The 41,730-nt window shown below is 61.3% G+C and carries 41 protein-coding genes, 1 tRNA gene and 2 pseudogenes (1 of these 44 cut by a window edge); 30 read left to right on the top strand and 14 right to left on the bottom strand.

Features of this window, described 5'->3' with window-relative positions; all coding sequences use genetic code 11:
- The coding region (locus BGP00_RS08135) for a LysR substrate-binding domain-containing protein (protein WP_292925735.1) at positions 1–211 on the bottom strand (211 nt) is incomplete at its 3' end.
- A 36-nt stretch (positions 212–247) separates the two neighbouring features.
- Positions 248–940, bottom strand: coding sequence for a spermidine synthase (locus BGP00_RS08130; protein ID WP_292687981.1), 693 nt, complete (start codon positions 938–940; stop codon positions 248–250).
- A 512-nt stretch (positions 941–1,452) separates the two neighbouring features.
- Here BGP00_RS08130 and BGP00_RS08125 point away from each other — a divergent pair.
- The 3 genes from BGP00_RS08125 to BGP00_RS08115 all read left to right on the top strand — a co-directional run bounded on the left by BGP00_RS08125 (position 1,453) and on the right by BGP00_RS08115 (position 2,296).
- A complete protein-coding gene (locus tag BGP00_RS08125; protein ID WP_168604005.1) occupies positions 1,453–1,659 on the top strand; it encodes a cold-shock protein in 207 nt (68 codons plus the stop codon).
- 248 nt (positions 1,660–1,907) lie between these two features.
- Positions 1,908–2,042 (top strand): hypothetical protein, encoded by a 135-nt coding sequence (locus tag BGP00_RS08120; protein ID WP_292693360.1) that lies wholly within the window; start codon positions 1,908–1,910, stop codon positions 2,040–2,042.
- A 32-nt stretch (positions 2,043–2,074) separates the two neighbouring features.
- The gene (locus tag BGP00_RS08115; protein ID WP_168603607.1) at positions 2,075–2,296 is read left to right on the top strand and encodes a hypothetical protein; all 222 of its coding nucleotides are present in this window, start codon (positions 2,075–2,077) and stop codon (positions 2,294–2,296) included.
- A gap of 147 nt (positions 2,297–2,443) precedes the next feature.
- On the opposite strand, the gene BGP00_RS08110 is transcribed toward BGP00_RS08115, so the two are convergent.
- From BGP00_RS08110 to BGP00_RS08095, 4 genes are all read right to left on the bottom strand, one after another.
- Positions 2,444–3,256 carry a transglutaminase family protein gene (locus tag BGP00_RS08110; RefSeq protein WP_292693356.1) on the bottom strand — a complete coding sequence of 271 codons (813 nt, stop codon included), beginning with the start codon at positions 3,254–3,256 and terminating at the stop codon, positions 2,444–2,446.
- Positions 3,257–3,352: 96 nt separating this feature from the next.
- On the bottom strand, positions 3,353–5,551 hold the full coding sequence (locus BGP00_RS08105; protein WP_292925736.1) for a glycosyltransferase family 4 protein: 2,199 nt from the start codon (positions 5,549–5,551) through the stop codon (positions 3,353–3,355).
- Between the two features lie 99 nt (positions 5,552–5,650).
- Positions 5,651–5,788 (bottom strand): hypothetical protein, encoded by a 138-nt coding sequence (locus BGP00_RS08100; RefSeq protein WP_168604003.1) that lies wholly within the window; start codon positions 5,786–5,788, stop codon positions 5,651–5,653.
- Between the two features lie 746 nt (positions 5,789–6,534).
- Positions 6,535–7,725, bottom strand: coding sequence for a serine hydrolase domain-containing protein (locus BGP00_RS08095; RefSeq protein ID WP_292693351.1), 1,191 nt, complete (start codon positions 7,723–7,725; stop codon positions 6,535–6,537).
- A gap of 95 nt (positions 7,726–7,820) precedes the next feature.
- On the opposite strand from BGP00_RS08095, the gene BGP00_RS08090 reads away from it, so the two are divergent.
- From BGP00_RS08090 to BGP00_RS08065, 6 genes and pseudogenes are all read left to right on the top strand, one after another.
- The gene (locus BGP00_RS08090; protein WP_292925734.1) at positions 7,821–8,402 is read left to right on the top strand and encodes a DUF2975 domain-containing protein; all 582 of its coding nucleotides are present in this window, start codon (positions 7,821–7,823) and stop codon (positions 8,400–8,402) included.
- 12 nt (positions 8,403–8,414) lie between these two features.
- Entirely contained in the window at positions 8,415–8,645 is a 231-nt protein-coding gene (locus BGP00_RS08085; protein ID WP_292693346.1) for a helix-turn-helix transcriptional regulator, read from the top strand.
- Between the two features lie 21 nt (positions 8,646–8,666).
- Positions 8,667–8,831 (top strand): annotated as a pseudogene (locus tag BGP00_RS08080) (integrase core domain-containing protein); the annotation flags it as partial.
- Positions 8,832–9,254: 423 nt separating this feature from the next.
- Positions 9,255–10,544, top strand: a complete 1,290-nt coding sequence (locus BGP00_RS08075; RefSeq protein WP_292693344.1) for a hypothetical protein — start codon at positions 9,255–9,257, stop codon at positions 10,542–10,544.
- A 576-nt stretch (positions 10,545–11,120) separates the two neighbouring features.
- Positions 11,121–12,743: a hypothetical protein gene (locus BGP00_RS08070; RefSeq protein ID WP_292693342.1), complete on the top strand. Its 1,623-nt coding sequence runs from the start codon at positions 11,121–11,123 to the stop codon at positions 12,741–12,743.
- A complete protein-coding gene (locus BGP00_RS08065) occupies positions 12,740–13,627 on the top strand; it encodes a C1 family peptidase (protein WP_292693339.1) in 888 nt (295 codons plus the stop codon). Before BGP00_RS08070 ends, BGP00_RS08065 begins: the two co-directional genes overlap by 4 nt.
- On the opposite strand, the gene BGP00_RS08060 is transcribed toward BGP00_RS08065, so the two are convergent.
- From BGP00_RS08060 to BGP00_RS08050, 3 genes are all read right to left on the bottom strand, one after another.
- The gene (locus tag BGP00_RS08060; protein WP_292693337.1) at positions 13,624–14,067 is read right to left on the bottom strand and encodes a hypothetical protein; all 444 of its coding nucleotides are present in this window, start codon (positions 14,065–14,067) and stop codon (positions 13,624–13,626) included. The genes BGP00_RS08065 and BGP00_RS08060 overlap by 4 nt on opposite strands.
- The gene (locus BGP00_RS08055; RefSeq protein WP_292693335.1) at positions 14,064–14,351 is read right to left on the bottom strand and encodes a hypothetical protein; all 288 of its coding nucleotides are present in this window, start codon (positions 14,349–14,351) and stop codon (positions 14,064–14,066) included. Before BGP00_RS08055 ends, BGP00_RS08060 begins: the two co-directional genes overlap by 4 nt.
- Before the next feature lie 474 nt (positions 14,352–14,825).
- A complete protein-coding gene (locus BGP00_RS08050) occupies positions 14,826–16,406 on the bottom strand; it encodes an endonuclease NucS domain-containing protein (protein ID WP_292693333.1) in 1,581 nt (526 codons plus the stop codon).
- Between the two features lie 737 nt (positions 16,407–17,143).
- Between BGP00_RS08050 and dgt the strand changes: the two genes are divergently transcribed.
- The 4 genes from dgt to BGP00_RS08030 all read left to right on the top strand — a co-directional run bounded on the left by dgt (position 17,144) and on the right by BGP00_RS08030 (position 21,254).
- Positions 17,144–18,583 carry a dGTP triphosphohydrolase gene (gene dgt, locus BGP00_RS08045; RefSeq protein WP_292693330.1) on the top strand — a complete coding sequence of 480 codons (1,440 nt, stop codon included), beginning with the start codon at positions 17,144–17,146 and terminating at the stop codon, positions 18,581–18,583.
- Positions 18,583–19,368, top strand: coding sequence for a hypothetical protein (locus tag BGP00_RS08040; RefSeq protein ID WP_292693327.1), 786 nt, complete (start codon positions 18,583–18,585; stop codon positions 19,366–19,368). The genes dgt and BGP00_RS08040 overlap by 1 nt, the downstream gene beginning before the upstream one ends.
- A 495-nt stretch (positions 19,369–19,863) precedes the next feature.
- Positions 19,864–20,313: a DUF488 family protein gene (locus BGP00_RS08035; RefSeq protein WP_292693325.1), complete on the top strand. Its 450-nt coding sequence runs from the start codon at positions 19,864–19,866 to the stop codon at positions 20,311–20,313.
- A 200-nt stretch (positions 20,314–20,513) separates the two neighbouring features.
- Positions 20,514–21,254 (top strand): hypothetical protein, encoded by a 741-nt coding sequence (locus tag BGP00_RS08030; protein ID WP_292693322.1) that lies wholly within the window; start codon positions 20,514–20,516, stop codon positions 21,252–21,254.
- Positions 21,255–21,321: 67 nt separating this feature from the next.
- Here the strand turns inward: BGP00_RS08030 and BGP00_RS08025 are convergent, their stop codons facing one another.
- Entirely contained in the window at positions 21,322–21,783 is a 462-nt protein-coding gene (locus tag BGP00_RS08025) for a hypothetical protein (RefSeq protein WP_292693319.1), read from the bottom strand.
- Positions 21,784–22,233: 450 nt separating this feature from the next.
- Between BGP00_RS08025 and BGP00_RS08020 the strand changes: the two genes are divergently transcribed.
- From BGP00_RS08020 to BGP00_RS07965, 12 genes and pseudogenes are all read left to right on the top strand, one after another.
- Positions 22,234–24,285, top strand: a complete 2,052-nt coding sequence (locus BGP00_RS08020) for a conjugal transfer protein TraG (RefSeq protein WP_292693316.1) — start codon at positions 22,234–22,236, stop codon at positions 24,283–24,285.
- Positions 24,286–24,287: 2 nt separating this feature from the next.
- The gene (locus tag BGP00_RS08015) at positions 24,288–24,704 is read left to right on the top strand and encodes a CopG family transcriptional regulator (protein WP_292693313.1); all 417 of its coding nucleotides are present in this window, start codon (positions 24,288–24,290) and stop codon (positions 24,702–24,704) included.
- The gene (gene trbB, locus BGP00_RS08010; RefSeq protein WP_292693310.1) at positions 24,701–25,690 is read left to right on the top strand and encodes a P-type conjugative transfer ATPase TrbB; all 990 of its coding nucleotides are present in this window, start codon (positions 24,701–24,703) and stop codon (positions 25,688–25,690) included. The genes BGP00_RS08015 and trbB overlap by 4 nt, the downstream gene beginning before the upstream one ends.
- 2 nt (positions 25,691–25,692) lie before the next feature.
- Positions 25,693–26,028: a TrbC/VirB2 family protein gene (locus tag BGP00_RS08005; RefSeq protein ID WP_292693308.1), complete on the top strand. Its 336-nt coding sequence runs from the start codon at positions 25,693–25,695 to the stop codon at positions 26,026–26,028.
- Positions 26,028–26,312, top strand: coding sequence for a VirB3 family type IV secretion system protein (locus BGP00_RS08000; protein WP_292693372.1), 285 nt, complete (start codon positions 26,028–26,030; stop codon positions 26,310–26,312). Before BGP00_RS08005 ends, BGP00_RS08000 begins: the two co-directional genes overlap by 1 nt.
- The gene (trbE, locus tag BGP00_RS07995; RefSeq protein ID WP_292693306.1) at positions 26,306–28,762 is read left to right on the top strand and encodes a conjugal transfer protein TrbE; all 2,457 of its coding nucleotides are present in this window, start codon (positions 26,306–26,308) and stop codon (positions 28,760–28,762) included. The genes BGP00_RS08000 and trbE overlap by 7 nt, the downstream gene beginning before the upstream one ends.
- Positions 28,762–29,505 carry a P-type conjugative transfer protein TrbJ gene (gene trbJ, locus BGP00_RS07990; RefSeq protein ID WP_292693303.1) on the top strand — a complete coding sequence of 248 codons (744 nt, stop codon included), beginning with the start codon at positions 28,762–28,764 and terminating at the stop codon, positions 29,503–29,505. Before trbE ends, trbJ begins: the two co-directional genes overlap by 1 nt.
- A gap of 113 nt (positions 29,506–29,618) precedes the next feature.
- Positions 29,619–30,920, top strand: a complete 1,302-nt coding sequence (gene trbL, locus BGP00_RS07985; RefSeq protein ID WP_292693369.1) for a P-type conjugative transfer protein TrbL — start codon at positions 29,619–29,621, stop codon at positions 30,918–30,920.
- Positions 30,920–31,733: pseudogene (trbF, locus tag BGP00_RS07980) on the top strand (conjugal transfer protein TrbF). Before trbL ends, trbF begins: the two are co-directional and overlap by 1 nt.
- A 125-nt stretch (positions 31,734–31,858) precedes the next feature.
- A complete protein-coding gene (gene trbG, locus BGP00_RS07975; protein WP_292693366.1) occupies positions 31,859–32,662 on the top strand; it encodes a P-type conjugative transfer protein TrbG in 804 nt (267 codons plus the stop codon).
- Positions 32,659–33,861 carry a TrbI/VirB10 family protein gene (locus BGP00_RS07970; RefSeq protein WP_292693300.1) on the top strand — a complete coding sequence of 401 codons (1,203 nt, stop codon included), beginning with the start codon at positions 32,659–32,661 and terminating at the stop codon, positions 33,859–33,861. Before trbG ends, BGP00_RS07970 begins: the two co-directional genes overlap by 4 nt.
- Position 33,862: 1 nt before the next feature.
- The gene (locus BGP00_RS07965) at positions 33,863–34,084 is read left to right on the top strand and encodes a DUF2274 domain-containing protein (RefSeq protein WP_292693298.1); all 222 of its coding nucleotides are present in this window, start codon (positions 33,863–33,865) and stop codon (positions 34,082–34,084) included.
- Between the two features lie 355 nt (positions 34,085–34,439).
- Here the strand turns inward: BGP00_RS07965 and BGP00_RS07960 are convergent.
- Together BGP00_RS07960 and BGP00_RS07955 are read right to left on the bottom strand one after the other, a co-directional pair.
- A tRNA-Leu gene (locus BGP00_RS07960) sits at positions 34,440–34,526 on the bottom strand.
- 112 nt (positions 34,527–34,638) lie between these two features.
- Positions 34,639–35,388: a zinc-ribbon domain-containing protein gene (locus BGP00_RS07955; RefSeq protein ID WP_292693296.1), complete on the bottom strand. Its 750-nt coding sequence runs from the start codon at positions 35,386–35,388 to the stop codon at positions 34,639–34,641.
- Between the two features lie 210 nt (positions 35,389–35,598).
- Here BGP00_RS07955 and ftsE point away from each other — a divergent pair, with 210 nt between their 5' ends.
- The 4 genes from ftsE to BGP00_RS07935 are packed head-to-tail and all read left to right on the top strand — an operon-like array spanning position 35,599 to position 38,628.
- Complete coding sequence (gene ftsE / locus BGP00_RS07950) at positions 35,599–36,324, top strand: cell division ATP-binding protein FtsE (RefSeq protein WP_292693294.1); 726 nt, start codon at positions 35,599–35,601, stop codon at positions 36,322–36,324.
- A complete protein-coding gene (locus tag BGP00_RS07945) occupies positions 36,321–37,379 on the top strand; it encodes a cell division protein (protein WP_292693291.1) in 1,059 nt (352 codons plus the stop codon). The genes ftsE and BGP00_RS07945 overlap by 4 nt, the downstream gene beginning before the upstream one ends.
- The gene (locus BGP00_RS07940; protein WP_292693288.1) at positions 37,380–37,910 is read left to right on the top strand and encodes a YdcF family protein; all 531 of its coding nucleotides are present in this window, start codon (positions 37,380–37,382) and stop codon (positions 37,908–37,910) included. It abuts the gene before it with no gap.
- 1 nt (position 37,911) lies between these two features.
- The gene (locus tag BGP00_RS07935) at positions 37,912–38,628 is read left to right on the top strand and encodes a lysophospholipid acyltransferase family protein (RefSeq protein WP_292693285.1); all 717 of its coding nucleotides are present in this window, start codon (positions 37,912–37,914) and stop codon (positions 38,626–38,628) included.
- Between the two features lie 289 nt (positions 38,629–38,917).
- On the opposite strand, the gene BGP00_RS07930 is transcribed toward BGP00_RS07935, so the two are convergent.
- Positions 38,918–39,826: a prephenate/arogenate dehydrogenase family protein gene (locus BGP00_RS07930; RefSeq protein WP_292693283.1), complete on the bottom strand. Its 909-nt coding sequence runs from the start codon at positions 39,824–39,826 to the stop codon at positions 38,918–38,920.
- Positions 39,827–39,828: 2 nt separating this feature from the next.
- Positions 39,829–40,926 (bottom strand): histidinol-phosphate transaminase, encoded by a 1,098-nt coding sequence (locus BGP00_RS07925; RefSeq protein ID WP_292693281.1) that lies wholly within the window; start codon positions 40,924–40,926, stop codon positions 39,829–39,831.
- A 101-nt stretch (positions 40,927–41,027) separates the two neighbouring features.
- Between BGP00_RS07925 and BGP00_RS07920 the strand changes: the two genes are divergently transcribed.
- Positions 41,028–41,730 carry the 5' portion of a homoserine O-acetyltransferase gene (locus BGP00_RS07920; protein ID WP_172249261.1) on the top strand. The gene runs 419 nt beyond the window's last position, so only the first 703 of its 1,122 coding nucleotides appear in the window; the start codon lies at positions 41,028–41,030; its stop codon lies off the right edge, out of view.

Raw genomic sequence — 41,730 nt, 5'->3', positions numbered from 1 at the left:
ATTGCGGAAGGCCGCGCCGGTCGAGATAGTCGCGATGGGCATAAAGACCGAGTTGCACCGTGCCGATCCTGCGCGCGACCAATGCCTGCTGGACAGGATCGACCATGCGGATCGCGATATCGGCGCGGCGTTGCAGCAGATCATCGACAGCATCGCTTGCCACAAGTTCGATCGACAGCTTGGGATATTGACGCCTGATGGCGACCAGCATGGGCGGCAGATGAACCGGTCGACCGGGCCATGGATATCAGCGCTTGCGGGCAAACCAGATATGATGGTTCACACGTGTTCCATCGACGGATTGATCGGCTTCGACAGCAAAGGCGTTGACCCTGACCTCGCTGACGTCGAACCCGGCTTGCTCCAGCCGCTGGGTAAAATCTCCGTCGCCATCGGCTGACCATACCGCCAGCACGCCGCCGGAGCGCAACGCTTTTCGGCTCGCCTGCAATCCGGCGGGGGAATAGAGAATGTCGTTGCGACGGCGGGTCAGACCTTCAGGGCCGTTGTCCACATCCAGGAGGATAGCATCATAGCCGCTCGCCGCCGAATGGATCAGCAGGCCGACGTCATCGATCACCACCGTCACCCGCGCATCGTCCAGGCAGCCATCCGTCAGGCGATGCATCGGCCCGCGCGCCCAGACCAGAATTTTCGGCACCAGTTCGGCCACGATCACGCTGGCATCCTTGTCAAGCGCCGCCAGCGCCGCGCGTAGGGTGAAGCCCATGCCATAGCCGCCGATCAGCACCTGCGGCGCATTCTGTCCGGCGATTCTTTCACAGGTCAGAGTGGCCAGCGCCTGTTCAGAAGCGAACATATCGCTGCTCATCAATTCGTTCCGGCCAAACACGATGGCGAACTCGTCGCCGCAGCGCAGCAATTGCAGCTCAACGCCACCAGGCACCTGCGCGCGGTCAACAAGATCATATTTTCTCATCATCGTGGCGCTCCGTTCGCAATGAACGCCAACCTCCCCGTTTCGGTTGCCCGAGTAATCCAAATATCGACAGCATCAAAGGAAGCATTGAAGGGCAGATCGCGCACCAACGGGCGCTCCGTTACATGGTTGCGGCAACGGCTGACGATGGTGACCGGCATCTCATGCCAAGGAGGGGGTGTAATTGTGGCGGGGCTGGATTGAGGTGCGGAAATGGGATGGAAACTCCGGCGGGGACGCGGGTTGGGATGATTGGGCAAAGCAGAGGCCGGCCGGATCGGTGTATATGGCGCCTAGATGATATGGAGCGAAGTTGCCACGATAATCGCGCAGCCGATCTTCCGCTACGTAAATTGACTTTTGAAAAATTTCGACCTATGGCGGTAAACGCTAACGTCGCCTGCGACGGAATTTGAATCCGATTAATTCGGTTATCCTTCTCTTCACATGCTGCTGGCTCCATCTGCGCTTTTGCGGGTGGGTTCTCTTGTTTTCGTGAAAAGGAAACACCCATGCCCATCGGCACCGTCAAGTTCTTCAATACTGACAAAGGTTATGGCTTCATTGCGCCCGAAGATGGCGGCAATGACAGCTTTGTCCACATCAGCGCGGTTCAGCACGCCGGAATGGCCACGCTGAACAAGGACCAGCGTCTCAGCTATGAGGTCGAAACCGATCGTCGCGGCAAGCAGTCCGCAGTCAATCTGGTTTCTGCCTGATTCAAGTGTTCGCCGGTGTCCGTAGGGGCATCGGGAACTGTCCGTCGCGATGAAGGGTTTCCTTTCGGCGCGGCGGCCCGTGTCTGGCCTGCTTGATCCGCTCTGCGTGATCGCAGCCGGGCACGGGAAATGCGGCCTTTGAAGCCTCCTTCCGCACCTCGGGTTCGGGAGGGCTGCTGCCTATTCAACCCAACCCGTCCTTATACGGCCGAGAGGCCGCCGCTTACCTGAATTTTTTGACAATCGATATGCTTACCATTCTGAAATTTATCGCTTTCTCTGTGAAATCCACTTCGGTTCATCCTTATTTTGCGCATCGGTTGCCATCGGGCGTCCTCACTGTCGCCGAAATGCAGCGGTTGGTGGCTGATATGGTGGATTGATCGACAGCTTATCCCGTCGGGAAAGGATCGCCATGGCCAACTCAAGCGAATATTACCGGCATTGCGCCGAACAAAGTCTGCGCCATGCCGAGGCAAGTATTCTGGCCAATGCCCGCGAACGCCATTTGCATTCGGCGGCGGCATGGCAGGCGATGGCAGAGCGTGTGGCCAAGATAGAGGCCAATCGCCGCGAGAGCCAGGAGCGCGAGATCTCCGCTCGCTTGCCCGACGATGAAAACCCGCTTGATGAGTGATTGTGCTGCGTGATGGCCTGGACGCATTCCGGCAATAAAATATAACCTTAGTGCGGAAATCGGGCCAAAGTCATTGGCATTCTTTGCCTTAAAACCGCGCCGGTATGGTGCTGAACCGGCGGCAAGCCAGATAACATGTATGACGATCTATCCCAACCGATCCTCGTCAGTATAGATCTCAAAGCGCGATAGCGTAACCAGACCAAAAGTTGTGGTAAGCGCTGCATCAGCCGCGTCGCGCCCGCGCGCCATCAAAATGCGCCCGCGTCGGGGAAAGTTATGGCGCGCGTCAAAGACATACCAGCGATCGCCCAGCCATACTTCGAACCAGGCGGAAAAATCCATGTCGCCCACGACAGCAGGCAGATCCATATCGCCAAGATAGCCGGTGCAATAGCGCGCGGGAATGTTCATGCAGCGGCACAGGGCAATCGCCAGATGCGCGTAATCGCGGCATACCCCGGTGCGCTCATGAAACACATCCCACGCCGTTTTGGTCGGGCGAGCGGCCATATAGTCAAAGCGAATCGCGCCATGGACATAATCGACGATAGCCTGCACGAGGCCCCAACCTTGCGGAACCTGGCCAAATAGGCCCCAGGCCAATTCGGTAAGGCGGTCGGTTTCGCAATAGCGACTGCTCAGAAGATAGTGGAGCACATCATCGGGCAATTCTGCCAACGGCGCCTGCCGGGCATGAACATCCACCCGGTCGGGTTCGAAGGAATCCTCGATCACAAAGCCGCAGGAAATGCTCAAGCCGCCTGCCGGCATGGTCAGCCGGGTGCAGATGTTGCCGAAGCTGTCGACATAATCGTACATCGGCACATCGGGTGTGGTGAAGATACGCTGTGCGGTGCGCAGGTCCTTGTTGCGCGATGCATGGACACTGAGCTTGGCCAACATTGGGACGGGCTGCTCACAGGCAAAACCAATATTATATCCGGCGCGGATCAGCATGCTGAATGTCTTTCATCGGAGGACAGAGCCATCTGCCGGAATCCCGGCACTGGGGGGACAAATGCGGCAAGGAATGAGCGCCGGACGACCTTCGTGTTAACGACGGAAGCCTGCCTCCGCTTCACCATGAAGAGTGAATGACGATGCATCCGGCAGGCGAATGGCCGTTGGCCATGGCAGGTCTCGCTCAAATTGCTGCATGTCGGAAAGAGACAGAAGGTAGGAGAGCAGGGATTCGGCCCCCCTGTTTTCATTGACACGATCAGGATGCAGGCCATCGCAACAACTGCCCGTTGCGATATCAACCAGAGGCAGGCCCAAATCATTGGCGCCGGTAAACCATGCAAAGGCCTTGTGCGCTTCGACATGCCATGATGGCGATGGATCGACGAACGAGGCGGCGAGGCAGGCCGCGATGGTGGCGCAGGCTTCAACGGGCTGTTGGTCAAAGCATGGCGGGGTTTCGCGCGACGCCAACAGGAACCCTTGCGTACCGACCGGGCGGAAATGACCCTCCGGTGCCGTCTGGCGTTCAAGCAGCCAGCGCAGGCTGCGCAGACCGGCATCGATCAGGTCGCGCGATCCACAACTTCTGCCGGTTACGATAAGCGCCTCGCAAAGGCGGGCGTTATCATAGGCCAGCCCATCTTCGAACCAAACCCAATCATCGCTTTCACAGGCAAGCAATCGCGCCTGAAGTCGACCTCCTAGTGTCAGTTGCAGCCTTCGCGCATCGTGATTGTTTGGCCTGGCACTGCAATAGAAAGACAAGCCCAGCAGCGCGAAGGCCCACGCTCGCGCTGAAGTGAAGGCTTTAATGGGGGGCAGTGCCTTTTCGAACAGAGCGGTGGCCCACTGGCCCCGCGGCATTTCCCGACCTTGCGCCAAACAGGCGCCCAAGGCCCAGAGTGTGCGACCGTGGCTGTCCTCGGATCCAATATCTTCCAGCCATCGGCGATCAAAGCCCATGAAATTGCGAAACCGGCTTTGGTCCGGGTTCCATCCATGCTGGATAAAGCTGGCAAATCGGGGCAGCGCCGTTTTGATAAACTCGTTATGCCGGTTCGGGTCTCCCCGCATCTCCATGCCGCAGCACAGCAGCAGGGCGCGGGCATTGTCATCAATGCAGTAGCCGTGACTTCGGTCTGCAATGTCGTGAACCGCGTGCTGAATAAGGCCGGTGTTGTCGCACATCGCCGCAAAGTGATCGAGCGGCATGGCCGGCAATTCGGGCGACGGCTTGCGGCATGCTGCGCGAAAGGCTTCGCAATAATGCAGAGCGGTATTGCGCCACGTCATCGCACGACTGGCTACATAGGCCCGGCGCCCCATGGCAAGGCGGGAGGCTTCATTGGTCAACAGATCGGCGACCACCTCGCCAAGGCTGGCCGCATCGCCAAAGGGCACCAGAGCGCCAGAACCATCGGTCAGCAATTCGAGGGCATGCCAGTAAGGCGTCGATACCACCGGTCGCCCAAGTCCGTGCGCATAGGCCAGCGTCCCAGATGTCATCTGGGTTTCGACCATATAGGGCGTCACATAAACGTCGCACATGGCAATATGCTGAAGCAGTTCGGGCCGATCGGCAAAGTGGTTGAGAAACACCACATGCCTTTCCAGCCCCAGATTATGGACCAGCGCGATCAGGCTCTCGCGGTAGGCCTCGCCAGCTTCGCGGAGCAAGGTCGGGTGAGTGGCACCCATCACCACATAGACTGTATCGGGCGCAGCAGCCAAAACCACCGGCATCGCCGCGATCATTGCCTCGATTCCCTTATTTGGACTGATCAGGCCAAATGTCAGAACGATGCGATGCCCGGAAAATCCGAGCTTTTCTTTGGCCTGTTGCGGAATGATCAGCGGCATGTCCGGAATGCCATGGGGAATGACGAGTATCTTTTTAGGATCAGCGCCGTAAACATCGATCAGGATGGAGCGCCCCTTCTGCGCCATGACCACAACGCGCATTGAAGCAGCCAGAATGGCCATGATGACCCTGCGCTGGGCGTCCGATGGGCGATCCAGAACAGTATGCAATGTTGAGACAAGCGGAATACGCAGCGCAGAAATCAGGCCAAGGACATAGTCTCCGGCCTCGCCGCCATAGATGCCGAATTCATGTTGGAGCGAAACGACATCAAAGTCTTGTTCATGGATGAAATCGACCGCTGCCAGATAGCCGCCCGCGTCCTCCTGCGCGATAGACCAGCGAACATGGGGTGGATAGGCATATTGCCCACCCTGATCACACATCGCAATGATTGCGGTCTGGGCCACGTCATCAAGGTGGCGCACGGCCAATTCAAGATCAGTAGTGAAGGTTGCGATGCCACACCGGCGGGGCAGGGCATTACCGACGAAGGCAACCCGAAGGGGTTGATTCTGAAAATCGTCTTAGAGCTTGCCTTTCGGCTTGCGCGTCGCGGCCAATACCGGCGAACTTTCCAGCGGTGCCAGCGGCACGATGGTTTTGCCCTTTGTGGCTTTCGGTTTGCGGATCTCTCGATTGCTGCGTTTTTGTGATTTGGCCATGTCGGTTGTGTCCTTGGTTGGTGTGTGACCCATGCATTGGGCCTGCTATTTGCGCGGGAATTCGCTTCGTTGCTGATGCGAAGCGCACGGCATTGCGGGTGGGGCAGAACCCCTGTCGCCAATGCGCCGTGTGTGATGGTTCGTAATTCGGCTTAGAAGATCTCGTTCCGGCACATGACGCGTCCGCCCTCGTTAAGCGGGGGCACAGCAGGTAACTCGCTCACGAGTGGCTCGACGTCGAAATTCGCGACAGAACCGCCTTTAGCATGGATTGCAGATAACTCTGCATCAATTCGATGCTCAATGGGACGTCGCTACCCATTTACCATAGTGCAAAGGATCTGCGAAAATTGGGTTCTGGCGCAGCAGGGCATTACAGCCATTGTCGGTGGCATGTGCGAATTTGCGTCCAAGTCTAGTGTCCGCCAGATCATGCAACGCAAGCTTCGGGGTATCTGCGCCACTTACAGCTGAAAAGTGATGGGATAGATGCAGACTGACACCGAGGCGTTTCGACACATCCTCTACAGGATACCGCGCTTGATAATCTGGGTCACCGCATCACCCAAGCACTCATCGCTGAAATTGGTTTTCTCTATCGTCGCCTCCTGTCCTCACAATTGGGGATCACAGTCGTCCAGAAACCTGGTGGCTGTTCACAGAATGCATCGAAGGGGTGAACCGACGGCCGCTTCCGCAGGGCCTGCTTTGCACAGCTTTCGTCCGCTTTGAGGGCGAGGTTTCCTCTACGGTCTGAGGGTCTTGAGGAGCAAGTTCGCGCAGGCAGTCGCGGAACCCTTTCCGGTCAGCGCGACTGTGACGATGGCGCCGTCATCGGGCGGGTAGAGCGCAATGGCGCTGACGCCGGGCGCGCCGCCTGCATGACCGATCCAGCGAAGCGTCCGTTGCCCATCGGGCACCTCGAAGACCATTAAGCCGAGCCCGTAATAGGTACCGGGGTCGAACATCGGATAGAGGATCGCGGTCATTTCTCGTCGCAGGCTCTTGCGCAGAAAACGTCCGTCGAGAAGGGCCGCCCAGGCCAAAGCCATGTCGCGGGCATCGCTGACGACAGGACCGGCGGCGCCTGCCCAGCCTGGGTCCATGGTTTGGCCTTGCGTCGATGCGGGCAGGGCAACATCGCGTGCCTGCTGGCCGGGAGAAAGCGCACGCATCGACCGCAGGCCAAGGGGCTCGATGATACGAGCCGTGATCGCTGCGTCGATGGGGCGGCGATCAATCCTTTCGACGATCATACCTAAGACATCGTAGCCGGTGTTCGAGTAGCGCCATCTTTCGCCCGGGCAGAACATCGCGCCGTGCCGACCGGCGATGGCGAGCGTCGTCGCCGGATCGCGGTAACCGGGATGGGCGCGCGCAACCATGTCCTCGTTGGCGCTGAACAGGCCGGAGGTGTGGGCAAGAAGGTCTCTCACCGTAACGATATGCCCGTTCGGCACGCCCTCGACCCATTTTGACACCGGCGCGTCCAGCGACAGCTTCGCTTCCTGCACCAGTTGCAGCACTACGGTCGCGGTGAACGCTTTGCCGACGCTTGCCCACCACAGGATCGGGCGCTCCGGCTGTGTCGATTGCCGATGCCACAGGCCCACGCCGGGACAGGCCACGGCGGCGGACAAAGCGGGCGCCGCCGTATAGTCTTTCAGCCGGGCGAAGGCAGCATCAAGAAGCGCCATCGTCGCGGCGGGCAGGGGGCGGTCGGGGATCGCCGTCAGTTCAACGGCATCCACCGGCGGATGCAGCGGTGCACCGGAATAGGGCGCGCGCGCCGAGCAGCGCACGGGGCGATAATCAGCCGCCTCGGTTCGCGAACCGATCACCATCGTGCCAGCGAGGCCAAAAGCATCGCGCAGCATTTTTCGGCGGGAGCGCATGGGTCCGGCTGCCGCCACGGGATTGGTTCGGAAAATCGGCATGGGATCTCCTTGCGAGAGATTAATGTTGATCGAAAATATATTATCGTAAAACAGAAATTATAGGATATAGGATGGCGTCACAAGGAGATTCCGCCATGGCCTCATCCGGCACATGCGTCACGGCGCGACATGATGATCCCCGCGCCATCCGGCTTGATCGGGTTCGCCGCCGGAGCGGGTTGATGGCGACGGCCAGCATGGCAGTGGCGTTCCTGCTTGCCATGGCGATGCTGCTCTACTGGTGCCTCACACCGGCCAGCACGCTGTTTCGCCACGCGGGTCTGCTCCTTCGCCCACCGGCAGAAATAGGTTTTGCCATGCGGTTCGCGGCCTTCGCGGTCGCCATGATCCCGCTCGGCGCGTTGATTGTCGGCCTGCTGAGCGCCCGGCGCTGTTTTGGCTGCTTCGCGGCTGGGCGTATCTTTTCCGGGGATGCCGCGCGAAGCCTGCGTGGTTTCGCGCTCGGAGTCGCGGCGGCGGCGTTGCTCAAGCCGGTGGCCGGGGCCATCCTCAGTCTGCTGCTCAGCTCGCTTTCTCCCGCACACACGCGCGCTCTGGCGCTCAACCTTGGCTCGGACACCGTGCTGTCGCTGCTGTTCGCGGGGATGGTTGCAATCATCGCGGGCGTGCTGGTCGAAGCAGCCGACATCGCGGCCGAGAACGATCAGTTCGTCTGAGGAGAGCCGGACATGCCCATTCAGGTCCGGCTCGGCGTCATGCTGGCCGAGCGCAACGTCAAGTCGAAGGAACTTGCCGAATATGTCGGGATCACCGAGGCGAACCTCTCGCTTCTCAAGAAAGGGCATGTGAAAGGCGTCCGTTTCGAAACGCTCGAACGCATCTGCGACTTCCTCGACTGCCAGCCCGGCGACCTGCTCCGCTACGAACGCGCGGAACGTATGGAAGGAGAAGCCTTATGAACGGCTTGCGCAAGCGTCGGGTACGTGCATGCCTATGCCACAGTCAGCGAGGCACGGGGATCGATTGCCTGATACTTGAGCTTTTACAACGCAAGGAAGCCCCATTCGAGCCTCGGCGCCAAGACGTCCGATCAGGCTATTTTGACAATCTGCCCACGGCGATGGCAGCATGATTTCGGCGGTTGATGTTGGGCGTCACTCCGGTCGGGCTAAGCCCTCCCCGGATGAAGCCCAACATCGGCGATTCAAGAAAGCAGTCGGCAGACAATGCACTTATCCAGCGCCCATCGCTGTTGAGAGAATCCGGCGTAGGGACAACGTGTGGTCCGATCAGATGAACCGAATGCCTTGGGGCCGTGCCGATCATCGGCTGATGATGCTGGTAGAGGGCGGGGGGAGGCAGGTTGAGCACCCTTCTCAAACACGATTTCGGCGAGGATGATATTCAAAAATTCAACAATAAGTTGGTAATGATTAATATTGTCGCTATAACTCAACTATGACTTGGCTTTGGTCGATCTGAGCGAAGGTAAAGCGCTTGGCTGATGGCTAAGGGGAGTCGCCTAATGTCCTTTTCAAGCAGGCCGATAGTTGAAAGCTAATCCTTCCTTGAACGCCCAAGAACCGGAAAGAGAGCACTGGGTGGACGAGCAGGCAGCGCTCTTTCGACATGCCTTGGCGAATGGCAGTCGCTCGACGATGCTCGTCCGATTATTCGACTATATGCTCGAAAGGTCCCGCGACGAGAGGTCACCTAAAGAGATCGAAATTGCCATGGCGGTATTTGGAAAAAATGCCGAGTTCGACACATCTCAGGATTCGACGGTTCGGGTCCATGTGCATCGCCTTCGTCAGCGAATCGACAGCTTTAGTGCCGGGAAAAGCGGGATGCGCCTGCAAATCCCCAAGGGTGAATATCGTCTGCTATTGGTCAATGCGTCAGAGGGTGCCGAGGATGCCGGAGCACTCTCCAATACGCCTAAGCGGCCCACAGCGCAGAAAATTATGTCGATCGTCTTCATCTGCTGTCTGGCGCTCTGCACAATGCTATGGGTTGAGGCGTTCCGCACTCAGAGCGCGGCTCACGGTAAGACCCTGACCATTGGCGGGGACTCGTTTTGGCGCCAGGTCGCAATCGACAAGCGCCCGCCGCTAATTGCTGTCGGCGATTTCTACATGGTTGTGGAGAGTGGGCCGGACGGCAAGATTCAGCGCCTTTCCATGCGCCCGGCGATCCGCTCGGGGCGCGAGCTTGATGACTATGTGAAGATGCATCCCGACCAATATGGCAGTTTGCACGACCGGGATATCCACCGTGTTCCCGCAAATATTGCCAAGAGTGCTGCAGCACTGCTTCCGCTTCTTGCGTCGATGCGTCAGGACGGTCATCCGCCAGAGATCATTCCTGCGTCGCAGATTTCCCAGGAGATGATTGATGCCGACAATATTGTGTATATCGAATATTTTCCGGAGTTGGCCTCGCTGCGCCTTCCATTGCTTGGCCGGTCTCGGATTGTGTCTGGACCCAATGCGAATGAGCTAACAGACATTTCCTCGCACAGGACTTTCAAAGCCGGGCCTCTCGCAAGCGATGCGAGGGACACCGGCATCCCAATCAAGGATCTGTCCGGCTACGATTATGGATACATCGCCGCCTACACCGGACCATCCGGCCATCGGATCATCGTGATCTCGGCCATGGGGAACTCCGCATTGTCCCAGATGATCAGGCTCGCGTCGGATTCCCGCCAACTTGATCTGCTGTCACGCGAAACACGCGGCGCGAATTCATTTGAGGCACTTTACCAAGTGCGCACGGCGCGAGGATTGGTGTTCGACACGAACCTCGTCATCGCGCGGGCGTTGACGGCTGCCGGAAGAGCACCCGACGCTCCTTGAAATCACTTATTTCATTGGTCCCGCTTTGTCTTGTCCCAGATACGCTGAGCGTCGATCGGCCTCGCGATCAGCAGGCCACCATCCCACTGGAACCAGCGGCAGTTCAAGATCAGCGGGCAGCTAGCTGAACGACCATCCCTGACGGCGCGCAGCTCCTAGGCCGCTGTTGGAACATTGATTGAATGACCGGTTCCGGCGTAAACCGACATTCCCACAAACGGATCAGAACAGCACTAGTTGGTCGCGTGCTGCCTGAACACGAACGCCGCGTCGTGGGACATTCCTGACGTTCGCATGCGATATTCCGAGCGGCAACTCTGGCCAGAAGTCGACGTTCAAGGTTCGCCTGAGCGACATCGTAGATCGACAAATATTGGGCCACTTGTGGTCAGGCAGGTTTCTGTTGACACGGAATGCAAAGCCGACGCTCGAACAAAAGACTGGCAGTACCACTAATGTTAGAATCAATTTGCCGCGAAGTAGAAATTGACCGAACCTCGCACCATCGACTCGGCACCAGGGGGCTGGTGCTGAGCAAGAAGGGGATGAACCATGGGGCGGACTTGGGTGTCATTCATGTTGAGCATGACGCTTTGCGGCTGCGTATCCTCACTGGACGTGCAGCGGTACGACCCTTCATCCCCCCAAGTCGGCTATCCCTATCGGCTGCGGCTGACGCAATACCAGATAACCGCGAACTGGCGCGTCGTAGGCTGCGATCCAACGGGAAATACTCCGCTAAAGATTAAGACGACGGCCGAGTTAAAGGAGACGACCGCGCTCGACCCGGAGCAGTTTTACGTCATCGATCCGCGGTCACTGCAGGGCCTGTTCCGTACGACCGAATTCACGATGGAATGGTATGAGGACCGGACGCCGAAGTCGATCACATCCGATGCCGACGACCAGACCGGGACGGCGATCGGAAACGTGCTTCAGGGAGTCTCGAAGCTCGCGGCCGCCGGCTTGGGATTCCCGGCTGGCCCGGCTTCGAACAAATGCGCGAAGGCGGTCACCGACGCGCTCGACGGGATTAACGGCAAGCCCGGAGACGATCAGCATCCCGGACAGAAGGCCGTGACGGAAGCGGCGCAAAAGGCGGTCGACTCGCAGACCGCCTTGGTGACGAAGCTCACCGCAGACGCGACCGCGATGGGAACGACGCTCGATGGCATCACACGTCGGAAGCTCGGTCAGGCCCGCGCGAGGCTGGAGGCGCTGGTCGCCGTGCTGACGCTCGAGCAGGGACGGCTCAAGGAGCTGAACGACGTCCTCACCGACTCGCGGACGATCACCTGGCCCAAGGTCGGTTCGGAGTTTGCCAGCACGAAGGGGATCGCGCCTTCGGCTACAGCGAAGAAGCGCTGGAACCTCGACGACAGCTCCTCGGTCGTGATCTTCATGCGGTTGACGCCACTCGATCGACCGGAAGCATTGGCTGCGGCGGAGCCGCCGCCGTCACCCAAGCCCGTCACCACCGTCTCGACTACAACTTCGACGATGACGAGCCCCGCCTCGAACGACGGCGCATGGCCGCGCGCTGACGGCAATGGCGGCGCGGCCGCGCAGCCGCCCAAGCCGGCATCCACGCCCACTCCGCCACCACCGCCACCATCCAACGCGCAACCGACAGCGCGACAGGCACGGGCCAAGCCGTCCGCCATTCCGGGCCTGCCATACCGCGAACCCGGTCGGGTGCGGCTCGTCATCTGCGTGGCCCAGCCGTGCGACGGGACCGTCGAGGAGTTGGACACCGACCGTTTGATCGCATCGACTACCGGCCTGTCGCTGCAGGCAGGAACGATGATGTATCTGCCGTTCCGGGCCCAGACTTTCGCCCACATCAAGAACAGTGCAGGCTTCGCGCAGTCCGGTGTGCTTACGTCCGCCGGATCCAGTCAGCTGCGTGGAGCCGGCAGTGGTGCGGCCGAAGCCTTCAAGGGAGCGTCGGAGCAGGTCGGCGCGATCGTCGATGCACGTCGCACGGCCGAGACGAAGCGCCTCACCGCCGCCGCGGACGAAGCGAAGGCGCGGAAGGCGCTGGCCGACGCCGAGGCGGCGCTGTCGCCCAATCCAAATGCCGACGACCTGGCCAAGATCGCGGCCTTCCAGGCGGAGGCGACGCTCGCGACTGCGGAGAAGTCGGTGCTGGACGCGCAGGCGGCGCTGGCGGCCAGCAAGGCGGCCGCCGGCCAATGACGGACGATGACCAGAAATGGCCCGCCCGGGACGAGATGGTCGCTGCGGCTCCGGTCCTGCCAGAGCCCGAAGACGACCCCGATGCGGCAGCGAGGGTTCGCCGCGTTTACCGGAAGCTGATCTGGAACGCCCCCGGATGGGACGTGGTCGAGCGCGCCCACGCCCCGTTCGCGTTCAGGACCAAAGGTCGGGTCCGGGCGTTCGGACCGAAGGGTCGTCGCCCCAACCTGAGCAACCTTGAGGCGTTCGCACCGCCGCCGCAATCCTGGGACTGGCGTCAGCACATCAAGATGGCTCCGCCGATGGATCAGGGGAAGTGCAACAGCTGCACTGCCTTCGCGATGGCAGCGACCCTCACTGACCTCGCCACGATAAAGTTCGGGTACCTATGCGCCTCCCTGTCGCCCGGCCACCTTCATCGCTGCGTTGGTGGCGCGGATTGCGGCACCGCGCTCGACCCGATGTCACTGGCGAACCTTGCGGAGCAACATCCGATCGCGCTGTGGCAACCCGGCGACTTCCCCTATAATCCTGCGAACTGTCCCACCGCCAAGGGGCAGGGGCGCGTCGGCTCAGTCCAATACATCTACACCCCCGATCAAGCGTTCCAGGCGCTGCAGCACGGACCGCTCCTCGCCGTGATCGATCTCTACGACGATTTCTGGTCGAACTATGGTGGTCAGGTCTACCACCACTCCGCCGGCATAAAGATTGCGGCGCACTCGGTCGAACTGATCGGCTACGACCTGACCGGGCAATACTGGATCATCAAGAACAGCGAGGGCGCTGGGTGGGGGGCGGCGGGATTCGGCCGCATTGCGTTCGGCGAGTGCCGTCTTCTGACGCCCGGCGGCCACACCGCACTCCAGTTGCAGCTCGCCTAGCCATCGTCCGAGACTGCCGTCTGGTCGTCGCCGGCCTGTGGCAGGCAAACGATCTCGGATCGGCCTTCCCAGAACAGCTCGCCGTCATCCAGCAGCCTGTCCGACGGCACGACCGTTGCATCGAACAGGCAGGCCGCTAGCTGATACAACTGGTCAGCAATACCGCGCCGGCGATGAACGGCGTCGACGTGCACGCTGTCACACCGCACTGCTGTATCGTCGGCGGCGAAGACCGCATGCGCGACTGGTATCTCGTTCGCCGGCTCGAACACCTTGCACCACATGCTGCCGAACGACTTCGGAACGGCGATTTCGCGGTCGTCATATTCCCACCGTGACTCGGTGTAGGGAAAGTTCGGCGGCAAACATTCGACGTCGACGTTGTAGGCGTCGTTCAGTATCGGCCCGTTCCAATCGGCCTGCTCCGTGATCGCCTTCACCACCGTGTAATACCAACCAGCGCGGTCCCTGTCTCACGAGAGATCCCCAAGGCGTCGCGCAAGAAGACGTAGAAGCGGGCGGTCGCAGAGACGGGAGGGTTCGCGACATTGAAAATGTAGCCGGTCACAACCAGCGCGTCGGCCGCCAACTCGCCTAGCCGCTCGATCAGCCATGCGAGGAAGGCGTCATGCTCCTCCTGACGGTCATGACCATGCAGTTTCTGGCCGATGTGCCAATCAGACGTTTGAAGAAGACGCAGAGAAGGTTTCAGGTGAGACGACATTGCTACACGTTATCGCTAAGAGCTGGCTTAGAAGCAAGTTTACGGCCTTCCTAAGCGCTCGGAATGGATGCTGTTGTTCAGGTACCCAGCCGATCCGCCCAGGTCCCGCCATCTGAACGAACGACGGCTTGCGGGACGTTGGATAGGCCTCGCAAACTTCCGACGTCAGGGCGCCTTCCCGACGGTCTGCTTCGGGGCGTTCCATCGGCAGCTTCTGTCAGGAGCAGACGTTCGCGGTAGCTGATCTGAACAACCGGCTCTGGTCGCGTGTTGCCGGAAACGAACGCGGAGTCGTGGGACAAAGCAGCTGATCCGGCTGGGTAGTTCGAACGTCCGGTCGTCCCAAAACCCGACGTTTGCCCGCATCGCCTCTAGCGTTCCTGAAGGAGGGGGCTGGCCGTTAGCGGCGACGATTTGTAAGGTGAGGATGTTGGATATCCGCTCTTCCGACCAAAATCCTGCCCCCAATCGGCGTCAACCGGATGGATCGGTCGGCAATTCGCCGCAGCGCTCGAGAACCGCAGAGACCTGCGCGCAATAGTCCGCATTTGCCCTGACGAAATCCTGCAGCGTGTATCGGAAGGCCGGCCGGCCTGCGTTGAGGGTGCCAGTCTCGTCGAGCCAGTCGATCACCGGTATGAACCCGTGAATGATGTTGGCCACTTCGTAGCGCTCACGATCTACGGCACTCCAGATCGCAAACATGGCTTGAGTTTCGTCGCCGTAGGTCCGGTAGACTGCGGCCTCTGCATAATCGGGACATGTGCTGCCATCCCATGTGTAATAGCCATGCAAGCCGTTAAACACAGTGTCGCCCGTGCGGCAGATGATCTCAAAGTAGCCGAGCATCGCATCCTCGTGGAAGCGCGCTTGATGAACGGCATAGAGGAAATGCTTCTTGTCAAACGCATGGAGTTCGACGCTGACATCCGCACCGAGAAGCTGCTCCAGATAGCTGCGGGCTGCCGCCTGCCAGCTCGGTTCAAATGCGATGAAGTCGAGAAAGCCTTCGACCGCCATTGCCCATGACGTTGCGACGGTCGGCGAGACGGTTGCGCGAAAGCTGTTGCGATTGGCTCGTCCACTCCCTCCGAGTGGCGACATAGCCAAAGCTGCTTTCAGCAGTCTCGCGTCATCATTGATCGCATCGATCTTGGGCCAGTCTCCGACCCGGAGAACCTGATCGAGTGAGTAATTGACATCAAGCGATTGCAGCTTTTCGGGGGTTCCATGCGTCCAGCCATGGGCGAACTCGGGCAAGTCTTCGTGAGGGACGTCACCGATCCAGTCTTTAGCATCGGCCTCCGGTTCCCAGCCAGGAGCCGCGTACGGGAGGGCCGCCCCGATCTTCTTGCCCGTCACAGCTTCGATGCGCTCGTGCAGACCGTCCGGCACTCTCCAGATGCAAACGACCATCGGAAAGGCCGGGCGTCCTTCGGGTAAGGTCCGTTTGGCCGCAAACAGGAACAGTGCGAGCCGCACGAAGGGCATTTGCGTCGCGCGGGCCACAATATAATCGGCATATCGCTGACGCGGCTCGGCCGCTTCAAACCGAATCAGATCCATGTCCGGGCTGAGCTGGGGAAGAAACTGCAGGGTCTTGAGCACGACGGGCCGCAGAATGATGTCGCCGTTCTCGACAATGGCGTGGAGCGCCGTGACATCGACACCGCTCGCATAGGTAAAATAGGAGAGCGGAAGGAGGAGCTCGCTCCAATGGGTCGAGACCACGATGCAGCGGACCATTTCCTTTGGCACGCGATCACGCTCGACGAGGAGGGTTACATACTTGCCGAGCTCGTTGAGCGTGCTGCGCGCGCTGCTGTCGCTGCGCTTGACCTCGATGCAAATGACGTGATCGAAAGCGTCGCGCGCTAGGATATCGATCCGCGCGCCAGCACCATTCGGATTGTCGAGCCCATATTCGATCTGGAGCAGCGTCAGGCCAGCTGCGACAAGATCGAGATGGTCGGCGAGGTGATCGCGGAACTCGGCCTCGTTGGCGAAGAGCCCGAGGACCGGCCTAGCATCATTCTTCGGGGGTGAAACTGTCATGATTTGGTGCATAGCGCGGATGGCGTTACCGAGAGAGCATTATCGACGTGTGTCCCTTGCGTGACGCTAGAGCAAACCCGGGACGTCTGTTTTTCTCCGCCGAACGTCCAAGACCGGACGGCCCGCAGTATCCCATCGGCGGTCGTTTCAGGCGACCCATCTCACAGATGAACGGAGGGCGGCGTTCGGGATCAGCGTGAAGAGGCTGGAACGGCGACAATTGGCGCATTGTGACCGACCGTTTAACAGAATGGGGATCGTGGATTCCGGCATGAGCGGTCATTCACGTGCGAGATGCGGAAGGGCTTGAATTGGTCGTGTGTTGCCAGAAACGAACGCGGAGTCGTGTGACAAAACTGACGTTCGCGAGCCGCGCCTGGAATGGCAGGTCCCCATCCAACACCCGCATTTCCTGAATCACTGATGATTGTTCCCGAAATGCGCGAAACTGGCCGGTTGCGAAATGTCGCGTCATTGTCGAGAAACGGGCGGAATCTGGGTCACGTCCCGGTACGTGACCGCATTTGGCGATCGTTGCCATGCCCTCACAGCACGAATGGATCACCCTAGCTCTCGCGTAATGCGACCAAGTCAGCCAGTTCTTCGCACTAACAGCTTACAACCATTGGGGCTACTGGACGAACCGGCGGTGGCGTAATAGGCACTACAGCGACATTCGGTATCACCTGCCATGGTGCAAGCGATGCCGCTTAGAATTCGGTAGGAGGAAACACTCAATGGCAGATCTGTGGTCCAAAGCGCGATGGGCTAGTCGCAACGTCCGGACTCAGCAGGGTGCCAAAGAGAAATCAATCGCAGCCGATGAGTCCGTCCGTTCACGCTTCCAACAGGATTATGATCGCCTCCTCTTCTCGACGCCCGTTCGCCGCTTATCGGACAAGACTCAGGTGTGGCCGATGGACGAAAACGACGGAGTCCGTACGCGACTGACGCATTCGCACGAGGTCGCGAATCTCGCCCGCTCCATCGGCACTCGAATCCACAGTTCCAACAGCAAGCTTTTTGGTGCTGCCGACCTTCACAACGTCGTCCAGCCGATGCTTTCTGCCATCGGCCTAGCCCATGATCTGGGAAATCCACCTTTCGGCCATCAGGGGGAGGCGGCCATTGGACGCTGGTTCAAAAAGCGGGGTAACTGGATTTTTACGCACACGACCGAGGATGCCGGCACGGAACTCGACCATCCAATTCCAGCTGAGTATCGAAAGGAATTTCTTTCCTTTGACGGTAATCCGCAGACAATACGCCTGATTACCAAGCTCCAGACTTCTATATACAACTCAGGACTAGATCTTACTGCAGCGACTTTGGCGGCCGCAATTAAGTATCCAGTCGGCGCTCCGAACCAAGATGACTCAATTCTTACCAGTAAGAAGTATGGATACTTTCAGTCCGAGAAGGAACTTATCGACTGGGTCAGGAAGGAGACCGGCCTAAAGGAAGGGCAGCGGCATCCACTGACATGGATCATGGAGGCCTGCGACGACATCGCGTACTCGGTGCTGGACGTCGACGACGCCATGAAAAAAGGAGTAATCTCGCCGGACGACGTGATCGCAATTCTCTCGACAGACAGTCGCACCAAGAAACATCTAGCCGTGAAGCGTGCGCACGATGCTTTCCGCAAGGTTGTTCGGGCGAACCGAAGGCCTGAAATCGCCCGTGACATTAAGATCGGCTACCTTCGTGCATTCTTCGTTGATGCGCTCATTGAGGAAGCGAGCACGGCCTTTGTTATAAATGGGGATGCTATTACGAATTTATCCCACAAAATCCCGCTAATGGAGAACAATCCTCTTTGCGACACTCTCAAGGAAATCGCGAAGCAGTACGCCTTTGGCCATCCCGCCGTCCTCAAGATGGAGACAATCGGCGCCGAAGCGCTTGATGGCCTCATGACCGCCTTTTGGGATGCGATCCATGACCGTAAGGAAGACGACTTCCAAAAGATCGATAAAAAACGCCGAAGCGCCAAGAACAAATTTGTCTTTGCTCTAATTAGTCAAAATTACTTAGACAACGCCATCAGCTGCGAGTCGCACAATTTCGTTGGATCAATTCGTTACCGAGAACTACGCCTTTTGACTGACATGCTGTCTGGAATGACTGATACGTTCACTATAAAGCTGTGGAACGAAGTGAAGAGTTTAGCCTGATGACCGTTGCTACGGGTCTCCCTCAACTCAAGCGACGGGTCGACGACTATGTCTGGCGTGAGCCAGGCATTCCCATCCAGCGCCTTCGAGACATCCTCGATACATACTTCATGAAGTTCGAAAACGTAGCAATCGTAGGCGGGCTTGTTCGTGACATCGCGCGCAGAGGTAAGGTCGGCTTCAAGTCAGATATTGACCTCGTGATCGCCGCCGACCATACCGAAGTGGCCGAACTTGCTTGCAAATTACATGCGACCCCCAACCGATTCGGGGGCTATGCGTCACGCCATCCGCATTGGAAGATCGATTTCTGGGCTCTCGAAACCACATGGGCAGCCACTCAAGGCTACGCCCACGTACATGGCGTCCAGGATATTCTCAACACCACCTTCTTCGACTGCGACGCGGTCTGCTACGAGATTAAGTCGAGGAAGCTATACGCACCTAATGACTATCTTACCCGCTTGCAGCAGCGTATTCTCGACATCAACCTCTTGCCCAATCCTTCAATTGAAGGGAATTTACTGCGGGCGATCCGTCGTGTCCTCACTTGGGGTTACCATCCTGGCCCGCGACTCCGCGCGTTCATTGACGACCATCTTACCGACGAACGCCTTTCCTCGATTGGCTCAACGGAGGCACGCCTCTTCACTAACATCGTCGTCGGGGCCTTTAATCACTCGGATGATCTGAAACGCATCTTATTTTCCGACAGCCCCAAAAGCGAGTTCAACACAGCTGTCGGTAAGCAACTGATGCTTCCGGGTTTTGAAGACGTAAGTTGAGCCCCGAAACAGGGAGGCCTTGCTGGTTAGGAGCGATATACTGCCGCGCGTGTCACTGGGAACAGCCATTCAGTCCGTGTGCAACCGTGCAGGGCGCTTTGCCGCCCGGCCGCTCAACAGAATGGGAACAGTGCATTCCGGCAGGAGCGGTCATTTGGATGGGCACCGCGGAACGACGTAAGTTGGGCGTCTGCTGCCGCCTCTGCGCAGTGGAGAGAGGCCCCCCAAGAGCCGACGATCATGGGGCGATGGGGCCTGACGCATTATGAGCATCAGCGATGTAACCTCATTGAGTAGATGCAGAATTAGCCCCAAGTGTAATCCTAACGTCCGATGGGCGCGAGCAAACTGGGCTTTCGGCCTGATGTATCGGTCATGCTGGCTCTGACGGGGCCGCAACACCACGGCTCAACTAAGCCTGATTTTCAGGGCAGGAATTCGCGCTAACGAAAAGCTACTTTTCTGTGTATCAGGCCGCGCATCAAGGAGAATTGAATGTCCAGCGTCCTATACACCGTCGGCTATGAGGGGGCGGATATCGTCCATTTCCTGCGGACACTGAAGGATTGCGGTATTAAACGGTTGATCGACATCCGGGATGTTCCCGTATCACGCAGACGTGGCTTCTCGAAAACTGCTTTGGCGAACGCCCTAGAGGAGCAGGGCATCGCCTACATCCACCTCAAGTCACTGGGCGATCCCAAAGCAGGGCGAGAGGCTATGCGCCGCGGGGATTACCCCGCCTTTCTAGAAATCTACACCTCTCACATCGCGACACCGAAGGGGCAGGAAGCCTTGCGTCTAGCGGTCGAGTTGGCCCTGGATCGCCCGTCGATCTTGCTTTGCTATGAACGCAGCCCAACGCAATGCCATCGTACGGTGGTCGCAAAAGAAATGGCTACGCTCGCCGACTTCACCGTCAAGAACGTGGGAGTCAACCCATAACAGCTCGTAGAAGTCTGTGAAAAAGATGTCTTAAAGCCCTTAATCACCCTCGGCAATTGGTGTTAAAACTACGCGGGAACGCTTTTTTCCCGGTGTGAGAGGGGCTTATGGCAGTTGTCCGGACCGAGCGCATACTCATTCTATGCAAGACCTACCCGTCGCCCAGCGAAAAATATGCCGAGACATCATGCGTCGCAGGCATGACGCAGTTGGGCGAATTGATCAGGCTATTTCCGGTTCCCTTCCGCCTTATCCGCGACAGTCAACAATTCCAGAAATGGCAATGGATTTCAGCTCGCATCCGCAAAGCGCAGAAGGATCACCGGCCCGAGAGCCATACGGTCTCCGTAGACACCATCACCTTGGAGGGCAAGCCGATCAGCACTAAGGACGACTGGGCTGCGCGCCGAAACGAACTGAGCAAACTTCCCCTTTTTGCCGATTTTGCGGCTCTTGAAGCCGCACGAAAGACTGAAGGCCTTACCCTTGCTTTACTTCGTCCAGCGAGAATCGATCGTCTTGAGATAACTAAGGCTGAAAGTCCTAACTGGACCGAGGAAGAGCTCAAAAAGTTGGTCAAAGACCAGATCCAAGGCGGGCTCTTCGACGAACAGGATGAACGAGAAGTTCGCTTACTGCGCAAGCTGCCGCACAATTTCCACTATCATTATGAATGCGAGGTCGCTGGCGAAACGCGCCGGTACCGTCATAAGATTGCCGATTGGGAGGCGGGAGCCCTCTACTGGCACTGCGTTGACAAGCATGGTGACGGCTGGGAGGCGCCCTTCAGACAAAAGCTCGAAACCGAATTGCCGGCGAAGGATTTGCATTTCCTGATGGGGACGATCCACCGCTTTCCCGATCAGTGGCTAATCATCAGTGTAATCTATCCTCCAAAAATTTCAACGGACCGTCCTGTCCAGTCCGAGATGATCTTCTAATCGGATCGATTGGCAACCAGAAGCGCCCACCAAGTGGAGGGACGGACGTTCGCCCCAGCAGTCTCTTTCATATCCACTGGTTTTCATAGATGGTACGGCGCATGGTACGTTGTGCCGTCTTTGCCCATTCTTCTATTTGTTCATAATAAAACACAGGTTCCTTTAGAACTGCTTCGTCATATTCTGGAGCTGTCACATGAACCCATGTGTTACGATATTTTCGCAGCTTGTGGATGTCGTCTCGCAGCCCCTGTTCGATAGGCGCGCCATCAATCAAATCCACAAGGCGAACACGTCTTCCATCAGCATATTCAGCGCGAAGATAGGTTTCGATTGCCGCAGTAGCGACTATCACTGTGGCTAGGTTAGCGCCTCCGACAAAGGCATAGTCGCAATCGCGAACGATGAAGGCGCACCATTCCGACATGGTACTGTCTCCTTTCAACAGTTCGTCATCAAGCGCGGTGATGAATGCCCATTTCGCCTCTGCACTCAATACCGTTTCCTCCAAAAAAGCCGTTTTAAGCACCTAGGCCTAGCCGGTCGCGAGAGCAACGAACGACGCTAACACGTTTCGAACGTCTACTTCTCCCGCGCGACCGTGACCACATTCAGCAAGTCCGAGCGTTTGAACGCCAAGAATTTGAGCCCATAAACGAAGGGCGGCTCGCTCCACTACCGGCACCAAAGGCGCCCTTCCGGAGTGTCCCCTGCCATGGGCATTCGGGAGTCAGCTTTCAGCGCGGTGAATAAAAGGCGACAAGCCGGTTCGTCTCTCCACCCAATCCTATGAGCAATGATTTGCAGGCTGTAGATGCGGTTGCGCGATGGCGGCATGCCGGGGCAGCTGTGTGGGCAATATCTGGAGTCCCCAGATAGGTATTTTACGTCCTCGGAACGGGTCTGACGCTGAGAAGAGCGATGGGGAACTTAATGGTCATGCCCGCACAGGCTGATTCTCGTGCGGGCGGAGGCCCGCATGACCCCTACCAAACTGCTCATCGGACAGATCTTTGTCGTGTTCGCCATCGTGTTGGCGGGCGTATGGTTGGCCACACAATGGGCGGCAGCCGCGCTCGCCTACCAGCCCGAGCTTGGGCGGCCGTGGTTTAGCGCGTTCGGCCACCCGATCTACCAGCCATGGGCTTTGTTCGGCTGGTGGTTTTCGTTCGAGGCTTATGCCCCGGCGATATTTGAAGAGGCGGGCGCAATCGCTGCGGCGAGCGGTCTGATCGGCTGCGCTGCGGCGATCTTCGGTTCCGTATGGCGTGCCCGGCAGCAGCGTAACGTCACCACCTACGGGTCGGCGCGCTGGGCAACGGTTCATGATATGCGCGCAGCCGGGCTTCTGAATGAAGCCGGCGTCTTTTTGGGGCGGACCGGTCCACGATATCTCCGGCACGACGGCCCCGAACATATCATGGCTTTTGCGCCGACCCGGAGTGGCAAGGGCATCGGCCTCGTCGTGCCCACCCTGCTGGGCTGGTCGGGCTCGACGGTCATCCACGACATCAAGGGCGAGAACTGGCAGCTGACTGCGGGCTGGCGCCAGCGCTTTTCACATTGCCTGCTGTTCAACCCGACTGATGCCCGCTCGGCGCGCTACAATCCGTTGCTTGAAGTGCGCCGTGGCACCGACGAGGTGCGCGACGTCCAGAACATCGCCGATATCCTGGTGGATCCCGAAGGCGCGCTCGAACGCCGCAACCACTGGGAAAAAACCAGCCATTCGCTGCTCGTCGGCGCAATTCTGCATATTCTCTACGCCGAAGAAGAGAAGACGCTCGCCCGCGTTGCCTCCTTCCTGTCCGACCCGCAACGGCCCTTTACCGCCACGCTGCGGCGGATGATGACTACCAACCATCTGGGGACCGCCGAAGCGCCGATGGTCCATCCGGTTGTGGCATCGGCGGCGCGGGAAGTTCTCAACAAATCGGAGAACGAACGCTCTGGCGTGCTGTCGACCGCGATGTCGTTCCTCGGCCTCTATCGTGATCCGACCGTAGCAACTGTGACGTCGCGCTGCGACTGGCGTATCGCAGACCTGGTCGAGGGAAAGTCGCCGGTCTCCCTCTATCTGGTCGTGCCGCCATCGGACATAAGCCGTACCAAGCCGTTGATCCGCCTCGTGCTCAACCAGATCGGTCGCCGCCTGACCGAGCATCTGCACGCCGAGAACGGCGCCAACGCAGGTGCCCGGCACAAGCTGCTCATGATGCTCGACGAGTTTCCAGCGCTTGGTCGCCTGGACTTCTTCGAGACCAGCCTCGCGTTTCTCGCCGGCTATGGCGTCCGCGCCTTCCTGATCGCGCAAAGCCTCAATCAGATCGAGAAGGCCTATGGCGAACACAACGCCATCCTCGACAATTGCCATGTCCGCGTCGCCTTTGCGACCAATGACGAGCGAACCGCAAGGCGCATTTCGGATGCGCTTGGAACGGCCACCGAGCAGCGAGCGATGCGCAACTATGCCGGGCATCGCCTCGCGCCCTGGCTCGCCCATGTCATGGTCAGTCGGCAGGAAACTGGGCGCGCGCTCCTAACCCCCGGCGAAGTCATGCAACCGCCCGCGACAGACGAACTTGTCCTTGTCTCCGGCACGCCGCCGATCCGAGCGACCAAGCTTCGCTATTTTGAGGACAGCACTTTCAAGGCTCGTATACTTCCGCCGCCGACGCTGGCGAGCGGTGACTATGTCGATCGGCCGGCAGCGCGGGCGGATGTCTGGGCCGACAGTGTCCGCAATACCGATGCCCGTCTCGGTGCCGGAGAAGATAATGTCGACGGCGGGGCCGGCGGAGGTTTGGAGCAGGCGCGGCAACCCGGACAGGAAATCGATCCCCCCCTGACCCCCGATCCAGTCACCACTGATCCGCTCGGTCTCGGCGCTGATGACGATGATGCCGTGGCTTACAGCCAAGCCATGGATCAGGCGCGAGCGCTTGGCACCGCACGCAGCGTCTACGGCATTGAGGCCGGCGCCCCAGCTTCTCACGGGCATCGGCCCGACGATCTGCAGCTGGACTTTTGACCATGGTTGAGAAGATCCGCCATCAGCTGTTCCTGCCGAAACCGGTAAGCGACCGCCTTGAGGCGCTGGCTGCCAAGCCAGGCGCGTCGAAATCGGCAATCCTGACCGATGCGGTCACCGCCTGGCTCAATCGGCGCGGAGCATCGGAACTGGAAGACCGCTTCGGCATCCGTCTCGATCGCCTGACCACGGCCATTGGACGGCTTGAGCGCGACGGGCATATCCAGCTCGAAACGCTGGCACTGTTCATCCGCTACGAACTGGCGATCCAAGCCCCGCTCGCCGAGAACGATCATGCGGGCCGGGCTATCGCCGCCAAGCGGTTCGAGGCCTTCATCACCCAGGTCGGGCGGCAGATCGCCGCTGGACGGCGAACGATTGCCGACGGGTTCGGCGGCGCGGCGGAGAACGGTCGATGAACGGCGGCATCTCCGCAGACCGGCGACGGGCCATGCTTCGCACGGCGATGGGGCCGGTGATTGCCCAAGCACTCGCTGATGCCCGTGTCATCGAGATCATGGTCAATCCCGATGGGGCGCTGCGCCTCGATCGGCTTGGCGAGGGCCGCTCGGATACCGGCGTGCGGATGGACGCCGCTCAGGTCGAGCGAATCATCCGCCTCGTCGCCTCTCATGCGCGGGCCGAGGTTCACGGCGACGCGCCGATCATCTCGGCTGAACTGCCACCGCACATCGAGGGACGTGCAGGCGAACGGTTCGAGGGCCTGCTTCCGCCCGTGTCGACCGCGCCCTGCTTCTCGATCCGCAAGCCAGCCGAACGGCTTTACAGCCTCGAGGATTATGTCGCTGACGGCATCATGACGCCGGAGGTTGCTGATCGGCTGAAGACCTGTGTCACGCAGCGCCACAACATCCTGATCGCCGGCGGCACGAGTTCGGGGAAGACCACGCTTGCCAACGCGCTTCTCGCAGAAATGGCCTGGATCGACGAGCGCGTCATCCTGATCGAGGATACGCGCGAGCTTCAGAGTCCGGCCGCTGATACGGTCGCTCTCCGCACGCGCCCGGGCGTCGTAACGATGGCCGATCTTGTCCGCTCGACGCTGCGTCTGCGTCCCGACCGCATCATTGTCGGCGAGGTACGTGGTCCCGAAGCGCTCGACATGCTCAAGGCGTGGAACACCGGCCATCCGGGCGGCATCGCCACCGTCCATGCCAACAGCGCGATCTCAGCGCTCTACCGGATCGAGGGACTCGTCCAGGAGGCGGTGGTCACCGTCCCACGCCGGCTGATCGCCGAGGCGATCGACATCATCGTCTTCATCTCCGGACGCGGCCTCCAGCGTCGCATCTCGCAGATCGCGCGTGTCGCCGGGCTTGACCCCGACACTGGCGCCTACGCGCTCGCCGACTTCCTCTTGCCCTTCAACCCCCAAGGAGAATGATAATGCAGCTTGCCAAGATTCCATCTCGCGGACCGGCCTTTTTTGTCGGTGCGGCGATCAGCTTGACCCTCGCCATAGCCCCCGTCGCTCAGGCGGCGGGATCGGGCATGCCGTGGGAGCAACCGCTCCAGCAGGTGCTGGAATCTGTCCAGGGGCCGGTCGCGAAGATCGTCGCCGTCATCGTGATTATCGTTACCGGCCTGACGCTGGCGTTCGGCGAGAGCAGCGGCGGCTTCCGGCGCCTTATTCAAATTGTCTTCGGCCTGTCGATCGCCTTCGCGGCTTCGAGCTTCTTCCTGAGCTTCTTCAGCTTTGGCGGTGGGGCGCTGATCGCGTGATCGGCCCAAGCACCGCCTCCAGCGCCCAACATCTCGAAGGGTTCGAGGTTCCCGTCCACGGGAGCCTCGGATCGCCGATCCTGCTCGGCGGAGCGCCGCGCGGGCTGGCGATCGTCAACGGAACGCTGGCCGCCGCCGTCGGCCTCGGCCTCCAGCAATGGATCGCCGGTCTCGTGCTTTGGGCACTTGGCCACAGCATCGCTGTCGTTGCCGCGCGTCGCGACCCCGACTTCGCATCCGTGATGATCCGCCATCTGCGTCAGAAAGGCTATTTTGCGTGCTGAACCTTGCTGAATATCGTCACCGGCCCGACCGGCTGGCGGACCATCTTCCATGGGCGGCGCTCGTCGCGCCCGGCGTCATCCTCAACAAGGACGGCAGCTTTCAGCGGACGCTACGCTTTCGTGGGCCCGACCTGGAATCCGCCACCGAGGCTGAGTTGATCTCTGCCTGTGCCCGGGCCAACAATGTCCTCAAGCGGTTCGGGACGGGCTGGGCGCTGTTCTTCGATGCCGAGCGCCGCGCGGCATCGGCCTACGGCGACAGTGGCTTTCCGGACGCTGCGTCCTGGCTGGTCGACCAGGAACGCCGCGCCGCCTTCCTCGGCGAAGGCGAGCACTATGAAAGCCGATATCACTTGACGCTGACCTGGCTGCCGACGCCGGATAGCGCCGAGGCAGCCGGCCGTTCGTTGGTCGAGCGGCCCGATGCCGACGCAGGCTCAATCCGGGGCCGCGATTGGCACGGAGCGCTGTCGAGCTTCATCGCCGAAAGCGATCGCGCCCTCGATCTCTTCGCGAGCTTTATGCCCGAGGTCCGTGCGCTCGATGATTGCGAGACACTCACTTTCTTGCACGCCACCATCTCCAATCGCCCGCATCATGTCGAGGTCCCCGAGACGCCCGTCTATCTCGATGCGCTGCTCGTTGACACGCCGCTGACGGGCGGGCTGGAGCCGCGACTCGGCGACACCCACCTTCGCACGCTGACAGTGCTCGGCTTCCCAAACATGAGCCGACCGGGAATCCTCGATGCGCTCAATCATCAGGACTTCGCCTATCGCTGGGTCACGCGCTTCATCGCGCTCGATAAAAGCGAGGCAACCAAGGCGCTGACCAAGCTGCGACGGCAGTGGTTCAACAAGCGCAAGTCGATCACCGCGCTGCTGCGCGAGATCATGTACAACCAGCCCTCGCAACTGCTCGATACCGACGCCGACAACAAGGTGGTCGATGCCGACATGGCGCTTCAGGTGCTGGGCGGCGACCATGTCGCGTTCGGTTATCTGACCACGACGATCACGGTGATGGACAGTGATCGCGGTCGGGTCGAAGACAAGGTCCGGCAGGTCGAGCGGATCGTCAACGGGCTCGGGTTCACGACGATCCGGGAAGGCGTCAATGCGGTTGAGGCTTGGCTCTCGTCGTTGCCCGGTCAGACCTATGCGAATGTTCGGCAACCGCTGGTTCACACTCTGAACCTCGCGCATCTTATGCCGCTGTCGTCGGTCTGGGCCGGGCCTGACCGCAATGCCCATTTGGGCGGTCCTCCCTTGCTTCATGCGAGTACGGCAGGTTCGACACCGTTTCGCCTGTCGACGCATGTCGGCGACGTCGGGCACATGCTGGTGGTCGGTCCGACGGGCGCCGGCAAATCGGTGCTGCTTGCGTTGATTGCGCTTCAGTTCCGGCGCTACGCCGGCTCCCAGATCTATATCTTCGACAAAGGGTTTTCAGCGCGGGCAGCTGTGCTGGCGATGGGCGGCGCGCATCATGCGCTTGGCCTGGGCGTCGATGCCGGTGAGACGCTGGCGTTGCAGCCATTGCGCAGGATCGAGGATGCTGCCGAGCGAAGCTGGGCGGTGGAATGGATCGCGGCCCTGCTCGCCCACGAGGGCGTGACCGTCACACCCGAGGTCAAGGAGGCGGTCTGGTCCGCGCTGGGCAGTCTGGCGTCTGCGCCGCCCGAGGAGCGGACGCTGACCGGCCTTGCTCTGCTCCTTCAGTCCAATGCGCTCCGGACCGCGCTCGGGGCCTACACGCTCGATGGTCCGTACGGCAGGCTCCTCGACGCGGCCGAGCAGCATTTCGCCTTCGCCGACGTGCAGTGCTTCGAGACCGAGGCGCTGATGGGGCAGGGGGGCGTCGTCGCGCCCGTCCTGACCTATCTGTTCCACCGACTTGAGGAGCGGTTTGATGGGCGGCCGACGCTCCTCATTCTCGACGAGGCCTGGATCTTTCTTGACCATCCGCTGTTCGCGGCTCGTATCCGCGAATGGTTGAAGGTGCTTCGCAAGAAGAACGTCGCGGTCCTGTTCGCGACCCAGAGCCTTGCCGACATCGCATCGAGCAGCATCGCGCCTGCCATCATCGAGAGCTGTCCGCAGCGCATCCTGCTGCCCAACGACCGGGCAATCGAGCCGCAGGGCCGCGAGGCCTATGAGCGGTTCGGGCTCAACGACCGCCAGATCGAGTTGATCAGTCGCGCGACACCCAAGCGGGAATATTACCTCCAGTCGGCGCGCGGCAACCGGCTGTTCGAGCTCGGCCTCGGACCTGTCGCACTTGCGCTGTGCGGCGCCTCTGATCCGGCCACCCAAGCGCGGATCGACGCGATGATCGCCGAGGGCGGTCAGGCGGATTTCGCCGCCCGCTTCCTGCGCGATGCCGGCCTCGCATGGGCCGCCGACCTTCTTCCCGAATTCCCCGCCCCCCAAAGCACAGGAGTAATGTGATGCGTTACCTCACCCGCAAACATCTGATCGCAGCCGCCCTCAGCGCCAGCGCAACGGCTTTCCTCGTCATTGGTTTTGCTGTGTCATCGACGCCGGCGCAGGCCATCGTCGTCTTCGATCCCAGCAATTACAGTCAGAACCTGCTGACCGCTGCGCGCTCGCTGCAACAGATCAACAACCAGATCACCGCGCTCCAGAATGAGGCGAACATGCTGGCGAACCAGGCGAAGAACCTTTCCCGCATCGACTTTCCGGAGTTGCAGGCGCTGACCCGGACGCTCCAGCAGATTGATCGACTGATGGGGCAGGCTCAAGGTATCCGGTTCCAGGTTTCCGGCCTCGACCTGCAGTTCCGGCAGCTTTTCCCGCAAAGCTTCGGACAAGCACTTCGGCTCAATAACCAGGTGATCGCCGCGCGCGGCCGGCTCGATACCGCCATGACCGCCTACCAGCATACCATGACCGTGCAGGCGCAAGTGGCGGAGAATGTTCAGTCCGACGCGCAGACGCTCGCATCGATCATTGCCAAAAGCCAGGATGCCGAAGGGGCGCTTCAGGCGCAGCAGGCCACCAATCAGCTGCTCGCGCTGACCGCCAAGCAGCAATTCCAGATCCAGACCATGATGGCCGCGCAATATCGAGCCGAAACGATCGAACGCGCTCGAGAGGCGCAGGCTCAGATCGACGCGCAGGCCGCGACCACCAGGTTCCTCGGCTCCGGCACCGCCTACACCCCCCAATAGGCGCGCGCAGGGGCCAGAGGCGGTCCGCCTTCTGTCACCGGCCACCTCAGGGCGAGGCTTTGCTCCCCCGGTCTCGCCCCGCCGCATCTCATCTCTTGCAGGATTTGCTCGACGTGAACGATCTTAACGTCATCGACCGCTTCATGCAGGCGTTCGTCACCTATATCGACGCCGGCTTCGGGCTGCTGGGCGGCGATGTCCGCTTCCTCACCGTCACACTGATTGGCATCGACATTACGCTTGCCGGGCTCTTCTGGGCGCTGGGCGGCGAGGACAATGTCATCGGTCGTTTCCTCAAGAAGATCCTCTATGTCGGCGCGTTTGCATTCATCCTGAACAGCTTCGCAACGCTCGGCGACATCATCTTCCGGTCCTTTGCGCAGGCTGGTCTCACCGCCGGCGGCGGCACGTTGGCGGCCGCTGACCTTCTCAAGCCCGGACGACTTGCCGGCACCGGCTTCTCGGCGGCGTGGCCGCTGCTCCAGCAGGCGTCACAATTGACGGGGTTCACGACCTTCTTCGACAATTTCCTGACGATCGCCGTGTTGCTCTTCGCCTGGGCGGTGGTGATCATCGCCTTCTTCATCCTCGCGGTGCAGATGTTCGTGACGATCATCGAATTCAAGCTGACCTCGCTGGCCGGCTTCATCCTTGTGCCGTTCGCACTCTGGAACCGGACCAACTTCCTTGCCGAACGCGTGCTCGGTAACGTGGTTTCCTCAGGCATCAAGGTGATGGTGCTCGCCGTCATCGTCGGCATCGGATCAAACTTCTTCACCGAGTTCACGACAGCCTTGCAGGGACAGGAGCCGGACATCGGACAGGCGCTGAGCCTGATGCTCGCAAGCCTCACCATGTTCGGTCTGGGCATTTTCGGTCCAAGCATTGCCTCGGGGCTCGTCGCGGGCGCTCCGCAGCTAGGTGCGGGTGCGGCGTTCGGCACGGCGGTTGGCGCGGGGGGTATCACGATGCTTGTCGGCGGCGCTGCTATTGGCGGGGCGCGTGCCCTTGGCGGCGCCGCACTCGGCGCGGTGCGGGCCGGCACCTCGATGGGAACTGCCGCGTCGAGCTCCTACACGCTGGGCAAGGAAGCCGCATCAGCGCCGACGATGGCGGCCGGCCTTGGCGGGGTGGCGCGCGCCGCCGGCAATGCCGCCCGTGACCGTGCCTCGAGCGCGTTTGGCCTTGGCGAAGCCGCATCGGAGGGGCGAACTGCGGCCTGGAATGCCCTCAACCGCAGCGGCCGGGCCGAAGCAGAATCATCTGCTGGCACCGACAGCGCTCCGGCTTGGGCACGCGCCATGCGCGGCCAGCAGACTGCCCGACATCACAGCCAGATCGCGCTGCACGCCTTGCAGCAAGGGACAAGCGGCGGCGCCTCCGCCACCCCCGACATCAAGGAAAGGGACGACTGATGATCTTCAAACGCGCCGTCCAGCGTTATGGACAAATTCCGCAGGCCGATACGCCATACCAACGCGCCGGTCAGGTCTGGGACGAGCGGATCGGCTCTACCCGCGTGCAAGCGCGCAACTGGCGCCTGATGGCATTCGGCTGCCTTGCCCTCTCCGGCGGCCTTGCGTCAGGTCTCGTCTGGCAATCGGCGCAGAGCCGCATCACTCCCTACGTGGTGGAGGTCGACCGGCTGGGTGAGGCGCGCGCCGTCTCGGAAGCGCAAGCGGGCTATCATCCCACGGATCCGCAGATCGCATGGCACCTGTCGCGCTTTATCGGAAACGTCCGCAGCCGATCGCTCGATGCGGTGCTGGTTCGTCAGGGCTGGCTCGAGGCCTATGACTTCACCACCAAGCGCGGCGCACAGTTTCTCGGCGACTATGCCCGAGCCGCCGACCCTTTTGCCCATATCGGCGAGCGGACGGTTTCGGTTCAGGTGACGAGCGTGGTGCGCGCATCCGACAGGTCCTTTCAGGTCAAATGGACCGAGACCGCCTATGAGCGCGGCGTTCAGGCAGGAACGCAGCGCTGGACCGCGATCCTGACCATCGTGGTGCGGCCCCCCCCCCGATGCGGAGATGCTCCGCAAAAACCCCCTTGGTGTCTATGTCGATGCGGTCGACTGGAGCCGCGAACTCGATCCTCCAGCGCAGTCGCGCCCGGCCCCTCCGCCTGCTGCCCTGCCGCCTGTCCCGGCAGGCTTGCCGCTTGGCTCTCCCCTCGATCCCAATCTCGCTGCTGCCACGCAGCCCAACCAGGAGACACGCCCGTGAAGTTCATTCTCGCATCCTGCGCTCTTGCGATCATCGCGACGTCTGCGCAGGCCCAGACTCCGACCCCTGAGCCAGCACACAGCCCCGTTGCGACTGCCAAGGTGTCGCCACCGCCGAAGCCGCAAATCCGGCGAACAATCGCCCGCAAGCGTCTCAACCCGGTGGTGGTGCGTGTCGCTGCGGCCAATCGCGCAGCGACACTGGAGCCGCAGCCGCAGGGCTTCGTGAATGCGGTGCAGGTTTTTCCGTTCAGCGACGGCGTGATCTACCAAGTCTATACCGCGCCCGGTGCCGTCACCGACATTGCCTTGCAGCCCGCCGAAAAACTCGTGGCGGTGGCGGCCGGCGATACCGTCCGGTGGGTTATCGGCGACACGACGAGCGGCACCGGTGCCGACAAGCGAACACATATCCTGGTAAAGCCGTTCACCTCGGGCCTCGCCACCAACCTCGTCGTCACGACGGATCGGCGGAGCTACCACCTCCAACTCACCGCAACGTCACATATCGCAATGGCGGCCCTGTCGTGGACATACCCAGCCGACCAGCTGATCGCCCTGCGCCGTGCCGCCGACCAGGCGGCGGCTGCCGCCCCGGTTTCCGATGGGCTGGTGGTTGATAATCTCCACTTCAACTATGCAATCAGCGGTGACGCGCCTGCGTGGCGGCCCCTTCGTGCGTTCGACGATGGGCGGCAGACCTTTGTCGAGTTCCCTGCCAGCATTGCCGTGGGCGATGCGCCGCCATTATTCGTCGTGGGGCCCACCGGCGAGGCCGAACTGGTCAACTATCGCCTCCGTGGCCGGTTCTATGTCGTCGATCGGATCTTCGATGCGGCCGAACTCAGGCTCGGGACCAGGAAACAGCTGATTGTCAGGATCGCGCGCATCGATGACGGTACTTTCTCGCGAAAAGGGAAGCGCTCATGAGCGAGGCATCCGTCTCTCCCGCCCCGAAGCTCGATCCCGAAACGTTGGCGATTCGGACGCAGCCGGCGCGCGCGATACGCTTCCGTCGCGGCGTTATCATCACCGTTGCCGCGCTCGGATCCCTCAGCCTGGTCGTTGTGGCATGGATCGCGCTGAAACCGCGCATCTTCAGCGCTGTCCCGGACGTCCAGGAATTGTCGGAGCCGAGCAATCGTCCATCGACTGACGCTCTGAACGGCTTGCCCGCAAACTATGGCGATACCCCTAAGCTCGGGCCGCCGCTGCCCGGCGACTTGGGCAGGCCGATCCTCGAAAGCCAGCGGCGCATGGCAACAGAAGCCGGCCTCGGCAATGGCCCGTCAGGTCCGTCGGAGGCACAGGAAAGAGAGCGTCGGCTGTCGGAGTTGAGAGCTGCTCGCCAATCCGGGGTGCTGGTGTCCGGCCGCGCCGCCACCTCGCCGACAGTGGTGCCCGACACCGCGACAACGCCGACGGTCCCAACGCCAGAGGCTTCAGGGGCAGCACTTGATCCGGATCGGGACCCCAACGCACAGGGACGCAAGGTCCAGTTCGTCGGCGCGCTTGATCGCTCCGGTGACATCAACCCACATGTGCTGGCGCCGCCGCCGTCGCCCTACCTGCTTTCTGCGGGCAGCGTCATTTCGGCGAGCCTTATCACCGGTCTTCGGTCTGACCTTCCAGGGCTGGTGGCGGCGCAGGTCACCAGCCAGGTATTCGACAGCCCGACGGGACGCATCTTGCTTATACCGCAGGGGGCACGGCTGATGGGAAGCTACGATAGCGTTGTGGCTTTTGGCCAGAAGCGCGCTTTGATTGTTTGGCAGCGGATCATGCTTCCGGACGGCAGCTCGCTCAGGATTGATAACGTGCCGGCCACAGACCCATCAGGCTACGCCGGACTGCAGGATAAGGTCGACTTTCACACCTGGGCTCTGCTGAAAGGCGTCGCGCTCTCGACTTTGTTGGGGGTCGGCTCGCAGCTGACGATCACCGGCCAGAGTGATCTCGTTCAGGCGATTCGGGAATCGACGCAACAGAACGTGTCGCGGGCTGGCGACCAACTCACCTCGAGAAACCTCAATATCCAGCCGACCATCACGATCCGGCCGGGCGCGACTGTCCGGCTGGTCGTCCACAAGGATCTCATTCTCGCGCCTTGGCGCGGCATTGGAGGCTGACATGGCAGAACTGAAGTTGGGAAAACTGCCCGACCGTACGCCGGTCAAACTGGCCGTCACCGTCACGCCCGATCTACACCAGATGCTGCAGCAATATGCGACGCTGTATGCCGAGGCATATGGCCGGGAGGAATCCGTCATCGAACTGATACCGGCGATGCTGGCAGCATTCCTCGAAAGTGATCGTGCATTCGCCAGGATGCGCAAGACTGCTGAGGCATAGAGGTGGATGACCGAGGAGGATCACCTCTGGACACCGAGGGAGTTGTCGAAATTCCTGGGCTATTCCGAAAGCACCATCTGCCGGATGGTTTCCCAATGCCCTGAAAAGCTGCCACCGCGGGTTTCCGCCTTGGCTCGGCCAAGGTGGCTTCCTGAGGTCGCAAGGGAATGGGCAAGAGCCAGCAGCGATTTACCACGCCGGCACGGTGGCCGCCCCCGCATCATTCGATAGGCCGGCAAGCCATTCCCGGCTAAAAATATCTCGATTTAGGAACGCTTCACAGCATACTCGGGGAATGGCAGTGTGCCACACTGTGCCATTCCCCCCGAATTTATCCTTTGAAATCAAAGGATATTGGTGCGGTCGAGAAGACTCGAACTTCCACGGGTTTTCACCCACAACGACCTCAACGTTGCGCGTCTACCAATTCCGCCACGACCGCAATCCGTGTCTGATTTGCCAGAAGCTCTGGCCTATCAGTGGGGTAGGAGGGCGCCCCTAACAGAGGAGTTTGAGCTTGCCAAGCGCTGAATCGAACTTGTGGAAAATTTGTTTCAATTCACCTTCCATTTCACCTCGGCCGAGACCGCCGCTTTGGGCGCGTCCACGATCGCGGTGTTGATGGTCAGGTTCTCGCCGGGGTTCAGCACCGGCTTGGGCGGCGCGGCCTCAACCGTATAGACCGCGCGGTTGCGCGCATCGCGCAGCACGATCATCAGGCTGGGCACGCTGCGGCGGTTCTGGCCGATATTGGTGATCGTGCCGGAAATGTTGAAATAATCGTTTTGGTTGTTGAGCGGGCGGCGCTCCTGACGCGCGGCCGGAAAGGTCAGTTTCAGATCCGGCTCGCTGTGCCCCGTCTGGGGCAGGGGCAGCCAGGTGGGCAGGCCGAACTGATAGACCGCCGCCATCGCGCCCGTTGCCATCAGGGCAAAGCCGACCGCCAGCATCGTCCACATCCGCGCGGGATTGCGGCGCGGGCGAAACGGCGGCTCATGGGCAAAGCTGGATGGGGTGGCGGCGAAATTGTCCGCAATCGGGGGCGGAGCCTGCTCGACCGCCGGGGCCGGAGGGGGTGCAACCGGAGCGGGCGCAGGGGCCTGTTCGGCGGGGCGCGCCACTTGCGGCGCGGGCGCCGCAGGGGCCGGGGCCACGGGCGCAGGCGCCGGGGGCACCTCGATCACCGGCCCTTCCTGAAACCAGCTATGGCGGCAGGTGGCGCAGCGCACGGTGCGGCCATCGACCCCGATGGCGCTGTCGGGGACGGCATAGCGTGTCGCGCAAGCAGGACAGGCAATAATCATCGCCCACAGCTAAAGCATGCAACCGTTGCGCAGCACAAGGGGAACAGGGGGCGACCGCTGCGCGAACAGCCATTTTTCCACCGCCCTTTTTTCGCGGGCAAAGCCGTACTATAGCTGGGAAACGATGGTCGAACGTTCTCCTGTTACAAGCCTGCAATGCGGCATTTCGCGCGGATACATTGCCGCGTCCGATGCGTGTGGGAGAGCCAAATGACCGGTATAACAGGAGAAATCGCCCGCTTCGACAATGTGGGCCTGCGCTATGGCCCCGACCGCGAGGTGTTGTGCGATGTCGGTTTCACGCTTCATGCGGGCCATTTCTATTTTCTGACCGGGGCCAGCGGCGCGGGTAAGTCCTCGCTGTTGCGCATGCTCTATCTGGCCCAGCGCCCCTCGCGCGGGATGATCAGCTTGTTCGGCACCGATGCGATCACCCTGCCGCGTCATCGCCTGCCGGGATTTCGGCGGCGGATCGGGGTGGTCTATCAGGATTACCGGCTGGTGCCGCATCTCTCGGCCTTCGACAATGTGGCGCTGCCGCTGCGCGTGGCGGGGGTGCCCGAACGCGATGTGGTGCAGCCGGTCAAGGATATGCTCGAATGGGTGGGCCTGGCCGACCGGATGGGCGCGCGCCCGGCCACGCTCTCGGGCGGTGAGCAGCAGCGCGTGGCCATCGCGCGCGCGGTGATCGGGCGGCCCGAACTGCTGGTGGCCGACGAACCGACCGGCAACGTCGACCCCGAAATGGCGATCAAGCTGCTGCGCCTGTTCGAGGCGCTCAACCGGCTCGGCACGACCGTGGTGGTGGCCACCCACGATCTGCACCTGCTGCAGAAAGTGCCGGGCAGCCTGATTATGCGGCTGGACCGGGGGCGAATGTCGGACCCGACCGGGGCGCTGCGCTATCCCCCGCGCCGGGAGAATGCCCAGCCATGAACCTGCCAGGTATGAATCTCGACGATGAACAGGTGCAGATCCCGCACCGGCCGCTGGCGCCCACCGGCGGGCCTGCCGATCCTGCGCCTGCCGCGCCGCGTCGTGGGTGGTTCTCGGGCCGCGCCGCTCTTTCGGGCAGCGGCGAGGGCAAGCTGGCGGGCTGGCGCGCCTTTGGCAGCGGGGGCGAGGGCGTGCTCGTGCCTCAGGCGCGGCTGTCGGGGCCGACGCCATGGGTAATCGCGATCATGGTGACGATCACGGTGATCGCGGCGGCCACGGGCCTTGCGCTGCGCAACATCGCCAATGCCGCCGCGCTCGATCTGGCCGGAGGGGTCAGCGTTCAGATCATTGAGGCGCAGGCCCCGATCCGCGCCGCGCAGGCGCAGGCCGCGCAAAAGGCTCTGCTGGCCGCGCCGGGCGTGATTTCGGCCCGCGTGGTGCCGCAGGCGGAGCTGGATCAACTGCTGGTGCCATGGCTGGGCGCGGGGATGAGTGATGGCGATATGGTGCCCGTGCCCGCGATGATCGACGTGCGGATCGACGGGGCGGCCAATGGCGCACGCATCGCTGCCCTGCGCGCGGCGCTGGGCCGGGTGGCGCCGGGGGCGCGGGTGGATGCGCAATCGCATTGGCTGACCCCGGTGTTCGAGGCGATGGATTCGCTGCGCTGGCTGGCGCTCTCGATGATCGGCCTGCTGGCGCTGGCGCTGACGGCGGCGGTGCTGCTCTCGGCGCGCTCGGCGCTGGGCACGCATCGGCAAACAATTGAGATCGTGCATAATCTTGGCGGCACCGATGCCCAGATCGCGCGCATTTTCCAGCGCTCGATGGGCATGGACGCCACCTTGGGCAGTCTGGTGGGCATGGTGCTGGGCCAGATTGCGGTGATGGTGCTGGGCGCGCGTTTCGCCGGGCTGGGCGCGGGGCTGCTGGCCGGCGGGGTGCTGCGGCCGCTCGACTGGGCGGTGGTGGCGCTGGTGCCGGTGGCGGCGGTGGTGCTGGCCATGCTGACGGCGCGGCTTTCCGTGCTGATCGCGCTGCGAAGGATGCTTTAGATGCTGCGCCGCCTCCTTGCGCTGCTGCTCACGGTCTGGGCGCTGGGCTTTGCCGGTTTCGCCGCGTTTCAGCCCCAGCCCGCGCCGATCGCCAAGGCCGATGGCATCATCGTGCTGACCGGCGGCGAGGGGCGGATCGCGCGGGGGCTTGATCTGCTGCGCGATGGCGTGGCGCCGCGCCTGCTGATTTCGGGCGTGGACCCGGAGGTGAAGCCGGGCGAACTGGCCGCGCAGTACAAGATGAGCGCGGCCCTGCTGGCCTGCTGCATCACGCTGGGCTACGAATCGGTCGATACGCGCTCCAACGCGCGCGAATCGGCCCAATGGATCAAACGCTACGGGTTGCGCCGGGTGCGGCTGGTGACCTCGGACTGGCATATGCGCCGCGCCGCATGGGAATTGCGCCAGACCATCCCGGCCGACGTGGAACTGACAGAAGACGCGGTGCCGACACGGCCCTCGCTGGGCATCCTGTTTGCCGAATACAGCAAGTTCGTGTTGCGGCGCCTGTGGCATATCGGAAAAGGTTGATATGAATAAATCGCCGCTGGGCATCGGCAACGCATTGCGCTCGATTGCCTTCTCTTTGTTTTTCTACACCTGCTCGGTCCTGATGGGGCTGACGATTCCCTTCTTCATCGCGTTTGGCGGGCGCGAAGGGGCGATCTGGATCTGCACCCGATGGTCGAACATGCACCGTTGGGGCGTGGTGCATATCATGGGGACCAAGGTGGTGATCGAGGGCACGGTGCCTTCGGGCCCGGTCTTTGTCGCGCTGAAACATGAAAGCATGTTCGAGGCGATTGACCTGCCCACGCTGCTGCCCTTTCCGGCGGTGTTCGCCAAGGTCGAACTGCTGCGCGTGCCCCTGTGGGGCCGGGCGGCGGGGCTGTACGGCCTTGTCCCGGTCGAACGCGATCAGGGTGCCAAGGCCCTGCGCGCGATGGTTTCGGCCGCGCGCGGCCTGTCGCAGCAAAACCGCCCGCTGGCGATCTTTCCCGAAGGCACCCGCGTGCGCCACGGCACAAGGCCCGCGCTTCAGGCCGGTTTTGCGGGCCTGTATAAAATGATCGGCCTGCCCGTCGTGCCGGTGGCGGTCAATTCGGGCCCGCTGCTGCATGGCTTCTGGAAAAGGCGCGGGACGGTGACCTATCGCTTTGGCGAGGTGATTCCGGCCGGTCTGCCCCGTGAGGAGATCGAGGCGCGGGTCAAGGCGGCGATTAATGCGTTGAATTCTGAGGAAGGGTAAGAAAGTTCGCCTCCGGCGGGCAAAGGACGGGGGCCCTTTGCAATCCCGTTAATGGGGTGGTGCTGGAGGGTGTCAGGTTTGTTTGGGCTATGGATTTGAAAGCCTGCGGCGCGGTGGGGTTACCCTTGCTTGCGCCGCAGGCTTTTAATTTGCAGGCGGTGCGTCCGACACAAAACGTCGAACCCCATGCGCGACAAAGACAGTAATGGGAGCGCGAGGGTCCAACCGATTTGTCTCGACAAATCGGTTATCTAAAATCATCCCTCGCATTTCTAACTCCCTTAAACCCTTAAACCTTCCCATCCCGCCCGAAATTGGCGCTGGCCACATCCTGCCCCTGTTCGATGATCGAGCGGCGGATCGCGCGGGTGCGGGTGAAATGGTCGAACAGTTTTTCGCCATCGCCAAGGCGGATGGCCTTTTGCAGCTCGGTCAGGTCTTCGGTGAACACCTGCAGCATGTGGAGGACGGCGTCGCGGTTATAGAGGAAGACATCGCGCCACATGGTGGGGTCCGATGCGGCGATGCGGGTGAAATCGCGAAAGCCGCCTGCGGAATATTTGATGACTTCGTTTTGGGTCACTTCTTCGAGGTCGCCCGCAGTGCCCACGATTGTGTATGCGATAAGGTGCGGCAGGTGGCTGGTCACGGCCAGCACGCGGTCGTGATGCGCGGGGGCCATGATTTCGACCCGCGCGCCGATGGCCTGCCACAGCACGGAGAGGCGCTCGATCTCGAAGGGATCGGTGCCCTCGGCCGGGGTGATGATGCACCAGCGGCCTTCGAACAGGCTGGCGAAACCGGCGTCAGGGCCGGAATTTTCGGTGCCCGCGACCGGGTGTGCCGGGATGATCGTGTGGTTGGGCAGGACCTCGCCCAGCACTTTGGCGACCGCTTCCTTTGAAGAACCGACATCGGAAATGATCGCATCGCCACGCAGGCCGGGCGCGCATTCCCGCGCCGCATCGCCCATCGCGCCCAGCGGCACGCAGAAGATCACCAGATCGGCGTCTTGCACGGCCTCCACGGCGGTTTCGGCCACATGGCCCACCAATCCGCGCTCCTTCGCCCTCGCGCGGGTTGCCGGGTCGCGATCATAGCCCGAGGTGGCGATTTTGGGCAGATATTGCTGAACCGCAAGGCCGATCGAGCCGCCCTGAAGCCCCAATCCGATGATGGCGATTTTGGCAAAGGACATCTTTATGCGCCTCGCGCCAGACGGGTGATTTCATCCGCGATTTCATCCATCTGCGCCTGGCTGCCGATGGTGATGCGAAGCCCGTGCGGCAGGCCCTGATTGGGCAGCCAGCGGGTGATGTAGCCGATGTCCATCAGGCCGTTATAGACCGTCTCTGCCTCCAGCGCGCCTTCGAACAGGATCAGCACGAAATTGGCTTGGCTGGGCAGCGGGCGCACGCCCTGATTGCCCAGCGCCTCAAGCCGCTCGACAAAACGCGCGCGGGTGGCGGCATTATGCTCGCGGCTGGCCACGACAAACGCCTGATCGGCAACGGCCGCAAGGCCCATTGCCTGTGCGGTGTTAGACAGGTTGAACGGCCCGCGAATGCGGTTGAGAGCGTCGATAATGTGATCGGCCCCCGTGCCCCAGCCCAAACGCTCGCCCGCCAGACCATAGATCTTGGAAAAGGTGCGCGTGACCAGCACGTTGCCCGCCGATTCCGCCAGCGCCATCGCGCCATCTTCATCCGCCGGATCGACATATTCGCCATAGGCCTGATCCAGCACCAGCAGCACATCGGATGGCAGCGCGGCATGGAGGCGGGCGATTTCGCCCTTCGGCAGGAAGGAACCGGTCGGATTGTTCGGATTGGCGACAAAGACCACCCGCGTCCGTTCCGTCACCAGCGCCAGCAGCGCATCGACATCGGTGCCGTAATCGGCGTCCGGCGCGACGATGGGTGTGGCCCCGCAGCGGCGCGCGGCAATGTCATAGACGCTGAAACCATAGCGGACATAGATGATCTCATCCCCCGGCCCGGCGTAGGCTTGCGCTGCAATATGCAGGATCTCGTCCGACCCGGTGCCCATTACGATGCGGGCGGCGGGGATGCCGTGCAATTGCCCCAAGGCGCCGCGCAATTCATTGCTGTCGGGATCGGGATAGAGCGCCGGGGCCGCCGCCGCATCGCGCGCCGCCAGAGCCGCCGCCGATGTGCCCAGCGGGTTTTCATTGGCCGAAAGCTTGGTCAACGGCCTGCCGTCCTTGCCCTTGGACTTGCCGGGGACATAGGCGTGGATCGCGCTGATCCAGGGCTTGGGGGTGGGAAGTTTGGTCATGATGGCGCGGCCCTTAGCCGAACATGGGGCGAAATGACAGGGGGTGACGCATGGACTTCCCGTTGACTTCGCGCGCATCAGCCCCCAATTCAACGCGCATAATGGCCAGCCTCTTTACGTCCTGTTCGCAAACCTATGACCTGCCCGATCCGCTGCCGCTGGATGGCGGACAGAGCCTTGAAGGCGTGCGGATCGCGTTTGAAACCTATGGCGCGCTCAATGATGCGCGCGACAATGCGATCCTGATCTGTCACGCCACCACGGGCGACCAATATGTCGCCAGCCCGCATCCCATCACCGGCAAGCCGGGGTGGTGGAGCAAGATGGTGGGGCCGGGCAAGCCGATCGACACCGACCGCTTTTACGTCATCTGCCCCAATGTGCTGGGCTCCTGCATGGGCACGACCGGGCCGGGCAGCCTTGCCCCCGATGGCCAGCCTTATGGGCTGCGTTTTCCCGTCATCACCATCCGCGATATGGTGCGCGCGCATATGGCGCTGCTCGACCATCTGGGGGTGGAGCGGCTCTATGCGGTCGTGGGCGGCTCGATGGGCGGGATGCAGGCGCTCTCGCTCTCGATCCACTGGCCCGAGCGCGTGGCGCGAGTGCTGCTGCTGGCCACCACGGCGGTGATGCCGGTGCAGAATATCGCGTTTCAGGAGGTGGGGCGTCAGGCGATCATGGCCGATCCCGATTGGCAGGGCGGGGCCTATTACGGCACGGGCCGGGCGCCGGATGCGGGGCTGGCGGTGGCGCGGATGGCGGCGCATATCACCTATCTGTCGGAAGCAACGCTGTCGGAGA

The sequence above is a fragment of the Novosphingobium sp. 63-713 genome (assembly GCF_001898925.1).
Lineage (GTDB): Bacteria > Pseudomonadota > Alphaproteobacteria > Sphingomonadales > Sphingomonadaceae > Novosphingobium.
This window is presented reverse-complemented; position numbering and strand designations above follow the sequence as displayed.

What these genes read in the sequence shown, in the direction of transcription:
- BGP00_RS08130 (WP_292687981.1), bottom strand. Translation starts at nt 940, where the DNA reads ATGAGAAAATATGATCTTGTTGACCGCGCGCAGGTGCCTGGTGGCGTT.
- BGP00_RS08125 (WP_168604005.1), top strand. Translation starts at nt 1,453, where the DNA reads ATGCCCATCGGCACCGTCAAGTTCTTCAATACTGACAAAGGTTATGGC.
- BGP00_RS08120 (WP_292693360.1), top strand. Translation starts at nt 1,908, where the DNA reads ATGCTTACCATTCTGAAATTTATCGCTTTCTCTGTGAAATCCACTTCG.
- BGP00_RS08115 (WP_168603607.1), top strand. Translation starts at nt 2,075, where the DNA reads ATGGCCAACTCAAGCGAATATTACCGGCATTGCGCCGAACAAAGTCTG.
- BGP00_RS08110 (WP_292693356.1), bottom strand. Translation starts at nt 3,256, where the DNA reads ATGCTGATCCGCGCCGGATATAATATTGGTTTTGCCTGTGAGCAGCCC.
- BGP00_RS08100 (WP_168604003.1), bottom strand. Translation starts at nt 5,788, where the DNA reads ATGGCCAAATCACAAAAACGCAGCAATCGAGAGATCCGCAAACCGAAA.
- BGP00_RS08095 (WP_292693351.1), bottom strand. Translation starts at nt 7,725, where the DNA reads ATGCCGATTTTCCGAACCAATCCCGTGGCGGCAGCCGGACCCATGCGC.
- BGP00_RS08090 (WP_292925734.1), top strand. Translation starts at nt 7,821, where the DNA reads ATGGCCTCATCCGGCACATGCGTCACGGCGCGACATGATGATCCCCGC.
- BGP00_RS08085 (WP_292693346.1), top strand. Translation starts at nt 8,415, where the DNA reads ATGCCCATTCAGGTCCGGCTCGGCGTCATGCTGGCCGAGCGCAACGTC.
- BGP00_RS08070 (WP_292693342.1), top strand. Translation starts at nt 11,121, where the DNA reads ATGTTGAGCATGACGCTTTGCGGCTGCGTATCCTCACTGGACGTGCAG.
- BGP00_RS08065 (WP_292693339.1), top strand. Translation starts at nt 12,740, where the DNA reads ATGACGGACGATGACCAGAAATGGCCCGCCCGGGACGAGATGGTCGCT.
- BGP00_RS08055 (WP_292693335.1), bottom strand. Translation starts at nt 14,351, where the DNA reads ATGTCGTCTCACCTGAAACCTTCTCTGCGTCTTCTTCAAACGTCTGAT.
- BGP00_RS08050 (WP_292693333.1), bottom strand. Translation starts at nt 16,406, where the DNA reads ATGACAGTTTCACCCCCGAAGAATGATGCTAGGCCGGTCCTCGGGCTC.
- dgt (WP_292693330.1), top strand. Translation starts at nt 17,144, where the DNA reads ATGGCAGATCTGTGGTCCAAAGCGCGATGGGCTAGTCGCAACGTCCGG.
- BGP00_RS08040 (WP_292693327.1), top strand. Translation starts at nt 18,583, where the DNA reads ATGACCGTTGCTACGGGTCTCCCTCAACTCAAGCGACGGGTCGACGAC.
- BGP00_RS08035 (WP_292693325.1), top strand. Translation starts at nt 19,864, where the DNA reads ATGTCCAGCGTCCTATACACCGTCGGCTATGAGGGGGCGGATATCGTC.
- BGP00_RS08030 (WP_292693322.1), top strand. Translation starts at nt 20,514, where the DNA reads ATGACGCAGTTGGGCGAATTGATCAGGCTATTTCCGGTTCCCTTCCGC.
- BGP00_RS08020 (WP_292693316.1), top strand. Translation starts at nt 22,234, where the DNA reads ATGACCCCTACCAAACTGCTCATCGGACAGATCTTTGTCGTGTTCGCC.
- BGP00_RS08015 (WP_292693313.1), top strand. Translation starts at nt 24,288, where the DNA reads ATGGTTGAGAAGATCCGCCATCAGCTGTTCCTGCCGAAACCGGTAAGC.
- trbB (WP_292693310.1), top strand. Translation starts at nt 24,701, where the DNA reads ATGAACGGCGGCATCTCCGCAGACCGGCGACGGGCCATGCTTCGCACG.
- BGP00_RS08005 (WP_292693308.1), top strand. Translation starts at nt 25,693, where the DNA reads ATGCAGCTTGCCAAGATTCCATCTCGCGGACCGGCCTTTTTTGTCGGT.
- trbJ (WP_292693303.1), top strand. Translation starts at nt 28,762, where the DNA reads ATGCGTTACCTCACCCGCAAACATCTGATCGCAGCCGCCCTCAGCGCC.
- BGP00_RS07970 (WP_292693300.1), top strand. Translation starts at nt 32,659, where the DNA reads ATGAGCGAGGCATCCGTCTCTCCCGCCCCGAAGCTCGATCCCGAAACG.
- BGP00_RS07965 (WP_292693298.1), top strand. Translation starts at nt 33,863, where the DNA reads ATGGCAGAACTGAAGTTGGGAAAACTGCCCGACCGTACGCCGGTCAAA.
- BGP00_RS07955 (WP_292693296.1), bottom strand. Translation starts at nt 35,388, where the DNA reads ATGATTATTGCCTGTCCTGCTTGCGCGACACGCTATGCCGTCCCCGAC.
- ftsE (WP_292693294.1), top strand. Translation starts at nt 35,599, where the DNA reads ATGACCGGTATAACAGGAGAAATCGCCCGCTTCGACAATGTGGGCCTG.
- BGP00_RS07945 (WP_292693291.1), top strand. Translation starts at nt 36,321, where the DNA reads ATGAACCTGCCAGGTATGAATCTCGACGATGAACAGGTGCAGATCCCG.
- BGP00_RS07940 (WP_292693288.1), top strand. Translation starts at nt 37,380, where the DNA reads ATGCTGCGCCGCCTCCTTGCGCTGCTGCTCACGGTCTGGGCGCTGGGC.
- BGP00_RS07935 (WP_292693285.1), top strand. Translation starts at nt 37,912, where the DNA reads ATGAATAAATCGCCGCTGGGCATCGGCAACGCATTGCGCTCGATTGCC.
- BGP00_RS07930 (WP_292693283.1), bottom strand. Translation starts at nt 39,826, where the DNA reads ATGTCCTTTGCCAAAATCGCCATCATCGGATTGGGGCTTCAGGGCGGC.
- BGP00_RS07925 (WP_292693281.1), bottom strand. Translation starts at nt 40,926, where the DNA reads ATGACCAAACTTCCCACCCCCAAGCCCTGGATCAGCGCGATCCACGCC.